Here is a 54,523-nt window from a genome sequence, read left to right as displayed (position 1 = left end):
CCCGCCAGGTCGCCGGGTCACCCGGCCAGCCGCCGGCCTGCCGCCACAGCTGCCGCCACCGCGGACCCCCGTCGGCCGTCGGCCGGTACGGCGGCTCGATCGCCCTACCGCTCCAATGCCCGACCAGCCGCCTCGTCTCCACCGCCACCCAGCGGGAGCCGATCACGCCGAGCGTCAGCAGCGGAAGCGCCAGCAGCAGTGCCCCGGAACGGCCGCTCGGTGCCGCGCCCCCGTAGATGACCGTGGCCGTCACAGCCAGGGTCCCCGGCGCGAGCAGAGCGGCCCCCGCCGCCCGGCCGGCCGCCCCGGTGGCCCAGCTCAGCGCCCAGACGGCGACCGGCAGCGTCGCCAGCAGGAGCCCCGTCAACGCGCGGATCCGGTTGGGCGCGGACGAGTCGTCAGGGCCCAGCAGGGCGGCGAGCACCAGAACGGGAGCGGCCGCGGTGGCGACCGCGCCCGCCACCGCCAGGGTGACCGCGTACAAGGCGCGCACGCTGTCCACGAGCGCCCGGCCCACCCGTGTAGCGGCCCTGGCCACGACAACCGTGCTCATCACGCACCTCCTACCCGTTGCTGCGTCGTCCTGCAGCGTTCCTCGCGGCGCCCGGACCGGGCCCCGTCGATCATGCGGTGGCCAGTCTGCCGGGCGGCCCACAGGCGGCGCACGGGGTCTGAACCCCGAATCCGAGGTGTACCTGAATACACCTCAAGGAGCCGCCTAGCCGTGTATCGAGGCCCTGCCGCCGGTCCGTAGCGTCGTTCCCGGCAGACGGCCCCGGGCCCTCCGGGGCCGGATCGCTCCCGGGCACGCCAACCTGCCCAAGCTGGCCAATCCGCCCGAGTGCCGGCCCGGGGCCGCGCTGCTCCGGTCGGGCCCGATCCGTCTCCCGGTCCCGTCCCCGATCCCTCTTTCCGCTCCTGGACCCCCTTCCGCCCCTTGTTCCCGCCCCCTGGAGGGCCCGTGACCGCGCCGATCATCCGGCTCAGCGATGTCAGCAAGACCTACGACACGTCCGGCACCGCCCGCCCGGCCCTGGCCGGGCTGGATCTGGAGGTGCGGGCCGGCGAGGCACTGGCCGTGCTCGGCCGCTCCGGCAGCGGCAAATCCACCTTGCTCAACCTGATCGCCGGCCTGGACCTCCCCAGCACCGGCAGCGTGGTGGTGGACGGAGTCGCCGTCCACGAGCTCGGCGAGGCCGCGCTGGCCGGGTACCGGCGGGCGCGGATCGGCATGGTGTTCCAGTTCTTCAACCTGCTGGACGACCTCAGCGTCGAGGACAACGTGCTGCTCCCCGCCCAGCTGTCCGGGATGCGCCGGGACGAGGCGCGGGGCCGTGCCACCGAGCTGCTGGACCGGCTCGGCGTGGCCCGGCACGCCCGGACGTTTCCCGGCCTGCTCTCCGGCGGCGAGCGCCAGCGCGTTGCGGTGGCCCGGGCTCTGATGAACCGGCCGTCGCTGCTGCTCGCCGACGAGCCGACCGGCGCCCTGGACACCACCTCCGCCGCCGATGTCCGCGCGCTGCTCTGCGAGTTGAACGCGGAGGGCCAGACGATCCTGCTGGTCACCCACGACACCGCGCTCGCCGAGGCCTGCGCCACCCGGACGATCGAGCTGCTCGACGGCCGCCTGCACCGCGACACGCTCCATACGGAGGCCACCCGATGACCGCACTCGGCAATGTGGTCCGGGCCGGCGTCGGCCGCAAGCGGGTGCAGGCGCTGGCCATGGTGCTCACCACGATGCTGGCCGTCACGGCCTGCGTGCTCGCCACCGGGCTGCTGGCCGCCGCCCACGGCCCGTTCGACCACGCCTTCGCCCAGCAGCGCGGCGCCCACCTGAACGCCCTGGTCGACCCGGCGAAGGCCGACCCGGCGCGACTCGCCGCCACCTCCCGCGCCCCGGGGGTGACGGCGATGGCCGGCCCGTACCCGGCTCTGCCCCTGCGGCCGCACGCGGGCGATGGCTCCGGCACACTGCCCGAGGGCGCCGCGCTGGCCCCGATGACCTTCGTCGCGCGCGCCTTGGACGAGCCGCTGGACGGCCTGCGGGTGACGCTGGGCCGCTGGCTCGCCGGGCCGGGCGAGGTCGTCCTTCCGGACGGCCGCTCCCCGCTGGCCCTGGGCGACCGGATGACCTTCCCCGACCTGCCCGGCAGTCCGACGCTGACCGTGGTCGGGTTGGCCGCCTCGGTCTCCTGGAGCGCGGACGGCTGGGTCGCCCCCGAGCAGGCCGCCGCGCTGACCGCACCCGGCAGCTCACCGCCGGTCCAGCTGCTCTACCGCTTCGCCCACGCCGGTACCGACGCCGAGGTGGAAGCCGACCGCGCGGCGCTCGCCACCGCCCTGCCGCCGGGCGCCCTGACCGGCGCCACCTCCTACCTTCCGGCCAAGCGGCACGCCGACCGGACGGCCGCGACCTTCGTCCCGTTCGTTGTCGCCTTCGGCCTGCTCGGCCTCGCCATGTCCGTGCTGACCATCGGGGTGGTGGTCAGCGGCGCGGTCACCGCCGCCACCCGGCGGATCGGGATCCTCAAGTCCCTGGGCTTCACCCCGGCCCAGGTGGTCCGTGCCTACGTCGGTCAGGCACTCGTCCCGGCGTCGGCCGGGACGGCACTCGGCGTCCTCGGCGGGAACCTGCTGGCCGTCCCCGTCCTCGGCCTGGCCGACAAGGCGCTGCGCAGCGGACTGCTCGGCATCCCGCCCTGGGTCGACCTGGCCGTTCCGGCGGTCGCGCTCGCCGCGGTGGCCGGAACGGCCCTGGTGCCCGCGCTGCGGGCCGGCCGCTTGCGCACCGTCGAGGCGCTCGCGGTCGGTCGGACGGCGCCGGGTGCCCGGTCCGGGGCTTCCCGGAACGTCGCGTTGGCCCAGCGCCTGCTGGCCCGGCTGCCGGTGCCACGCGCGCTGAGCCTGGGCCTGGCCGGCCCGCTCACCCGGCCGGTGCGCACAGCCACCACGACGGCGGCGGTGTTGCTCGGCACGGTCGGGGTGACGCTCGGTGCGGGTCTGGCGGTCTCCCTGAACGGGATCCAGGACGGCCTCAACGCCGACCATGTGGGCGCGGTCATCGTGGAACCGCCGATGGACCGCTCGGCCAAACCCGTCGACCGCCTGGACGAGGCCGCCGTCGTGGCCGCGATCACCGCCCGCCCGGGCACCCGGGCCTGGTTCAGTACGGTCCTCACCCCGGTCACCGTCGCGGACCACACCGGGCGGGTCGTCGCCTACGGCGGGGACTCCTCCTGGAGCGGGTACCAGATGGTCTCCGGCCGGTGGTTCCACGGAGGGGGAGAGGCGGTGGTGGGGTCCGGCTTCCTGAGCACCAATCAGGTCCGGATCGGCGACACGATCGCCCTCACCGACCACGGCCGCAGCACCCCGGTCCGGATCGTCGGCGAGGCGCTCTCCACGGAGGACGTGGTGCTGACCGACCGATCCACGCTGGTACCCCTCGCCACCGCCGTCGTGCCGGCCTCCGTGCGGTTCCACGTCGACCTCGCGCCCGGTACCGACCGGCAGGCCTACGCGGACGCGCTGGACGACGCGGTGCGGCCGCTCGGCCTCGGAGCAGAGCAGGGCGGGGCGGGGCTGAACATCACCGTCCTGGCGATGAACTCACTGGCCACCGTCCTCACCCTGCTACTGGTCGCGGTGGCGGGCCTCGGGGTGCTCAACACCGTCCTGCTGGACACCCGGGAGCGGGTCCATGACCTCGGGGTGCTCAAGGCACTCGGGATGTCACCGCGCCAGACCGTGGGGATGGTGCTCACCTCGGTCTGTGGCAGCGGCCTCCTCGCCGGAGTGGTGGGCGTCCCGGTCGGGGTCGCCGTCCACCACTGGATAGTCCCGGCGATGGCCCGTGCCGCGGGGACGGGCGTACCGGAGGCGGACCTCGCGGTCTTCGAACCGGGAGTGGTCCTGCCACTGGTGTTCGGCGGGCTGGTGATGGCCCTGCTCGGCGCCCTCCCGCCGGCCACCTGGGCGGCACGCACCCGGACGGTGACGACGCTGCGCACCGAGTAGTGGCCCGACAGCCCGTCGGATGTCGGGCCGCTGCCCCGGAACCCGTCCTTCCGGGGCAGCGGCCCGGCCCGGGTTCGCCCGAGCCGGCCGAGCCGCCCGCCCACGCCGGCCTCCCCAGGCCGGGCGGGGCGTTCGAGCAGGGCCGAGCCGAGGATGGGCGAACCCAGCCCGGGGGGCCGTCCGCTTCGGACCGACCGACTCAGATCGTGCGGTTCAGCTCGTCCGCTTCAGGCCGTTCGGTTCAGGCCGGCAGGGTGGCGGCGTACACCTCGATGGCGTCCCGCTGGTACACGGCGAGGCCCGGCGCGATGGCCTCGTACGCGGCGCGCCACTGCTCGTTCTCCACGCACGAGCGGCCGATCGCGCGGTACTCCTCGGCGGTGACCGGCCGGATCGCGCTGACGGCCCGGTACTGTCCGTCGACCTCGGCCTGTACGGCGTCGGCGTCGACGGGCGTGCCGGCGGCCATCAGTTCGGCCAGCCGGATCATGAGCGCGGTGCGCTCGCGCTGGCCGGCCTCGATCTCGGCCTCGGTCATCGTCGCGGTCGCCCGCCCGATCCCCTCGGCCAGCTCCGGGAAGTCGCGCAGGCTCTCCCCGTACTCGGCGGGCTGGATGCCCTCGAAGAGGTTCTCCGGTCGGTTGATGCTGGTCATCGGACTACCGTCCTTCCTGGACTGCTCCAGTTCGGTGATCGTGCGGGAGACGGTGGCGGCCAGGGCGGTGAGCCGGTCGCGCTCGGCGAGCAGCCGGCGGTGGTGACCGTGCAGGGCCTCCAGCTCGTCCACCTGCGAGGCCAGGATCCTGCCGACCTCGGACAGGCTCACTCCGAGCGCCCGCAGCACGAGGATCTGCTGCAGCCGCAGCAACTGGCGCTCCTCGTAGTAGCGGTGGCCGTTGGAGCCGATCCACGCGGGTGGCAGCAGCTCGATCTCGTCGTAGTGCCGGAGGGTCCGGGCGGTCACGCCCGACATCCGTGCCACTTCCGCGATCGGCCAGGCCATCGCCGTCTCCTCTCACTGCGTGAAGCCGCCTGCCACCCGCCGGTCCGATCCCGGGGTCGCGCCCTGGGGGCCGTCACCGGTCGGGCTCCCGGGGCCCTTTCGGACTTCCGGGCACCGATCGGGCTCCGGCCGCCGGCTGCCGCCGGTCTCACGCTTGCTCACCGGGCCGGTCGTTCCGGCCCTGATCAGGACGATAGAAGCTGCCGTTGCGGCAACTTCAAGTCCTGACCCCCGCCCTGCCCCCGGATCCGGGGGCGAACCCGAAACGAACCCGAATACCGATCCCTGAGCCCCGGTTTCACTCCACGGGAGCCGCGCTGCTCGTAGAGCCGGTCCAGCGACTGCCCGTGCCGTCCGGTCAGCGCCACCGCGGACGGGCTCAAGTCCCGGCGCCGGCCGCCGTCGCCGCCTTCGGGGTGTTCTGCACCGGACTCGCCTTCCGCCGCGACCACCGGCTCAACGCCATCGAGGGGCTCCACGGGTACGGCCACCATCGGTCACCTGCTGCCGGTCGTCTCGCCGGCGCTCGGCGCTCGGCGCGCGTCCTCGACGAGTCGTTGAGCGTGCGGACCGTCGCGGGAATGATCGTGGTGCCGGCCGGGGTTGTCCTGACCCGGCAGCATCGTGAACGACCCACCCGCCCCACCGCCTCCACCGCCGCGACCACCACCACGGCTACCGCCCCTGCCACCACCACTCGCGACCGAACGAACGGACCATGAGCCCCGAATCGCCCTGGCGGATACGCGACTTCCGCACCCTCTTCACCGCCACCGCGCTCGCCCAGCTCGGTACCAACATCGGTTACGTCGTCCTCCCGCTGATCGCCGTCACCGCGCTGGACGCGAGCGCCGGGCAGGTCGGGGCGCTGGCCACGCTGAGCACGCTCGCGTTCCTGCTGATCGGCCTGCCCGCCGGAGCCTGGGTGGACCGGATGCGCCACCGCCGCGTCCTCATCGTCGCGGACCTGGTGAAGGCCGCGCTGTACGCGTCCGTCCCGCTCGCCTGGTGGCTGGGCGGGCTCACCCTCTGGCAGCTGTACGCCGTCGCCCTGCTGAGCGGGTGCGCGACCGTCTTCTTCGACGTCGCGTCGCAGAGTGTGCTGCCGCAACTGGTCGGCCGCGGCCACCTGGTGCAGGCGAACGCGGCCGTGGTGAGTCTGATGGCCGTCGGGAACATCGCGGGGCGCAGCGCGGGCGGTGCGCTCGTCCAACTGCTCACCGCACCGGCCGCCATCGCCGCGACGGCCGCCAGTCACCTCGGTTCGGCGCTGCGCCTCATCGCCCTGCGCCGTACCCCCGCACCCGCGCCGCCGCCGGTACGTGGCGACGGGCCCGGCCTGGGCGCGCAGATCGGGGAGGGCCTGCGTCACGTCCTCGGCAACGCCGAACTGCGGGCGCTCGCGCTCACCGCCTCCCTCACCAACCTCGGCTTCCAGATCGTCAACACCCTGCTTCCGGTGCTGTTCGTGCGGGAGCTCCACCTCCCCGCCGGCGCGCTGGGCCTGTACTGGGCGGTCGGCGGCCTGGGCATCCTGCTCGGGTCCCGCTGTGCCCGCCCGATCGCGGCCCGGGTCGGCTACGGCCGGGCACTCGGCCTGGCCGGTCTCTGCGCGGCACCGGCGGGTCTGCTGATCCCGCTGAACGGTGCCGGCGTCTGGTTGTACGTGGCGGGGTTCGGCTCGTTGGTGTTGTCCTTCAAGACCGGGATGGACAACGTGCTCGGGGTCAGCCTGCGGCAGCGGATGACCCCGGACGCCCTGCTCGGCCGGATGAACGCCACCTTTCGTTTCCTGCTCACCGGTTCACTGGCGATCGGTGCCGCCCTGGCAGGCCTGCTCGGCGAGCTGGCGGGGCTCCATGCCACTCTCTGGCTCGGGGGTGTGCTTCTCGCCTCGGCCTTCCTCCCCGTCTACCTCTCGCCGATCCGCACCCGTCGCCTCCTCCCCGGCCAGCCCACCGCCATGGAGGCCGAGGCGGCGGCCCCGATCGGGGCCGGCGGCGATGTTCCCCAGGGCGTGAGGCCGGCCCTTGACCTCAAGCGCACCTGACGTTCGGTCACGGTCATCATGAACACGGCCACGGCGAGCGCCTGACCGGCCGCGACGAGATCGCCGCGTTAACCATCGCCGCGTTAACCATCGCCGCGTTCACCATCGCCGAGTTCACCCGCGAGGTGCTCCCGGCACCTTCGCGGACACCGGGAACACCGCCACCTACGAGGTGGTGCAGCCCTCCGCCGTTCAGCCTTCGGCAGTCGGGGCCCGGACCGTAGGGGACTCGTCAGCCGGGGTCTGAGCCGCCGCGCCCTGGGCGGTGTGCGGGAACGGGCAGCCGCCGGCCGTCGCGGGCCCGTCCTCGAAGGTGCCCAGCTCGCTCACCCGGTAGCCGCCGGGGTAGCCGCGCACCTGGCGGCCGTCGCGGGCCAGGTGCGGCTTGCGGCGGGGCGGGAGGAGGCGGACGAAGCGGCCGCGCAGCCACATGCCGGTCCGGACGGCGCGCCGCAGGGCGGCCGGCGGCGCCGGGTAGCCGAAGGCCTCGCGCAGCGGGTCGTCCAGGAGGCAGACGGAGGAGGTGCGCATCGAGGGGCGCATCGGGGCCGGGTACCAGGAGGCCATCAGCCCGAGCGTGGCGTCCGAGACGTCGCGGCCGCCCTGGTCGTAGCCGAAGTGGGCGCGCTCGTAGTCGTCGAGCAGCCGCTCGAACTCCTCGTACGTCTCCGGGATGCCGCTCAGGCCCATGTGGCGGCCGAGCTCCCGGTAGTAGTTGGTGGTGGCCCGGATCTCGTGCGGCGAGTACGGGCGCCAGCCGTAGTCGTCCAGCCAGCGCTTGGGCACCACGACGAAGGTGGCGAGCACGTACACGAAGTCTTCGTTGGAGATGTCGTACCGGCGGTGCATCTGGTTCATCCGCCGGATCGCCTCGCGCCCCTGCTCGGAGGCGAAACCGTGCTCGACGACGGCCTCCAGGATCAGCACGGTGTCGTCGTACCGCTTCTGCGCCCGGCGGGTGAACTCACCGGTCTGCGCGAGCAGCCGGCCGATGCTGGGCACGGCGTAGGTGCGGTAGAGGGCGAAGCTGAGCGACTGGGTGGTGTCCCAGGGGAACTCGTACCAGCTGCTGATCCGGTAGATCTCGGTGAACTCGGTCTCCGGATCCATGCGCTGAATCTTCTTCAGCCAGTCGTATCGCTGCACAGGCCGACCTTAGGGGCCGGTCAGGGGCGGGTCAACGCGGCCCGGTCGCGCCGCCCGCCGGCTCATCGAGGCCCGGTCACCGCAGGTCGCCGCCGCGCCGCCGCCGGGAGTCGCCGGGCCGCCGCGCCGCCGGGTGTCGCTGCGCCGCCGCCGTCGGTGGCTCCCGCTAACTTTTCTCGCAGATTCCCGCCGAGGATGTCGAAAACGCCGGGCGTGCTTCTACCTACCCGTGAGAGCCCCCACCCCGGGGCGGACACGACGAACGAGGAGCAGGACCATGAAGTACATGCTGCTGATGCAGTTCAGCGAGAAGAACGCCGACTTCCCGAAGATCGACGAGTGGAAGCCCGAGGAGATCCAGGCGCACATCCGGTTCATGAAGGACACCAACACCCGGCTCGCCGAGGCCGGGGAACTGGTCGACGCCCAGGGGCTGGCCATGCCGGAGACCGCCCGGATCGTGCGCTCGCACAGCGGCGGCGCGCCGGTGGTCACCGAGGGGCCGTTCCCGGAGACCAAGGAGTGGGTGGCCGGCTGGTGGATCGTGGACTGCGACGGCGAGGAGCGGGCGGTCGAGATCGCGGCGGCCGTCTCCGCGGCGCCCGGCCCCGGCGGGGAGCCGCTGAACATGCCGATCGAGGTGCGCCAGGTGATGTCGGCGCCGCCCACCGAGCTGTGACCGCTCCCTCCGGGAGCATCGACGACCTGCTGCGCACCCTCGCGCCGCAGGTCGTCGGCGTGCTCACCCGCCGCTACGGGGACTTCGCCACCGCCGAGGACGCCGTCCAGGAGGCCCTGCTGGACGCCGCCACCCAGTGGCCCGCGGAAGGGCTGCCGCGCAACCCGCGCGGGTGGCTGGTCCAGGTCGCCAACCGCCGGATGACCGAGCAGGTCCGCAGCGAGCAGGCCCGCCGACGGCGCGAGGACCTGGTGGCCGGGCAGCAGCCGGCCGACCGGCTCACCGCGCCGCCCGCGGACACCGAGGACGAGGCCGCCCACGACGACACCCTCACCCTCCTCTTCCTCTGCTGCCACCCCGCCCTCTCGCCCGCCTCGGCGATCGCGCTCACCCTGCGTTCGGTCGGCGGCCTGACCACCGGCGAGATCGCCCGCGCGTTCCTGGTCCCCGAGGGGACGATGGGCCAGCGGATCAGCCGGGCCAAGCAGCGGATCAAGGCCTCCGGCGTGCCGTTCCGGATGCCCGACGCCGCCGAGTGGCCGGCCCGGCTGGACGCGGTGCTGCACGTGCTCTACCTGATCTTCAATGAGGGCTACGCCAGCAGTGCCGGGCCCGACCTGCAACGCGTCGAACTCGCCCGCGAGGCGATCCGCCTCACCCGGGCCGTCCATGCGCTGCTCCCGGAGGACGGCGAGGTGACCGGGCTGCTGGCGCTGATGCTGCTCAACGACGCCCGCGGACCGGCCCGCACCGGCCCGGACGGCGAGCTGGTCCCGCTCGCCGAGCAGGACCGCACCCGCTGGGACGCCGCGGCGATCGCCGAGGGCGTCGCGCTGATCACGGCCGCCCTGCCGCGCGGGCCGGTCGGGCCGTACCAGGTGCAGGCGGCGATCGCGGCCGTCCACGACGAGGCCCCGACCGCCGAGGAGACCGACTGGCCGCAGATCCTCGCCCTCTACGGGGTCCTGGGCCGAATCTCCGACAATCCGCTGATCACCCTGAACCGCGCGGTGGCCACCGCCATGGTCGACAGCCCGGCCGCCGGGCTCGCCCTCCTCGCCGACGCACCGGCCGGCCTCGCCGAGCACCACGGGCTGTACGCGGTCCGCGCCCACCTGCACGAGCTGGCGGGGGAGCGGGACGCCGCCGTCGCCGACTACCGGACCGCCGCGCGCCGGACGGCCAGCCTGCCCGAACGCCACCACCTCAGCCTGCGCGCCGCCCGGCTGGCGGCGGGCGTCCCGGCTGCCGCCCCGGCTTCCGTCCCAGCTGCCGGGCCCGTTTCCGCCGACGGCGATCAGGAGCCCGGGCCGGCCGGGGGCGGGGGAGCCCGTCGACCATGACGACAGGTGGGCCGGGTAGGCGGCTCAGCCCGTGGCGTCCTCGACGGCCACCGGGACTCCGGCCTCGTGGAGTCGCACTCGCCAGTACTCCATCTCCGCCAACGTTCCTGTCAGGCCGGTGCGTTGCAGCTCGGAGACCAGCGTCCGGGCCTGTGTCAGGGAGACGGCCGCGCCCTCCCGGAAGACCTTGAGCGCCGCCACCGAACCGGTCATCGGCCCGGTCGGCCGCAGCCGGGCCGCTCCGTGTGCGGCGAGCAGGGCCGCCCGCACGGATTCCGGAGCCGGCTCCGGCCCGGCGTGCTCGCACCAGGCGCTGCCGCAGGCCGCGCAGGAGCCCTCGGCGTCCCACCAGAGCTCCCGCCCCCGGAGAAACTGGTTCACCTGCCGCACGCTGACGCCCCCGCAGGTGCCACAGCGCCCCGCCATCTCCACCGTCTGTCCGGTCATCGCACCCTCCGCGTCAGGTGATTCTCCCGTCACGGACGCCCCGGCGCGAACCGTTTCGTGACGCGCCGCTCATGCTCTCGGATGGAGGACGGCTTCGGCGATCTCGCGGACCCGCTCCGGGGTGATGCCGGTGCGCTGTTCGACGGCGAGCGGGTGGTCGGTGGGCTCCAGCTCGACGGTGGGGCGTTCGCCGACGGGGCGGGTGTGGACGTTGGTCTTGAGGTTGAGGGTGCCGACGGGGTAGAGGGCAAGGTCGGTGGTCAGCCAGCCGAAGTAGGGCGGCTCGCTCTCCCGGCCGGGGGTGGTCCACAGGTCGAGCGTGCGGGTGAAGTTGGGCTCGCTGAGGGAGACCCAGACGCCCCACGAGAAGATGTCGGGGGTACCGATCACCGGTATCTCGATCATGCCCTTGACGAAGAAGTGCCGTCCTTTGACGACGCACTGGTCCTCGGAGAGCATGCTGTCGCGCCGCTTCCCGTACTTCTCCTTCCAGACGTCGGGTGCCGCGGTGGAGTAGCCCATGGGCAGCTCCGCGTGGTACTCGCCGCAGCAGGAACAGGTGTAACCGGGGACATCAGCCATGGGTGGGAGCCTATGACCGGCGGCTGCACCGCTCTGACCTGGCGTGCTGCCGGCCGAAGCCCCCGCGGCCGCCCGGTCCCCGCCCACACCCGGGCGCCCGGCCGCCCGGTCACCGGGTCGGGTGGGCCAGCCCCGTCTCGTACGCGGTGATCACCAGCTGCACCCGGTCGCGGGCGCCCAGTTTGCTGAGCAGCCGGGCCACGTGGGACTTGGCGGTGGCGACCGAGATGAACAGCTCCTCGGCGATCTCGGCGTTCGAGCGGCCCCGGCCGACCAGGGTGAGGACCTCCCGCTCGCGTTCGGTGATGCCCTCGATCGCCCGGGCGGGAGCGGGGTCGCTCACCGGCCCGGGGCGGTCGAGGAAGTCGGCGATCAGGCGCCGGGTGACACCCGGGGCGATCAGGGCGTCCCCGGCGGCGACCACGCGGATGGCCGCCAGGATGTCGTCGACCGCCATGTCCTTGACCGCGAACCCGCTGGCGCCGGCCCGGAGCGCGCCGTAGACGTGTTCGTCCTCGTCGAAGGTGGTCAGGACCAGGACGCGGGTGCTGCCGGAGGCGGCGGTGATCAGGCGGGTGGCCTCGATGCCGTCCATGCCGGGCATCCGGATGTCCATCACGACCACGTCGGGGCTGACCTCCCGGGCCAGCCGGACCGCCTCGGTGCCCGATCCGGCCTCGCCGACGACGTCCAGGTCGGGGTGGTCGGCCATGATCACGCGCAGGCCGGAGCGGACCAGTGGCTGGTCGTCGACGAGGACGACGCGGATGCTCATCGGACGCCCTCCCGACCGGTTCCGGCCCGCTGCGAGGCCTGCTGTGCTGCCGGCTGTGAGGCCCGCAGTGCGGCCGGCTGCGAGGCGGGCACCGGCAGGCTGGCCGCCACCCGGAAGCCGCCCTCCGGGCGCGGGCCGGCGCTGAACCGGCCGTGCAACAGGTTGACGCGCTCCCGCATGCCGGTGATTCCGAAACCGGATCCCACCGTGCTCGGCATCCCCCGCCCGTCGTCGAGCACCTCCACGGACAACTCCTCCGCCCCGTAGTCGATGACCACCCGGCAGTGCCCGGTGTTCGCGTGGCGGGCCACGTTCGTCACCGCCTCCTGAACGATACGGTAGGCGGACAGGTCGAGGTCGGCCGGCAGCCGCCGCCGCTCGCCGGCCCACTGCACCTCGACCCGGACGCCCGCGTCCGCGGTCGCCGCCACCAGCTGCTCGACGTCCGCGAGCCCCGGTGCCGGAGCGAGGGGTGCGGACGCCGAGCCGGTGTCCGGGTCGGCCTGACGGAGCGCCACCAGTGTGCGCCGAAGGCCCGCCAGGGTTTCCCGGCTGGTGGACTCGATCGCCCGCAGAGCCTCGCGGGCCTCCGCCGGCTGTGTCTCGATGACCCGGCTGCCGACGCCGGCCTGGATGGCGATGATGCCGATGCTGTGCGCGACCATGTCGTGCAACTCGCGGGCGATCCGCAGCCGTTCGGCGGTCACCGCCTCGGCCACCTCCTGCGAGCGCAGGGCCACGGCGTGTTCGCGGCGTTCGCGGAGCAGCAGGCCGGCCATGCAGCAGATGACCAGCACCAGGAGGGCGACCAGGCCGACGCCCACCATGTTGTCCGCGTGCGTGAACAGGCCGACGGCGAAGAACTGCAACAGGAACGACACCGCGACGGCGGCGATCGAGGCGCGCCGCGACCGGGTGGCGACCACGAAGCCCAGCACGAGGTCCACCGTCAGGAACGGCACGAACCGGATCGAGCCCTGGCCGTGACCCAACTCCACGACGCTGAGCGCGCCGAACAGGGCCAGCGCCAGGGTCGGCAGCGGGCGGCGGCGCAGCAGCCCGAGGAGCAGGCCGCCGGCGAGCAGTCCTCCGACGGCGTGCAGGCCGGCTTCGGCTCGCGGCGAGCCGGTCAGCAGCAGCAACACCACAAAGGGGTAGAGCACCGCGCCGACCCAGGCCGCAAGCCGTCCCTGCACCGCCCCGGCCGCCGCAACCGCCCAGCTCTCCCCACTCGCCTCGTGCGCCTTGCCCGCCTCGTCCGCCCCGTGCGCCTTGCCCGCCTCGCCTGTCCCGCCCGTCCTACCTGCCTCGCCCGTCCTGCCTGTCCCGCTCCTCATGCCGCGAGACTAGCCGTCGGCCGTCCGGCGGACATTGGCCCACGGGCGTACGCCCCCGGGCGGACCGGCCCGGGCGATTGCCGCCCCCGGCCCGATGCCGGGTGCGGGGCCCGCCCGGAAGAGTCTGTGCCGTGATCGAAGTCAACGAACTCACCAAGACCTACGGCGGCAGGACCGCCGTCGACCAGCTGTCGTTCACCGTCCGGCCCGGGCAGGTCACCGGGTTCCTCGGACCCAACGGCGCGGGCAAGACCACCACACTGCGGCTGATCCTCGGCCTGGACGCGCCCACCTCCGGCACCGCCACCGTCGGCGGCGTCCCGTTCCGCAGCCACAACCGGGGCCTGCGGCACGCCGGCGCCCTGCTCGACGCGGGCCACGTCCACGGCGGTCGGACCGCCACCGCCCACCTGGCGGCGCTGGCCCGCAGCAACGGTGTCCCGGCGCGCAGGGTGGCCGAGGTACTGGAGGAGGTGGGCCTCGCCGAGGCCGCGCGCCGCCGGATCGGCGGGTTCTCGCTCGGCATGAAGCAGCGGCTCGGTATCGCCGCCGCGCTGCTCGGCGATCCGCCCGTGCTGATGTTCGACGAGCCGATCAACGGCATGGATCCGGAGGGTGTGCTCTGGGTGCGCCACCTGTTCCGCCGGCTGGCGGCGGAGGGCCGCACGGTCTTCCTCTCCAGCCACCTGATGTCGGAGATGGAGCAGACCGCCGACCAACTCGTCGTCATCGGCCAGGGCCGGCTGATCGCCGCCGAGTCGGTGCGCGACTTCGCGGCCCGCAGCACCCGGCGGACCGTCGTGGTCGGCACGCCGCAGGCCGCCGAGCTGACCGAGCTGCTGACGGCGGCCGGCGCGACGGTCGAGCCGGAGGGTTCGGCCGGGGCCGAGCGGCTCGTCGTGACCGGGCTGCCCGCCGAACGGATCGGTGCGCTCGCCTTCGAGCGCAGGATCGAGCTGAGCGAACTGGCCACCCACAGCGCCTCCTTGGAGGAGGCGTTCATGGAACTGACCGCCGACCACATCGAGTACCAGGCAGGACGGACCCGATGACCGCACGCACCTCCGCCGTTCCCGTCGCCCCCGCCGTTCCCGGCGGGCGGGCGGCCGCACCACCCGCCCGCTTCGGTGACCTGGTCGCCGCGGAGTGGATCAAGCTGCGCTCGCTGCGCTCCACCCCTTGGCTGCTCGCCTTCGCCACGCTCTTCGTGGTCGGTTCCTCCGCGGCGGCGTCGATCGCGGAGTCCGCCAACCTCGGCGGGACGGACATGGCGGTACGCCCCAACGAGGGGTTCCTGGTGTTCGACGCCTATCCGGTGCCGGGCTACCTGACTCTGATGCTGCTGGCCGGTACCGCCGGTGCGCTCACCGTCGTCGCCGAGTACGGCAGCGGACTGATCCGCGCCACCACGGTGGCGGTGCCGGCCCGCGGCTCGGTGGTGCTGGCCAAGGGGGCGGTGCTCATCGTGGTCTGGGGCGTGGTCGGCACGGTGATCTCGATCGGCTCGTTCGCCGTCTCCCAGGCGATTCTGAGTGGTCGTCATGCCGATGTCGCGTTCGGTCACCCCGGGGTGCTGCGGGCCGTGGTGGTGTCCGCGCTGGTGGCCCCGGTCTGTGCGCTGATCGGGCTGGGCATCGGCGTCCTGGTCCGCCACGGCGCGGCGGCGACGGCCACCACCGGCTTCGTGCTGCTGATGCTGCCGGTGTTCTTCTCGACCTCCATCCGCTGGTCCGCCGACGTCAACCACCTGATGGTGTCCTCCGCTTGGAAGCGGCTGGTGCAGCACTGGTCGCCGCCGCCCGGCAGCGGCTTCGACTACGCCACTGTCTCCGGCTCGTGGACGGTGCTCGCGCTCTGGCCGCTGGTGGCGCTCGCCCTGGCCCTGCTGGTGGTCCGTCGCCGCGACGTCTGACGAGGCGTCGGGGAGCCGGCGGGTGCGGCGGGCCCGGGGTGGGGGCGGGTGTCCTAGGATCGCCTGCCTATGGACACCAACGCGGAAGACCCGATGATCACCGTCCCGGCGGGGCGGGTGACGCTGTCCGACCGTCGGACGCAGCGCAGTTGGCCGGTGGAGGTCGCCTCCTACCGGCTCGCTGCGGTTCCGGTGACCCAGGCGCTGTACGCGGCGGTGACCGGTGACCGGCCGAGCGCGTCCCGGGGCGACCGACTGCCCGTGGAGGGCGTCTCCTGGTGGGACGCGGTCCGCTTCTGCAACGCCCTGTCCCGGCGCGACGGACTCACCCCCGCCTACCGTCTCGCCCCCGCCGACAGCGAGAACGGCGGGGACGGCGGGGACGGCGGCGAGGGCGGCGAGGGCGGCGAGGGCATCGATTGGGACCGGGCCGCCGACGGGTACCGGCTGCCGACCGAGGCCGAGTGGGAACACGCCTGCCGCGCCGGCACCACCGGACCGCACTACGGCCCGCTGGACGAGATCGCCTGGTACCGCGGTAACTCGGACGAGCGGATCCACGAGGTGGGCGGCAAGCAGCCCAACCCGTGGGGCTTCCACGACATGCTCGGCAACGCCTGGAACTGGTGCTGGGACGTCTACGACGCCGAGGTCTACGGCAGCTACCGGGTCCTGCGCGGCGGCGGCTGGTTCGACGAGCACTGGAGCTGCCGGGCCTCCGCCCGCCGCCGCAGCCACCCGACCTTCCGGGTCGACGACGTCGGCTTCCGGGTGGCCCGCTCCCTGACGGGCTGAGCCGCCCCAACCGCTGGGCGGGCAGGCGGGTTCACGCGGGCTCACACCGGCTCGCGTGGGCCCGGGCGGTCCGGCTGCGGCGACGCCGGGGCACAGTCCTGAGTGTCCGTCATTTCCCGTCCCGGCCACCGCGGACCGGCCGGGTCGCACGGTGACGTCCGGTGGGCCGGGGGGAGAATTTCTCGTATCATCCACCCGTCCGTCAGGCCGGCCTGACACGCTGTCATATGTGCCCGAGAAGGAGACTGTTGAGGAGCCGAGGCTGGCGATCGAGCGCCGGCCCTCGTTCTTGAGATCGCGACGCCGGTTCGTCGTCGTCCTCGCGACCCTGCTGTCGCTGTTCCTGACCTGTACGGTGACCCTGGCCACGAACGGGAACCTCCTGCTGCCGTTCGAGCCGGTGGTCACCCTGGAGGGGAGGCTGGCCTCCAAGGGCGAGTTCTTCGCGGACGAGGAGGTCCAGCGGATCCTCCTGAGCCACCGGATCCGGGTGCATGTGAGCATCGCAGGCTCGCGCGAGGTGGCGTACGGCAACCTCGATCCCTATGACTTCGTCTTCCCCTCCGGCCAGCCGTCGGCCGAGGTGGTCATCGACCGGCGGGGCGCGGCCGGGCAGTACGCCCGCGTCTACCGTCCGTTCGTCAGCCCGATCGTGCTCGCGACCTACCGGGAGTACGCGAAGACGCTCGTGGACAGCAAGGTCGCCGAGCGGATCGGCGGCCAGGAACCGCCGTTGTACTACAGCCTCGCGCTGGCCGACTTCCTGCGGCTGGGCAACGCCAGGCAAACGTGGAACGCCCTCGGCATCCAGAACTACGGCATCACCAACGGCAACGTCGTGGCGGCCCAGTCCTCGGACATCTGCGAGTCGAATTCGGCGGGCACCTTCCTGGCGCTGGTCGCCTTCACGGAGAAGGGTGACGGCAAGCCTCCCGAGAAGAAGGACGTCGAGGACCTGGCGGCCAGGATCAAGCCGCTGCTGTTCGCCCAAGGCATGCCCGGGGGTGATCTGTTCCAGCCCTACAGCGTCCCGGAGGGCAGGGGCATCGCCCCCGTCGTGGTGGTCTACGAGCACCAGTTCCTCGCCTACCAGGCCCGTTTCCAGGCCCAGGCCAAGAAGCTCGACGCCGAGCGGGTCCTGCTCTATCCGAAGGAACAGTTCCTGACCCAGCCCCAGTTCATCGCCCTCAACCCCGGAGCCGACCGGCTCGGTGACCTGATCACCCACGACCCCCGGCTGCTCAGGCGGGCGACCGAGCTGGGCTTCCGCACCCTGGACGGCCAGCCGGGAGGTGACCGGCTGGCGGACTTCCTCGGCGAGCACGACATTCCGGCCCCGGTCCGCACCGGGGACGACACCGCGACCAAGATGCCGACGCTCGACGTGCTGGAGCAGATGATCGACGCCGTCGGCGGCTGCCGGCCTCGCGACGACACGCCCTCCGGTGAAGGGGCTTCCCCCGCCCAGGGGGCGCCGTGAGCCGCCCGGTGCCAGGCCCTCAGCGCCCGGTGCCCGGCCCTCAGTGCCCGGCAACCAGCGCCCGGCCACTGGCAACCGGCAATCGGCGCCCGGCATCCGGCGCCCGGCAGGGCGTGCCGGCACCGGCTCCCTCCTCGACACCCTGAAGGAGATGCACGGCTGTGTTCACTGCGATGTGGTGGAGCGTCTGGTGGGGCTGGTTCGCCGTCTGGCTGGCGGCCGTGGCGAGCCTGCTCGCCCTGCTGCTCCTCGGCTGGTGGGAGGTGCGCCGCAGTAGACGGCCCGCCGGCCTGGACGTCACCGCCAGGATCTGCGTCTACCTGGATGACCGGGCGATCATGGACCTCTATCGGATGGGCCGGTACACCGAGGCCCTCACCCAGGAGGTCGAGCGGACGACCAGGAAGACGCGAGGGCTCACCGCCGACATCTCCCTGCCGCCGACCGGCGCGTTCTCCGGCAGCAGGGAGAAGGCGGAGGAGCGGATCAGCAGGTACGTCCAGACCCATGCGCCGATCGATGTGATCGGCGTCCTGGTCAAGGCCATGGAGCGGGTCGACGGGATCGTCCACGCCAACCTCACCGCCCTCACCGTCCGGGACAACGGCGCGCTCGCCAGATCGCTGGCCGCAGGTGGTCACTCCGCACCCCGGGCCAGGCTGCGCGACGTCGAGGACTACGTCCTGCTGCGGGGGCGGTTCCGCACGGTGGACCGGGCGCCGGACACCCCGGAGGGCGCCACCGTCTTCCTGGCCGCCTACGGCAACCCCGAGGACCCCTCGCAGGCGGCGGCCGTCCGCGTCACCTGCGTCACCACGGGGCTGAGCGAGGCCGAGTCACGCCGTCGCGCGTTCTTCGGGCACTGCCTCGGCATGGTCGAGGACTGGAACGCCGACGAAGGCGTGCTGGAGGTCCACCCCATCGCGATCTTCCAGTGACCGCCACGCCCGCACGGCGGCTCGGCCGGTCCGGGGCCGGGGTCTGCCGCCCGGCCGCCGACTGATTCGAGCGCAGGGCGCTCTCGGCGGCGGCGTGCCCGCGCGGCATCGCCATGCCCCGGCACAGCACGGAGGGTGACCACGGGGGTGGGGGAATCGGACTTGAATCTTTGCGAACGAATGTTCGATCCTGAGGTGTGCCCGTTTTCGAACCTGCTTTCGAATCCACCGCCGAGCGGCAGCCGCTCCGCCCGGTGGTGTCGGCGGCTGCGCTCGTGGACGGTGGCGGTGCCGGGGCGGGGGCCGGGCGGCGGGGGCTGCTGCCGGTGCTGCCGGCGTTGGGGGCGGTGCTGCCGGAGGACGGGCTGCGGCGGGGGACGGTGGTGTCGGTCGGCGGCGGGGACCTCGGGCTGCTGCTGGCGCTGGCCGCCGGGGTGCGGGAGTCGGATGGCGGGTGGGCGGCGGCGGTCGGGCTGCCGGACCTGGGGCTGGCCGCGGCCGCCGGGTACGGGCTGGACCTGAGGCGGCTGCTGGTGGCGGACGACCCCGGCCCGCACTGGGCAGAGGTGGTGTCGGTGCTGGCCGGGGCGGTCGAGCTGATCATGCTGCGCCCGGACGGGCCGGTGGCGCCGAAGCCGGCCGCCCGGCTGGCGGCCGTGCTGCGGCGCAGCGGGTGCGTGCTGCTGGTGGCCGGACCGTGGCCGGGGGCGGGGCTTCGGCTGGGGGTGCGGTCCGGACGGTGGTTCGGGCTGGGCGACGGGCACGGGCAGCTCACCGGGCGGCAGGTGGAGGTCGTGGCCGAGGGGCGCGGTTCGGCGGTGCGCGGGCGTACCGCCCGGCTCTGGCTGCCGGACGAGCACGGCGAGGTGCGGGCGGTGGCGGAGGCCGCCGAGGTGGTCGGGGCGGGGGAGGACGTGACGTCGGGGGCCGGGGCGGGCCTCGAACGTATGGCGGTGGTGTGAGATGACCGACACCGGAGTGACCGGAGTGACCGGAGCGACCGGGCTGACCGGGGCGACCGGAGCCGCCGGGACGGCCGGGACACCGCGGGTGCTGGTGGTCTGGTGCCCGGACTGGTCGGTGGCGGCCGTCATGGGGCCCGCGGACGGCGGCGACACCCCGGTGGCGGTGGTCGCAGGCGGGCGGATCCTGGCGTGCTCGGAGACGGCCCGGGCGGCCGGGGTGCGGCAGGGGCAGCGGCTCAAGCTGGCCCAGCGGCTCTGCCCGGCGCTGGAGCTGCGCGACCGCGACCCGGAGGCGGAGACCCGGCGGTTCGAGCCGGTGGTCGCGGCGGTGGAGGCGTTCACGCCCCGGGTGGAGGTGCTGCGCCCGGGCCTGTGCGCGATCCCGGTGAAGGGGCCGAGCCGCTACTTCGGCGGCGAGGAGGCGTTGGCGGCCAAGGTGCAGGGCGCGGTGACGGCTGCCCTGGCCCGGCCCGTGGACGGGGACGGGGACGGGGACGGGGACGGAAGCAGGGACGCAAGCAGGGACGAGAACCGGGACAGGAACGAGAACAGGAACAGGGCCGGAGCCGGGGGCGGGGGCAGCGGGTCGGAGGTGCAGGACCACCCCGCCGACGCCGGCCCCGCCGTGCGCGCCCACCCGGCCCCCGGCCCAGGCCGTACCGAGGCGCACCCGGCGGACGCCGACCGGGCCGGTGCCCGGCGCCGGGCGGCGGCCGTGGACGAGCTGTTCGCCGCCGCCCCGGCGGCCCGGGACGGCGCGCGGGGCGGGTTCGCCCACCCGGCCGCGTACCCGCCGCCGGCCCGCCCCGCCGAAGCCGCCGCCGGAACCGCCCCCGCAGCTCCCGCAGCCCCCGACGACCGACCCGTCCCCGACGCCCGGCCCGTCCTCCACGGCCAGGTCGGTGTCGCCGACGGCCTGTTCGCCGCCGTGCTGGCGGCCCGGGCCGGGGTACTGGTGCCGGCCGGGCGGACGGCGGAGTTCCTCGCGCCCTACCCGGTGGCCGCGCTCGGCGACGAGGCGTTGGCGGAGCTGCTGGACCGGCTCGGCCTGCCCACCGTCGGTGCGTTCGCCGCGCTGCCCGCCGAGTCGGTCGCGGACCGGTTCGGCCCGGCCGGCACGGCCGCGCACCGGCTGGCCCGGGGCCTGCAGCCGCGCCCGCTGGTGCCGCGTACGGAGGGGCCGGACCTCTCCGTCGAGCAGCGCTTCGACCCGCCGGAGCCGCTCGCCGAGCCGTTGGTGTTCGTCGCCCGCACGCTTGCCGAGCGGCTGCACCAGCGGCTCGCCGGGGCGGGGCTGACCTGCCAGCGGGTCGCGGTCGAGGTGTCCTGCGCCGACGGGCGGACCGTCTCGCGGCTCTGGCGGCACGAGGGCCGGCTGTCGGCGACGGCGCTGGCCGAGCGCGTCCGCTGGCAGCTCCAGGCCTGGCAGGGCACGGGTACCTTCGCGGTGCCTGGCAGGCCGGAGGCACACCACGACGCGGACCACAACGCACACCACGACCCGCACCACGGCACGGACTTCGACACGGACCACGACGCAGGCTTCACCGCCCTGCGCCTCGTCCCCGACGATCTCTCCCCCGACCAGGGCCGCCAGCTGGCGCTCTGGGGGCAGGCGGTCGCGGACGACCGGGTGGAGCGCGCGGTGGCCCGGGTGCAGGCGGTGCTCGGGCATGCCGGGCTGCGCCGGATCGAGCCGGCGGGCGGGCGGGGGCCGGGCGAGCAGGCGGTCCGGGTGCCCTGGGGCGAGCCGTACGACCCGGCGGCGCCGGCCGACGCGCCGTGGCCGGGCCGGCTGCGGGACGTCTGGCCGGCCGTGGTGCACCGGACCCCGGTGCCGGTCGTGGTGCTGGACGCGGAGGGGCGGTCGGTGGCGGTGGACGGCCGGGCGGGGGTGTCGGCCCGGCCGGCCCGGGTGGCGGTGCGGGGGCGGGAGCTGGTGGTGGACGGCTGGACCGGCCCCTGGCCGGCGGTCGAGTACTGGTGGGACCAGTCGCTGGCCCGCCGCCGGGCGCGCTTCCAGGTCACGCTGGCGGACGGCCGGGCGCTGCTGCTCACGGTGGAGGGCGGTGAGTGGTTCATGGAGGCCGGCTACGACTGACCCGGCCGGCCACCGGGGGACCGGCCGGCCACCGGGGGGAACGGAACGGGCCGGCCCACCGGGGGCGGCCTACCGGGGGAGAGGGAACCGGCCGGCCACCGGGGAGGAACCGGCCGGCCCGTGGGGGGAGAAACCGAACAGGCACGACCGAAGGCAACGACCCCCGATGGGATTCACCAGCCATCCCACGCTCCCCTGGAGCGAACTGCACCGACGCCTGGCCGGCGGCAGCCCGGGCCCGGAGGGTGGCGCGGTCGTCCCGCTGCGCCGCCGCACCGGGGCCCGCCTCCCCGCACAACCCGCCGGGCCGGCCGGCCCGACGGCCCGGACCGGCCCGACCGCCCCGGCCTGGGCCGAGCTGCACGTGCACTCCGCCTTCAGCTTCCTCGACGGCGCCAGCGACCCCGAGGAGCTGGTCGCCGAGGCCGCCCGGCTGGGTGTCGAGGTGCTCGCGCTCACCGACCACGACGGCCTCTACGGCGCGGTGCGGTTCGCCGAGGCGGCCCGGGAGGCGGGCGTCGGCACGGTGTTCGGCGCCGAGCTGACCCTGCGCCGGGACGGCCAGGCCGAGCACCTGCTCGTCCTGGCCCGCGACCCGGCCGGCTACCGCCGCCTCTCCGCGGCGATCAGCGCCGCCCAGCTGGCGGGCGGGGCCAAGGGCCGCCCGGCGTACGACGCCGCGGCGCTGGCCGACGCGCACGGCGGCCACTGGGCGGTACTCACCGGCTGCCGCCTGGGCAGGGTCCCCGCCGCACTCGCCGCCGGCCGGGACGCCGAGCACCGGCTGCACACCCTCACCGAGGCGTTCGGCCGCGACAACGTGTACGTCGAGCTGATCGACCAGTGGCTGCCCGGCGACGACCTGCGCAACGACGCCCTGGCCGCGCTCGCCGCCAAGCTGGGCCTGCCCACCGTCGCCTCCACCAACGCCCACCACGCCGGCCCGGCCCAGGGCCGGCTGGCACAGAGCCTCGCCGCCCTGCACGAGCGCCGCACCCTGCAGGACGCGGCGGGCTGGACGCAGGCGGCCGGCACCGCACACCTGCGCTCGGGCCGGGAGATGGCGGCCCGGCTGGCCCGCTTCCCGGGGGTCCGGGAGGCCACCGTCGACCTGGCCCGCGCCTGCGCCTTCGACTTCACCGGACTCGACCCGGAGCTGCCCGGCTTCCCCGTCCCGCCCGGGCACACCGAGATCAGCCATCTGCGCGAGCTGGTCGCCCGGGGCGGACCGGTCCGGTTCGGCCCCGGCAACGGGCCCGCCCGCCGGCAGCTCGCCAAGGAGCTTGACGTCATCGAGGACCTGAGGCTGGCCGGCTACTTCCTGATCGTCCACGACATCGTCGACTTCTGCCGCCGCGAGGACATCTGGTGCCAGGGCCGGGGTTCGGCGGCCAACTCGGCGGTCTGCTACGCGCTCGGGATCACCGCCGTCGACCCGATCCACTACAGGCTCCTCTTCGAGCGCTTCCTCTCCACCGCCCGCGACGGGCCGCCCGACATCGACCTGGACATCGAGAACCGCCGTCGCGAGGAGGTCATCCAGTACGTCTACCGCCGCTACGGGCGCGAGCACGCCGCCCAGGTCGCCAACGTGATCACCTACCGGCCCCGGCTGGCGCTGCGCGACGCCGCCCGGGTGCTCGGCTACCCGCAGGGGCAGGTGGACGCGTTCAGCCGGCAGAGCGACTTCCGCTCGCCGCCCGGCGCGGACGCCGTCATCCCCGCCGACGTGCTCGCCCTGGCCGGACAGCTCCACGGCCTGCCCCGCCACCTGGGCATCCACTCGGGCGGCATGGTGCTCACCAAGGAGCCGATCGGCGAGATCTGCCCGACCGAGTGGGCCCGGATGCCGGGCCGGTCCGTGCTGCAGTGGGACAAGGACTCCACGGCCGGCGCCGGGCTGGTCAAGATCGACCTGCTCGGCCTCGGCATGCTCGCCGCGCTGCACGACACCTGCGACCTGATCGCCGAACACCACGGCGTGCGGTACACCCTGGCCACCGTCCCGGACGACGACGCGGGCGTCTACACGATGCTGCGCCGGGCCGACACGGTCGGCGTCTTCCAGGTCGAGTCGCGCGCCCAGATGGCCACCCTGCCGCGGCTCAAGCCGGACCACTTCTACGACCTGGTGGTCGAGGTCGCGCTGATCCGCCCGGGGCCGATCCAGGGCGGGTCCGTCCACCCGTACCTGCGGCGCCGCGCCGGGCTCGAAGCGGCCGGCTGCCCGCACCCGTTGATGGAGAACGCGCTCGGCAAGACCCTCGGGGTGCCGCTGTTCCAGGAGCAGATGATGCAACTGGCCATCGACTGCGCCGGGTTCAGCCCCGCCGAGGCCGACCAGCTGCGCCAGGCGATGGGTTCCAAGCGCTCGCACGAACGCGTCGCCCGCCTGCGCGAGCGGCTGTTGAGCGGCATGGCCGCGCGCGGCATCCCCGAGGAGACCGCCGAGGACGTCTACACCAAGATCGAGGCCTTCTCCAACTACGGCTTCCCGGAGAGCCATGCGATCAGCTTCGCCTACCTGGTGTACGCGAGCGCCTGGCTCAAGTACCACTACCCCGCGGCCTTCACCTGTGCCCTGCTGGCCAACCAGCCGATGGGCTTCTACGCGCCGCTCAGCCTGATCGCGGACGCCCGGCGGCACGGCGTGCGGGTCCGCGGCGTGGACGTCAACGCCAGCGGGCCGCGGCCCACCCTGGAACCGTACCGGGGGCCGACGCCCAAGCCGCCGCTCACGGCGGGCAAGCCGCAGCCCGCCATCCGGCTCGGCCTGGACACCGTCCGCGGCATCGGCGCCCCGCAGGCCGAGGCGATCGCGGCCGGACAGCCGTACGCGGACCTGGAGGACTTCGCCCGCCGGACGAGCCTGCCCGCGCCGGTGCTGGAGGCGCTCGCCACGGCGGGAGCGTTCGGCTGCTTCGGGCTGGGACGGCGTCAGGCGTTGTGGGCCGCCGGGGCGTTCGCCGGTGTCTCGGCGGGGCTGATCCCCGGCACCACCCCCGGCACCGAGGCGCCGCCGCTGCCGGAGATGACCCCGGTCGAGGAGACCATCGCCGACCTCTGGGCGACCGGCACCTCCGCCACCAGCCACCCCGTCCAGCACCTGCGCGCCCACCTCGAACGCGGCGGCGCAGTGACCGCCGCCCAGCTCCCGGACGTGGCACCCGGCACCGCCGTGGTGGTCGGCGGCCTGGTGACGCACCGCCAGCGCCCGCCGACGGCCGGCGGGGTGCTCTTCCTCAGCCTGGAGGACGAGACCGGCCTGATCAACGTGATCTGCAGCCGCCCGGTCTGGGAGTCCCAGCGCCGTACCGCCCTCGACCGCGCCGGCCTGCTGGTCCACGGCCACATCGAACGCGACCGCGGCGCCACCAACCTGGTCGCCACCCGGCTCGGCCCGCTGCGTCTGGGGATCTGAGGCCGGGTTGCCGGGGGAGGGGCTAGGCTCATGATCAAGAGTGCTTCCGTCAGGGGAAGTTCGTCGCGTGACCTTCGGAGGCAGGCCTTGGGTGAGCAGATGCGTTCCCGCGTTTCGGCGTACGCGATCGCCACGTCGGAGCAGCGGCTGCTGCTGACGCAACTCTCCGAGGCCTCACCGGTCTTCCTGCCCGGCCTCTGGCACCTGCCCGGCGGCGGGATCGACCCCGGCGAGCAGCCGCAGGAGACGCTCGCGCGCGAGCTGCACGAGGAGACCGGTCTGGAACTCCGCAGTGCCCGGCTGGTGGACGCGCGCAGCTACACGGCCCACCGGCTCGGCGTGCACTGGCACTTGGTGGGGCTGTTCTACCGCGTCGAGCTCCGTCCCGGGCCGCTGACCGTCAACGAGGTCGACGGGTCGACCGCAGGTGTCCGGTGGATGCCGCTCGCCGGCCTCACCGCGTCGGCGCTCTCCCCGGCGGCGGCCGACGGCCTCGACCTGCTCGGGCAGCCGTAGGGCCGGGCCGCCGCTGCGGCGGTCCCCAGGGCTGGACCCGCCGGCGCGGCGCAGCCGCGCCGTGGGGGTGACTGCGCGCGCCGGGGCTTGTGGGGGAGGGGCCCGAGGGGTGGTGTCAGAAGGCGGGTGTGTCGTTCAGCGGCCTACGCGCCGGACTCCGCCTCCCGCCCCTTCCCGGGGGCGCCCGCGAAGACCTGGGCGATCGGCAGCCAGGCCGTCGCCGTCGCGCCGGTGGCGGTCAGGGCGAGGTCGTCCCGGTGCCGGCGCTGGGTGACCAGCAGGCAGAAGTCCAGCGCCGGCCCGCTCACCCGGTCCGTCGCGTCCTCCGGGCCCCAGGCCCACAACGCGCCGTCCGGCGCGGTCAGTTCCACCCGGACCGGTGCCTCCGGTGCCGGCAGTCCGTGCAGCGAGAAGGCGAACCCCATGGTCCGAACCCCCAGATGGGCGATGTGCCGCAGTCGTGCGGTCGGCTCCCGGACCGCGCCCAGCGTGTCCGCGACGTCCTGCCCGTGCGCCCAGGTCTCCATCAGTCGCGCGGTCGCCATCGACGGGGCCTTCATCGGCGGACCGAACCACGGCAGGCGGACGTCGCCCGGCACCGCGGCCAGGGCGGTCAGCAGCCGTTCCCGGCCGGACCGCCAGCGGGCCAGCAGCGCCGCGGGCTCCTCGGCCGCCCCCTGCGCGGCGCCCTCGTCCACCGGGTCCAGGCCCGCCTCCAGCAGCTCGCCGAAGACGCGGCCGGTCTGCGCGACGAAGCCCTCCGGGTCACGCGCGGAGAGCTCGGTCCAGTCGTCCGTCCAGGCCAGGTGGGCGATCTGGTGCGCGATCGTCCACCCCGGGGCCGGGGTGTCGGCCGCCCAGCCCTCCGGCTCCAGCCCGGCCACCAGCCCGTCCAGCACCGCGCTCTCGGCCCGCAGGTCGTCGAGCAGGCCGGTCAGCACGTCCGTGGCGCGAGGCTCCTTCGGTTCCGTCGTCATGGGCATCCCCTTCACATTTCACAGCAGTACGCGGCAGTAGCGGTGGCGACCCGGTAGTGACTCACCGGTAACTCCGGCCCGCACCCTACGCCGCACCCGCCGCCGTCACCTCGGACTCCACGGAACACGCACGTCGCACCGCTCGCTCCGCCCACCCCGCTCGCTCCGCCCACGAGGTGCCGCGCCGGGCGGCGACCTGCCGGACCAACCCGGAGATCGCCGCCCTGCGGTCGCCTCACCTGCCTCACCTGCCTCACGGTGACCGGCTACCGGCTGCCCACGGCTCGGCGTCCGCAACCGGACCGGACGGGCCCTGGCAGCCGTGAGCCGGGCCGGCCGGACGCGGCTAGTTGACGTCCCGCTCCCGCCCCGCCCAGTACGGCTCGCGGAGCCGGAACTTCTGCAGCTTGCCGGTGGTGGTCCGCGGCAGCGCGTCCCGGAACTCCACCGAGGTGGGCGACTTGTAGCCGGCCAGCCGCTGCTTGCAGTGCGCGATGAGGTCCGCCTCGCCGACGTCGGAGCCGGGCTTGAGCACCACCAGTGCCTTGACCGTCTCGCCCCACTTGTCGTCCGGCACTCCGATCACCGCGACCTCGCCGACCGCCGGGTGGTCGTACAGGCAGTCCTCCACCTCGATCGAGGAGACGTTCTCCCCGCCGCTGATGATGACGTCCTTCTTCCGGTCCGAGATGGTCAGGTAGCCGTCGGTGAGGGTGCCGCCGTCGCCGGTGTGGAACCAGCCGTCCCGGATCGCCTCCGAAGTCTCCTGCGGCTGCTGCCAGTAGCCGTCCAGCACCACGTTGGAGCGGACCAGCACCTCGCCCTGCTCGTCCACCCGGACGTGATTGCCGATCGCCGGCGCACCCGCCTGCACCAGCTTCTCCGCCCGCTCGGCGGAGGGCAGTTGGTCCCATTCGCGGCGGGAACGGTTGACCGTCACCACCGGCGACGTCTCGGTCAGGCCGTAGATCTGCATGAACTCCCAGCCGAGTTCGGACTCGATCCGCTGCACCACCGAGGTCGGCGGCGGGGCGCCGGCCACGATGATCCGCACCCTGTCCCGGCCGGGGACGGGCCCGTCCCAGTCGGCGGCCGCGTCCAGCACCATCTGGATCACCGCCGGCGCGCCGCACAGGAAGGTCACCCCGTGCCGCTCGACCCGGCGCAGGATCTCGGTGCCGTCCACCTTCCGCAGCACGATGTGCTGCGCGCCCAGCCCGGTGAGCGCGAACGGCAGGCCCCAGCCGTTGGCGTGGAACATCGGCAGGGTGTGCAGGTAGACGTCCCGGTCACTGGCCCCGAAGTGCAGGCCCATGAGGACGGCGTTCAGCCAGACGTTCCGGTGGGTGAGTTGAACGCCCTTGGGGCGCGCGGTGGTTCCGCTGGTGTAGTTGATCGTCGCGGTGTCGTTCTCGCCGATCTCGTACCGGCGCGGCGCGTGGTCGAAGTCGTACAGCAGCGCGTCGCTGCCCGCGCCGATCACGAACTTGTGCTTGGCGGCCACCCCGGCCAGCGGGTCGGCGAGTTCGGGGTCGACCAGCAGCACGGACGCGCCGCTCTGCTCGACGATGTACGACACCTCCTCCGCCTTCAATCGGAAGTTGACCGGCACCAGCACCCGGCCGTGCCCGCTCACGCCGTACAGCGAGGTCATCAGCCGGGCCGAGTTGTGCGACACCATCGCGACCCGTTCGCCCGGCCCGACCCCGAGGCGGTCCAGCCCGGCCGCCTGCGCCCGCGCCAGTTCGGCGACCCGCCGGTAGCTCAGCTCGCCCCAGGATTCGGCCGGTTGCACCGGCTCGTCGACGATGCCGACCCGGTCGCCGTAGACCAGCTCGGCCCGGTCGAGGAAGTCCATCACGGAGAGTGGAATCTGCATGCGCCCACTGTCCTCCGCCCGGCGCCCCCTGCACACCCCCGGTCGGGGGTGTCACCCGGACGGACAGCGGGATTCAGCCCGTCGCCGCGACCGTCCCCGCCGCCCCCGAGGCCGGCGCCGCCGTCCCGTCCACGACCGCCCCCTCCGCCACCGCCAGCGCCGCGACCAGCCGGTCCCGGGCCTCGGTCTGCGCGGCGATCCGGCGCTCCAGGACGGACAGCCGCTCCCGGGCGATCCGCAGCGCCGCCGGCGACGGCGGCTTGGCGAGCACGTCCCCGTCCAGGCAGGGCAGGAAGAGCCGGACGTCCTCCAGCGTGAATCCGGCGGCCAGCAGGGAGCGGATGTTGCGCACCCGCACGGCTGCCGCCTCGTCGTACTCACGGTAGCCGTTGGCGGCGCGGGACGAGCCGATCAGCCCGGCCTGCTCGTAGTGGCGCAACGCCCGGGCCGTACTGCCCGTCACCTGGGCCAGCTCTCCGATCAGCACCGCTCCCCGCCCCTCCACCGTTCCCGGCGTTCCCACCGTTCCCGGCATTGCCACCCGTTCCCGGCGTTGCCACCGGCCTCACCCCACGACGGCGCCGCCGTCCACCGGCAAGACTACTCCGGTGACGAACGAGGCCTGCGGGGAGGCGAGTTGCGTGACGGCCCAGGCCACCTCGGCGGGCCGGCCGATCCGCCCGAGCGGGGTGTGGGCGATCTGCCACCGCCGGACGGCCTCCCGCTGCTCCGCGCCGAGCCCGGAGTGTTCGCCGATCGGCGTCTCGATCGCCCCCGGCGCCACCGCCACCACCCGGACGCCGCGCGGCGCCAGCTCCACCGCCCAGCTGCGGGTGACCGACTCCAGCGCCGCCTTGCTCGCCGCGTACACCGAGTTGCCCGGCCAGCCCCGTTGGCCGACGCTGGTCGTGACATTGACGATCACGCCGCGGCTCGCCTCCAGAGGCGGCAGTGCGGCCCGGCCGAGCAGGACGGCGGCGGTGAGGTTGGTGGCGAGCTGGGTCTCGACCGAGTCCCTGGTGAGGCCGCCGACGGCGCCGCTGCGGACGATCCCGGCGTTGTTGACCAGCACGTCGAGCCGCCCGTGCCGCTCCAGGACCTCGCGCACGACCACCTCCGGCGCGTCGGTCCCGGTGACGTCCGCGACCAGCGGGTGGATCCGCCCGGGGTGGCTTCCCGCCGTCTCCGCCAGCGGTCCGGGCCGCCGCCCGACCGCCACCACCGCGACCTCCGGCCCCTGCGCGGCGAAGGCCTGCGCGGTGGCCCGCCCGATCCCCGTCCCCGCGCCGGTGACCAGGACGACCCGGGACGGCCGATCCTGCGGGGTTTCCTGCCGGTTGCTCTCGTTCGCGTTCATGCGGAGAGCCTCCGACCCTGCCGCCAGTGTCAAGGTCAAGCGCGAGCGCGGGCCGGGAGCGGGAACCGCCCCCTCCACTTGCTGTGCCGGGCGCGAACAGGAGGCCGGGAGGGGACGCGAACGGCGCCGGGTGCTGTTAGGAAGGTGCCAACGCACCTACCCACGGGGAGAGAACACGCATGAGTGACGAACGGTCCGAGAACCTGTACGACGCCGTCGGCGGCATCGAGGGGCTCCGCCGGCTGAGCAACACCTTCTACGAGGGCGTCCTCGCCGACCCGGTCCTGGCGCCGGTCTTCGCGAACTTCACCACCACCCACATCGAGCACGTCGCCGTCTGGCTGGGCGAGATCTTCGGCGGCCCGGCCCGTTTCACCGCCGAGCTGGGCGGGCACCAGGCGCTGCTCCGCACGCACCTCGGCCTCGCCATCACCGAGGAGCAGCGCGGTCGTTGGATGGAGCTGATGGGCGCCGCGGTGCAGAAGGAGCTGCCCGACGACGAGCTGCTGCGCCGGCGGGTGCTGGAGTACTTCGACTGGGGCACGAAGATCGCCAAGGACGTGTCGGCGGCGCCCGTCGGCGCGGACCTCGGCGACCCGGGCCCGACGCCGCGCTGGGGCTGGGAGGGGCTGAAGAAGTGACGGCCGTGGCCGGACTCCCGGCCGCCGGGGGCCTGCTGCTGCGGCCGTTCCGGGACGAGGACGCGTCCGCCCTGGTGGAGGTCTACCGGGACGAGACGCTGCGCCGCTTCACCCGGATCCCGGTGACCGACGTGGACGAGGCGGCCCGCTGGCTCGACGTCCAGTACCGCGGCTGGGCGGATGGCTACCGGTACAGCTTCGCCGTTCTGGAGCCCCGGGCCGGGCACCCCGCCGAACTGGTCGCCAACGTGGTGCTCAAGCGCGGCACGCCCGGCGGGGCGTCCGCCGAGGTGGGGTACTGGACGGCGGCCGACGCGCGGGGCCGGGGCGTGGCGCCGCGGGCGCTGGAGGCGGTCACCGGCTGGGCGTTCACGGCCTTCGCCGCCGACGGGCTGGTCCGGCTCGACCTGCTGCACCAGGTGGACAACACGGCCTCCTGCCGGGTGGCCGAGAAGACCGGGTACCGGTTCGCGTCCGTTCTCCCGGCCCGCCCGCCGGAGTTCCCGCTGGACGGCCACCTCCACACCCGCACCGCGCCCGGTTAAGCACTGGACCGGGAGGGAGAACGGCGTCAGAGTGACGCACATGGCTTCTCTTGTACGACATGTGACGATCGACTGCGCCGACGCCTTCCGCCTGGCCGGGTTCTGGGCACAGGTGCTGGACAGCAAGGTCAGCGAGGACGACAACCCGGGGGACGATGAGGCGCTGGTCGAGTCGCCGGGTGCCGCGCTGCTGTTCATCCGGGTGCCCGAGGGCAAGACGGTGAAGAACCGCATCCACCTCGACCTCCAGCCGCAGGACCGCACCCGGGACGAGGAGGTGGGGCGCCTGCTGGCACTGGGCGCCACCGTCCACGACGACCAGCGCACCCCGGACGGCAAGGGCTGGGTGACCATGCTCGACATCGAGGGCAACGAGTTCTGCGTCGAGCGCAGCGCCGCCGAGCGGGCCGCCACCTCCTGACCCGTCGCCACTCGGTCCGAACGGCCGCCCGCCAGGCCCACGAGGGCCTGTGCGGGCGGCCGTTCGGTCTCTCCGCTTCTCCGCCCGGCACGGGTGCCCCCTTCCGCCGGGCGGCACCTGGGAGCAGGAGGCAGGGGGCAGGGGACTCCGGTGACTTCAGACGATCGGACCGCCGTAGAAGGGGTCGTAGTACCCGGTGTACCGCTCGCGGTAGCCGGTGTCACCCTCGTGGCGGTCGGGGTCGAACTCCGGGCCGTTCTTGATCTCGTCCTTCGTCCGGTCGACGTACACCCTGCGGTTCTCGAAGTCGACCTGGATGACCGTGCCGGCCGGCAGCAGCACGTGCTTGCCGAAGATCCACGGACCGGTGTCCACCACGAGATAGCGGGCGTCGGCCTCCTCGGAGAGCCGGTCGATCCGGCCGATGTGCCCATCGGTCGCCTCGACGCGGAAGTCCACCAGGTCGGAATCGGTGACGTAGCCGGAGGTGGCGCGGAACTGCCAGATGTTGACGTCGCTCACTGTCGTCTCCTTCTCGTCGCTCGGCCGCCGGACCTTGTTCCGGCGGCGTCCGTGACCTCGGCTGCCCCGGATCCGCGGATCCATGTCGGCGGAGTGGGCCTGAATCCGGTGCCACCGGCAGCAGTTCGTCCACGCCACCCGCGTGTGCCCGCGCGCCACCCGCGTGTGCCCGCACGCGGCGGCCCGCCGGCCCGGAGACGGCGTCCCGGGCCGGAGGGTGGGGTGCCGGAGCGGGAACGCAGCCCCGGACCGGGGTCAGCCGGAGGCGGGGACCAGCCGTCGGGTGTCGATCTCCGCCCAGACCGCCTTGCCCCGGGAGCACGGCGTGGCACCCCACCGGTCCGCCGCCCGCTGCACGATGAAGAGCCCGTGCCCGCCCGGCAGGCCGGGAAGGTGCGGCCGGCGCGGCTCGGGCAGCGCCGGGGATCCGTCGCTGACTTCGATCCGCAGCCGCGCGTCCGAGGCGTCGAGCACCAGCTCCAGCGGGCCGCCGCCGTGCAGCATCGCGTTGGCGACCAGCTCGGAGACCAGCAGCAGGACGTCCTCGACGACGTCGGGATCGGCCCCGTCCTCGGGGCGCAACCAGGCCCAGTCCGCGAGCGCCCCACCGGTGAACGCACGGGACCGGGCGACCGGCTTGGGAAGTCCGGCCAGGTGCAGTCGCCGTCGCTGGCCGGTCGCCGGCGGTCCGGCGTCGGGTCGGCTGCCGTCGAGGGCGCCCCGGCTCGCCGTCATACGCGGTTCACCCCTTTCGCGCGCGCGGCTGATGAGAGGTCGTCTTTCCCGGGACGTGCCGGGCTATTCCTCGGGCGGCCACCCGGTTCTCCCCCCGGGCCGCCGCCCCCGGGCGTTCACCCGGTCAGTGCCGCGCTCACCGAGTCGTGGATGGAGAACACGCCGCCGGCACCGGTGAGTTCCAGTAGCCGGGTGACCTGCGCCGAGGGCGAGGCGAGCCGGAAGTCGATGTCCGCGGTCGCGGCGGCGAGCCGCGTCTTGAGCAGCAGGTTGAGGCCGGAGGAGTCGCAGAACGCCACATCGCTCAGGTCCACCACCATCCGCTCCGGCCGCTGTTCGACGAGCAGGCGCAGGGCCTGCTCGGCAGGGCCGAGGCTGTCGATGTCGAGATCGCCGCTCAGCGCGCAGACGGCTGCCCGCGCGCCGTCGTGCCGGATGTCCACGCCCGGCGCGACGGGTGTCGCGGACGCCGGGGCGGCGGACGGGTGCCGTTCATCCTCGACCGACATGTCAGGTGCCTCCTCCGTCCGGGCTCCCTCCGGGTGCTGCTTCGTGACCATACGCGGATGAGGGGCCGTCAGCCAGGGCACGGGCGGCCCGGGAACCGGGTCCGCGTCGTGCCGGCGGGCGGAGCGGGCGGGCGGATGGCGGTTCACTCCTGGCCGAGGCCCTCGCGGAGCTGCCTGAGGACGCGGCTGAGCAGGCGGGACACGTGCATCTGGGAGACCCCGAGCCGCGTGCCGATCTGGGACTGGGTGAGCTCCTCGGTGAAGCGCATCGAGAGCAGCAGACGGTCGCGTTCCGGGAGCTCGGCGATGAGCGGTTTCAGCGCGATGAGGTTCTCGGCCAGTTCGAGCCGCGTGTCCTCGCCGCCCAGCCGGTGCGCGGCGGTGCCGCGGCGGTCGTCGTCCGGGTCGGCCGCCACGTCCAGCGAGCCGGCCGAGTGGCCGTTGGCGGCGGTGAGCCCCTCGATGACCTCCTCCGGCGTGAGCGAGAGGTGCTCCGCGAGCTCGGCGACGGTCGGTGCGCGGTCGAGGCGCTGCGAGAGCCGGTCCTGCGCCTTGGCGAGGCTCAGCCTGAGCTCCTGGAGCCGGCGCGGCACGTGGACGGCCCAGGTGGTGTCGCGGAAGTGCCGCCGGATCTCGCCGAGGATGGTCGGCAGGGCGAAGGTGGTGAACTCCACCCCGTGGCCGTGGTCGAACCGGTCGATCGCCTTGATGAGGCCGATGGTGCCGACCTGGAGGAGGTCCTCCTGGGGCTCGTGGACGGAGGAGAACCGGCGCAGGGCGAACCGGACCAGGGAGATGTTCAGCTCGACCAGCGTGCCGCGGACGTAGGAGTACTCCGGGGTGCCCTCGTCCAGGGCGTCGAGGCGCCGGAGCAGGGCCCGGGTCAGCTCCCGCGCGTCGGCCGGGGCCACCTCGGTCGGATCTTCGGGCAGCGCGGGCATTGTGGGCATCTCGGGCAGAACGGCCGCGTCGGGCAGCGCGGATGCTCCGGGCAGCGCGGGTGCTCCGGGCATCGGCGCGGTACGGAGTGTGCCCGCCGTACCGCCTTCCGGTCGGGCCTGGCTGGGGACGACCGTGGGGACGTGGGCGAGGAGAGCATCACTGGGCGCAGCCATGTCAGTCCTTTCATCGGTTCCGCGTCGGCTCGAACCGCTTTACCCCGGATCCGCGAAGGGATGTGCCCTGGCAGTGTGATGCTTTGGTGAAACCGGTCGGTCGCCGAGCCGGCCGTCGTTCCCGGAGCCGGGGGCCGGTGCCACCGGCAGGCGGGGGAGCGCGGCGGGATGGCGCTCGACCAGGTAGGCCAGCAGGTGCTCACGGACCTGGCAGCGGAGCTCGAACGCGTCGTCGGCGTCGGCGGCGGTCATCAGGGCGCGGACCACGATGGTGGTCGGCGTCGTGTCGACCACCTGCAGCGCCCTGCCCTCGCGGTCCCAGAGCTCGTTCTTCTCCAGGAAACCCTCGAACTCCCGCCGCAGTTCGGGGACCGGCGTGCCGGGATCGAGGTGGAGCAGCGCGGTGCCGGTGATCCGGGTGGTGCGACGGGACCAGTTCTCGAACGGCCGGCCGGCGAAGTAGGACATCGGCATCACCAGCCGCCGCTGGTCCCAGGTGGCGACCACCACCGAGGTCAGGGTGATCTCCTCGACCGTGCCCCACTCGCCGCCGACCACGACGACGTCGCCGAGCCGGACGAGGTCGCCGAAGGCCATCTGCACCCCGGCGAAGAGGTTGGCCAGGGTGCTCTGCGCCGCGATGCCGGCCACCAGGCCCACGAGCCCGGCGGAGGCCAGCAGGCTGGTGCCCAGCCCGCGGACGGCCGGGAAGGTCATCAGCATGGCCGCCAGCGCCACGACGGTCAGGGCTGCCTGGCAGATCCGGCTCAGCAGGCCGACCTGGGTGCGGGCCCGGCCTGCCCAGCCCGGTTCGTGCCGGCGGACGGCCAGGCGCAGCGCGCCCTCGGCGGCCAGGGAGATCAGGCGTGCCCCGAGCCAGGCGCAGGATGCGAGGGCGGCGAGCACGAGGAGGTGGCGGACGGCACCGTGCACCGCCGGGGTGGTGCCGGTCCAGGGTTCGCCGGCGAGCAGCAGCCCGCAGGTGGTCGCGGCGAGCAGGGGCGGCCGGCAGGCGCGCAGGAGCGGTGGTGCCGCCTCGGCCCGGCGGCGGACCAGGGGCAGCCGGGCGACCGCCTCCGTCAGCAGGTTCAGGGCACAGGCGGCGAGGACCGAGGACACGGCGACGACGAGCAGGCGGACGATGCTCCACCCCTCCACGCGGATCACTCCTTCGGCGGGGACGTGGTGGGAGCAGGTCCGGTCCCACCGGTTCGGGCGGATGGACGGGCGGCCCGGCAGACGGACCGCGGGCAGGCCGGGGGACGGCGCCGGCCGTCGGTGGCCGTGGCGCCGTCAGGCCGCATCGCGGGCCCGGCCGGACGGGCGTCCGGGGCGCCCCGTCCTGAGCAGGACGGCGCGCTCGGACTCGGTCAGGCCGCCCCAGACGCCGTAGGTCTCGTGGACCCGCAGGGCGTGCTCCAGGCACGCACGGCGTACCGGACAGCGGGCGCAGACCCGTTTGGCCTCCTGCTCGCGCTCGTTGTGGGCCTGGCCGCGTTCACCCGCGGGGTGGAAGAAGAGGGCGGTGTCGCCACCGCGGCAGGCCGCGCGAGCCTGCCAGTTCCAGTAGTGGTCGAGGGCGCCGGGGAGCCGGGAGGTATCGGTCATGGCGATCCGTCTGACCCGTCGGCCCGGGAACAAACCGCCCGACGGCCCGACAGCCGTTTAGTTCGACAGCCCGGTCGTCCGGTCGTTCGACAGTCCGGTCGTCCGGTCGTCCGGTCGTCCGGTCGTCCGACAGCCCGGTCGTCCGGCCGTGGGTCCGCCGCAGGGGTGCATGCCCGGGCGTCCCCGGGGCAGAAGAGGTCGGCCGTACCGGCCGGCGGGGCCGGTCCGCCCGGCCCCGCACCCCGAGGGAGGGACTGCCATGAGCCACCCCGTACCGCCGTCGTCGTCCGTCGCCGAACTGTCCGCCGGAGCCGCCGAACTGCTGCACGCCGCCGTCCGGCACGGGGCGACGGCCGAGGGCCCGGGCCTGGTCCTGCCCGCCGACGCGGCCGCAGCGGTGGCCGCCCTGGCCCTGGTCAGCGCGCGACTGCCCGAACTCCTGGACCTGCTCGCCACGTTCCTCAGCAGCGAGCAGGCCGCCGGGCGGCTGGGACCGGACCGTGCCCACGGGCTCGACGCGGCCGACGCCAAGGACACCCTCCGCGCGGCCCGCGACGCACGCGAGCGCCTCTACGAGGCCGCGCGCACCGCTGCCGTCCTCACCGACACCCTGGCCGCGGCCTCGGCCGCGCTCGCCCCGGTCGCCCCGCCCCGGCCGCCGGGACCGCCGGCCACCCCGCACGCCTGACGGCCGGACAGGGCCGCCGGCCCGGGAACATGACCCGGTCCAACCGGGGAAGGCGCACCAGGCGGACCGCTGTCCGGCGGCCCGGCACCCGGAGAAGGGACGGACCCATGACGAGGATCGAGGAATCGGTCGAGGTGGAGATCCCGCCGGCGGCGGCCTACGAGCAGTGGACCAGGCTGGAGGAGTTCCCGGCGTTCATGCGGGGCATCGTCAGCATCGAGCGGCGAGGCCCCGGACTGAGCCACTGGGTGGTCGATGTGGCCGGCGTGCGGCGGGAGTTCGACGCCTGCACGACGGAGGCCGTCCCGGACGAGCGGCTCGCGTGGGCCACCCTCGCCGGTGGTGTGCGGCAGTCGGGCGTGGTGACCTTCCACCGCGTCGGCGAGCACACGACGCGGGTCATGCTCCAACTGGACGTCGAGCCCGACGGCCTGGTGGAGCGGATCGGTCACGTGCTCGGCTTCGCGGACCGTCAGGTGATCGACGACCTCGGGGACTTCAAGACGTTCGTCGAGCGTGACCGGGGAGCGTGATCCCGACGGCCTCGGCCCGCGGTGACACCCCGGTCGACCCCCCCGTCGCGCCCGGCCTCCGCCCGGCGCCGCGCCGCGCCGCGCCCGGTGGGCCCGGGGGTGGTCCCGGGGGCCTCCGCCCGCGGAGTCGCACGGCAGGGGGGCGGGTGCGCTCAGGCACCCTTCAGCCGTCTCCGGGCCTCGCGGGCCCGCCCGACCTGCTCGTCGGCCTCCCTTCGCTGCGCGGCGAACAGCAAGCCGTACCCGAAGGTGTCCCGGCCCCGGCGGCGCGCCTCAGCGGTGACTTCCAGCAGGGCCGGGCCCGCCACCACCGCGTCGTGGTGCGCGCCGAGCGGTTCCTGGAGCCGCTTCATGCGCTTGCGCAGCCGCCCGGCGCGCCGCCCCGCCACCGGTGCGACGCTCTCCGCCGCGTACCGGGCGCGTTTGGCCGCCTTGCGGGCGCGGTGCAGCGCACGGTCCCGGTCCGGGCCGGCCGGCAGGTCGAGGGCCGCGTCCAGGCGCCGCACCGTCCGCCGGCGCTGGTGCTTCAGCACCCGCCGGGCCTCCGCCTTCCCGCGGGCGGCGCGCCGGCGCAGCGGCGGGTGGGCGGCGAACTCCTCGGCGGCGTCCAGCAGCGCGTAGTAACGCTGGTCGCGCATGGCGTGGACGGCCGCGCGCTGCTCCCGTGCGTACCGGTGACCGAACCAGGACGAGAGTAGGGCGCCCACCTCCTGCGGCCGGCCGGCGGAGGGGAGCCCGGCCGCCTGGGGGCCGAGGAGCTGACCGAGCGCCTCGGCGTCGCGGGCCCGGCCGAGCACCCGGCCCAGCCGGCGCAGTTCACCGTCCAGCCGGTCGGCGGCCGCACGGTCCAGCAGCCTGCGGTGGGCCGCCAGCGCGCTGCGCAGCCGGCGGACGTGGACGCGCATCCGGTGGATCGCGTCCGGCAGGTCCGCGCGGACCGCGGGGTCGAGCGCGAGTAGCGCCGCCACGTGGTCCCGTAGGTAGCCGGTGAGGGCCGCGCCGACCGATCCGGCCGGCGGCCCGGCGTCCGGCACCGGAGGCAGACGCCCGCCGAGCACCCGGGCGAGTTTGGAGGCCTCCGCGGCGGGGCGCAGTCCCTGGTCGCGCAGGTCACGCTCGACGGCGTCCAGGAGGTCCGGTGCGCCCGCGTCCAGTTCCACCTCGGTCTCGACCCAGCTGCTCACCTCGGTGGCCCCCTCCGCCCCGGCGGCGGCGCCCAGGGTCTGGGCCGTGACCTCGTCACGGACCAGCTCGGCCAGCGTGCCCCCTCCGGCGTCGACCAGCAGGGTGCGTTCGCGTCGCGTCCGCAGCCGGGCGGCCGGGGCGAGGGGCTCGCCGCGCGCGAGGCCACGGGTGAGGCGGACCAGCTCCTTCGGCGGTCTGCGGGCGTCCCCGGCGTCGGGTGGCAGCCGGATCTCGGTACGGATGCCGTCGGCACCGGGGATCTTCAGGTGCCAGCCGGCGTCGTGGCCGCCGGTGCGTCGGCGCAGGGTGATGCCGGCGCGGAGCAGGCGCAGGCCCGCGGTGTCGAAGTAGACGGCGTCGAGCTGCTCGGTGCCGCCCGCGACGGCCCGCGCCACCTGGGGAAGCCCGTCGGTTGCCGGCGGGCGCCGCAGCGCCCCTTCGTACTTGCGCTCGATCTCCTGGTGTGTGGTTGTCATACGGATCGTCTGTCCGCTGTGGGCCGTTCGAAGCAGGGTTCCGAAGCAGGGTGGTGACCACGTGGGACCACGTGGGCGTGTGCGGGCGGCGACCGCGGCGAGCGGCCCGGTCGGGGCGGATTCGCGGGGGACGGGGGTTTGGGCGGCCGTTCCCGGGTGAGAAGAGCCGCGGCGGGCGGTACCCGGGCCGAGGCCCACCCCCCGGTTCCCGGTCCGGGCCGGCCCGCCTCGCCGGGAGCCCGGCCACCGGCCACCGTGACGTCCCTCCTCCGGTGGCCGGGCCCCTGCGCCCGCAGGCCCCGCCCACGGCCGGGCGCCGCCCCGTCCCGGGCTCCCCTTGGCCTGCGCTCCCCCCGTCCCGGCCTCCCTCCTCCATCCGGGCGGTGGTTCGTCTCCCGGGGTGTCACCGGGGGAAGCGCGGTTAGACGCACCGGTATGACGAATGAACAGGACTGGGTGCCGGAGAACCGCACCGTGGGTGTGCGCCCGGTGGACGAGGTCGCGCGTGCGTTGACCGAACTGGAAACGTCGACCGACGCGGAAACACCGACCGACGCGGAAACGCCGACCGAACCGGGAACCGGGAGCACCACGCCGGGCCACCGGGAGCGGACGGCCGGCGGCTGCCTGGCGGGCTACCGGTGGGCGCTGGGCCGGGGTGTCGCCGCGCCGGTCACCGGAGCGCACGGCGACGGGGTGCCGGACCTCACGGCGCTGACGGCCGAGGTGGACGCGGCGATGGTGGAACTCGACGACCGGTCCCGTCGCACGGTGGCCCGCGACTTCGCCCAGGGGGTGCACGACGCTCTGGCGTGGGTCTGCGGGCACGCCGACACGCCGCCCTGAGACGACACACCGCCCTGAGAGGGGACGCGGCGACCGGCCGGGGCGGGCGCGGACCGGTGCTCCGACCGCCCGGTGGGATGATGTCCGGCATGAGCGACCCGGATGCCCACGGTGACGGCGTGGTGCTGGACGACCTGCTGAACGACGTCGCCGCCGACGCCGCCGGGGCGCTGTGGCGGCTGACCGGCGCCGAGCGCCAGCTCGATGCCAACGTGGTGCGCCTGAGGCCGGACGCGACCGTCGCCGACCACGTGGAGCCCGATCTCGACGTGCTGGTGCTGGGGATCGCGGGGGAGGGCACACTCCGCTGCGACGGCACCGCCCACGACCTGCGGCCGGGCGCCCTGCGCCTGCTGCCGCGCGGGGCGCAGCGGGGCGTCCGCGCGGGGCGGGACGGCGTCGTCTACCTCACGGTGCACCGCCGGCGTCCCGGCATGACGGTCCGCCCGGCACCACTGCAGCCGGGGATGTAGGCCTGTAGGCCGGACGGCCCCGGCCGGTCGCCCGGGCCCGCGTGACGGACCCGACCACCCGGGCCCGCGTGACGGACCGACCGGCCGGCCCCGAGGCCGGCCGGTCGGTCCGGACGGCACGGTCAGGCGAGGTCGAACCGGTCGAGGTTCATCACCTTGTCCCAGGCCGCGACGAAGTCGGTCACGAACTTCTCCTTCGCGTCGTCGCTCGCGTAAACCTCGGCGAGCGCCCGCAGCTCGGAGTTCGAGCCGAAGACGAGGTCGGCCCGGCTGCCGGTCCACTTGACCTCGCCGGTGGCGGCGTCGCGGCCCTCGAAGGTGGTCGCGTCCGCGGACGTGGCCTTCCAGGTCGTGCCCAGGTCGAGCAGGTTGACGAAGAAGTCGTTGGTCAGCGTCCCCGGCGCCTTGGTGAGGACTCCGAGCGGCGACTGCTGGTGGTTCACGCCCAGGACGCGGAGGCCGCCGACGAGGACGGTCAGCTGCGGGGCGCTCAGGGTCAGCAGGTTCGCCCGGTCGAGCAGCAGGTACTCGGCCTGGAGCCGGTTGCCCTTGCCGAGGTAGTTGCGGAACCCGTCGGCGGCCGGCTCGAGCGCGGCGAACGACTCGACGTCGGTCTGGTCCTGCGACGCGTCCACGCGGCCGGGCGTGAACGGCACCCGGACGTCGACGCCGGCGTCCTTGGCGGCCTTCTCGACGGCCGCGGCGCCGGCGAGGACGATCAGGTCCGCGATCGAGATCCGCTTGCCGCCGGTCTGGGACGCGTTGAAGGACTCCTGGATCCCCTCCAGGGTGCGCAGCACGGCGGCCAGCTCGTCGGGCTCGTTGACCTCCCACCCGCTCTGCGGCTCCAGGCGGATCCGCCCGCCGTTGGCGCCGCCGCGCTTGTCGCTGCCGCGGAACGACGAGGCCGACGCCCACGCGGTGGAGGCCAGCTGGGCCACCGACAGGCCGGAGGCGAGGACCTTCTCCTTGAGCGCGGTGACGTCCTCGTCGTCGACGAGCGCGTGCGTGACCGGGGGGAGGGGGTCCTGCCAGAGCAGCGTCTCGGACGGGACCTCCGGGCCGAGGTAGCGCACGACCGGGCCCATGTCGCGGTGGGTCAGCTTGAACCACGCGCGGGCGAAGGCGTCCGCGAACTGGTCGGGGTGCTCCAGGAAACGCCGGGAGATCTGCTCGTAGACCGGGTCGAACCGGAGCGAGAGGTCGGTGGTGAGCATCGTCGGGGCGTGGCGCTTCGACGGGTCGTGCGCGTCGGGGACGCTGCCCTCGCCGCCGCCGTCCTTCGGCCGCCACTGGTGCGCGCCGGCCGGGCTCTTGAACCGCTCCCACTCGTGGCCGAAGAGGATCTCGAAGAAGCTGTTGTCCCAGGTGGTGGGTGTGTTGGTCCAGACGCCCTCGAGGCCGCTGGTGATCGTGTCGCCGCCCTTGCCGGTGCCGTAGGAGCTCCTCCAGCCCAGGCCCTGCTCCTCCAGCGGCGCGGCCTCGGGGTCGACGCCGACGCTGTCGGCCGGGCCGGCGCCGTGGGTCTTGCCGAAGGTGTGGCCGCCCGCGATCAGGGCGACGGTCTCCTCGTCGTTCATCGCCATCCGGCGGAAGGTCTCCCGGATGTCGACGGCCGCGGCGACCGGGTCCGGGTTGCCGTTGGGGCCCTCCGGGTTGACGTAGATGAGGCCCATCTGGACCGCGCCGAAGGGGTTCTCCAGGTCGCGTTCGCCGGTGTAGCGCTCGTCGTCGAGCCACGTGGACTCGGGGCCCCAGTAGACGTCCTCCTCGGGCTCCCAGACGTCCACGCGACCGCCGCCGAAGCCGAAGGTCTCGAAGCCCATCGACTCCAGGGCGACGTTGCCGGCGAGGATCATGAGGTCGGCCCACGAGATGCTCTGGCCGTACTTCTTCTTGACCGGCCAGAGCAGGCGGCGGGCCTTGTCGAGGTTGGCGTTGTCGGGCCAGCTGTTGAGCGGGGCGAAGCGCTGCTGGCCGGCGCCGGCGCCGCCGCGGCCGTCGCTGATCCGGTAGGTGCCGGCGCTGTGCCAGGCCATCCGGATCATGAACGGGCCGTAGTGGCCGAAGTCCGCCGGCCACCAGTCCTGCGACGTGGTCAGCGTCTGCTCGAGGTCCCGCTTCACGGCCGCGAGGTCGAGCGCCTTGAACGCCTCCGCGTAGTCGAAGTCGGCGCCGAGCGGGTTGGCGACGGCGGGGTTCTTGGCAAGGATCTTCACATTGAGCCGGTCCGGCCACCACTGGCGGTTACCCCCGCCCTGCGTGGGATGCGGTGCGCGCTCGTGTGCGACCGGGCAGCCGCCTCCTGCGCCCTCCGCCTTCGCGTCCACGACGATGGCGTCATTGTTCTCAGACATGGGAATCCTTCCGGGCCGGGCGGATCACGGTGTTCAGGAACTGTGGGGCGGCGTCACGGCCAGGGCTCGGGCCCCGGCGGACGACGGTCTTCGCGTTCTCGTCCGGGGAGCAGCGGCGGTCTCCGCGGTTTCGGCGGGTCTCCCGGATTCCGTCCGGGTCTTTGCCACTCTGGAGCGCTACTGTCCCTGGGCTATCTCCAGAACCGATCCTACGATGGACGGAATCCAAGTCAAGAAGCATGCCGAGCCCCTGTCCCGTCGGAACCCGGGTGTCCGCCGCCGGAATCCGGACTCCCCCGAAATCCGAAGAGGTGGAACGATATGAGCGACCTGCTGGAGCGGTTGAGGGGTCGAGGTTGGCGGATGACCGCGCAGCGGCGTGTCGTGGCGGAGGTCCTGGACGGAGACCACGTGCACCTGACCGCCGACGAGGTGCACGCCCTCGCCGTGCAGCGGCTGCCCGAGATCTCCCGGGCGACCGTCTACAACACGCTGGGCGAGCTGGTCTCCCTCGGTGAGGTCACGGAGGTCGCCACCGACGGCCGCGCCAGGCGCTACGACCCCAACGGGCACGACCCGCACCACCACCTGGTGTGCTCCGGCTGCGGCACCATCCGTGACGTCCGTCCGACCGGCGACCCGATGGCCTGTCTCCCGGCGGGCGAGCGGTTCGGCTTCACGGTCCTCGAGGCCGAGGTCACCTACCGGGGCCTCTGCCCGTCCTGCGCCCCCGCCCCCGGACCGTCTCCGGCGACGGCCGGGAGCTGAGCTCCCGGACACCCGGGACGCCCGGCACACCCCGGAGACCCGGGACGCCTGCGGCCGGACCACGGGCCCCTGACCCGTCGTCAGATCATCGCCGGCTCCGGGCCGGTGCCCCGCGTGTCCGTGCGGCGTGCCCGGGGGGTGGGTGCTACTGCTGTGACGCATCCTCCACCGCAGCCCGGAAGGCAGGTCCCCGCATGGCCAGAATCGCCGTGTTCGGCGCCAACGGCACCGTCGGCGCCGCCGTCGTCGCGGAGGCCGTCGCCCGCGGCCTCCGGGTGACGGCCGTCGTCCGCGATCCGGCCCGGTACCGGGGCGGGGCGGCCGTCGTCGTGCCGGGCGACGTCCTCGTCCCCGCGGACGTGGCCCGCGTCGCGGCCGGGCAGGACGTGCTGGTGAGTGCCGTCGGCGGTGGTGACGGCCCGGGCCGGCGGGAGTTGATCGAGCCGGCCGCCCGCTCGCTGGTCGAGGGCCTGCGGACGCTCGGTGACGTGGCGCCCCGGCTGCTGGTGGTCAGTGGCGCGGGGAGTCTGGAGACGGCGCCGGGTGTCCGGGTCTGGGACGCTCCCGGCCTGCCGGCGCCGCTGCTGCAGGTCATGCACGCCCACGGCGCCGCCCTGGACTACCTGCGCACCGTCGCGGACATCCGCTGGACGGCGCTCAGCCCGGCCGCCGAGCTCGTACCGGGCGAGCGCACCGGCCGCTACCGCACCGGGCTGGAACAGGCGCTCGCCGACGCGTCCGGCCGGAGCTGGATCTCGGTCCCGGACTACGCCGCCGCCCTGGTCGACGAGATCGAGCAGCCGGAACACATCGGCGAGCGCTTCACCTGCGGCCCGGGCTGAGGCGCGCGTCGGCTGTGCGCGTCGGCTGTGCGTGTCGGCTGTGCGTCGGCGTCGCGCGTCGGCTCTGCGCGTCGGCGGTGTGCGTCAGCCCAGCTGGATCGAGCGCTTCGCCAGCCCCATCCAGAACCCGTCGATCACGCTGCGCTGGCTGCCGAGGTCGGCCTCGCCGGCGCCGAGGGTGACGAAGAGCGGGGCGAAGTGCTCGGTGCGCGGGTGGGCGAGCCGCCCCGCGGGGGCCTTGTGCTCGAAGTCGAGCAGTGCGTCGAGGTCCTTCGCGTCCAGGGCGCGCCGGCCCCAGTCGTCGAACTCGGCCATCACCGAGGTGACCCGGCCGTCGGAGCTGAGCGCCCGCAGGTTGTGGGTGAAGAAGCCGCTGCCGACGATCAGCACGCCCTCGTCGCGCAGCGGGGCGAGCCGGCGGCCGATCTCCAGCAGCCGCTGCGGGTCGAGGGTGGGCAGGGAGACCTGGAGGACGGGGACGTCCGCCTCCGGGAACATCTCCACCAGCGGCACGTAGGCGCCGTGGTCGAGGCCGCGGTCGGGGATGTCCTGGACCGGGGTGCCGGGGGCGCGGAGCAGCTTGCGCACGCGCTCGGCGAGCTCCGGGGCGCCGGGGGCGGCGTAGCGGACCTGGTAGTAGTGCTCGGGGAAGCCCCAGAAGTCGTGGACCAGCGGCACGGTGGTGACGGCGCCGAGGGCGAGCGGCGCCTCCTCCCAGTGCGCGGAGACCATGAGGATCGCCTTGGGGCGCGGCAGGTCGGCCGACCAGGCGGCGAGCTGGCCGGGCCAGACCGGGTCGTCGGCGAGCGGCGGCGCGCCGTGGGAGAGGTAGAGGGCGGGCATGCGCTCGGGGGCGGCGGTGCTCATGGCGGCTCCTCGGCTAGTAGTTCAAATTTAAACCTCGACACCACGAAGGTACACCTTGGTTCGAATTTGAACAACGGGAGTAGGCTTCCCCCATGTCCTCCACGAACGAACCGCGCTGGCTCGACCAGGACGAGATGGCCGCCTGGCGGGGCTTCGTCGCCGCGAGCAACCTGCTCAACCGCCGGCTGGAGCGCCAGCTCAAGGAGGACTCGGGCCTCTCCCACACCCAGTACGAGATCCTGGTGCACCTCTCCGCCGCCCCGGCCGGCTCCCTGCGGATGACCGAACTGGCGGAGAAGCTGATCACCTCCAAGAGCGGCCTCACCTATCAGGTCACCCAGCTGGAGCGGATGGGCCTGGCCGGCCGCCGCTCCTGCCCGAGCGACGTGCGCGGCGTCTTCGCCGAACTCACCGACGAGGGCCGGGAGATGCTGCGCCGGGCCGCCCCCGGCCACGTCGCCCTGGTCCGCGAGCTGCTGATCGACGTGCTCACCCGCGAGCAGCTCGCCGTCCTCGCCGAGGGCCTCGGCGAGGTCAGCGCCCGTCTGCGGCTGGAGGACCGGGCGTAGCAGGGGGGCCGGACGCCGCCGGAGGACCGCCCGCCGAGGGGGGCCCGGGCGGAGCCGGCGGGCCGGGCGCGGCTCCCGCGTTTGCCGCCCGCTCCAGCAGCAGCTCACGCTCCCGCGCGTTGCGGGTCAGTGCCGCCGCCCGCTCGAACTCCGTCCGCGCCTCCGCCGCCCGCCCGAGGCGCGCCAGCAGATCGCCGCGGACGCTCGGCAGCAGGTGGTACTCGCGCAGCGCGGGCTCGGCCGCCAGCGCGTCCACCAACTCCAGTGCGGCCGCCGGGCCGTGGGCCATCGAGACGGCCACCGCCCGGTTCAGCTCCACCACCGGCGACGGCGTCAGCGCCATCAGCCGCCCGTACAGCGCGGCGATCGTCGCCCAGTCGGTCTCCTCGTAGCGCACCGCCCGCGCATGGCAGGCGGCGATCGCGGCCTGCACCGAGTACGGGCCGGTGCCCGCCCGTTGCAGCGCGGCGAACCCGCGCCGGATCAGCAGCCGGTCCCAGCGGGCCCGGTTCTGGTCGGCCAGCAGCACCGGCTGCCCGTCCGGCCCCGTCCGGGCCGTCGCCCGCGACGCCTGGAACTCCAACAGTGCGGCCAGGCCGTGCACTTCGGGCTCCTGCGGGGCGAGCCCGGCCAGCACCCGGGCCAGCCGCAGTGCGTCCTCGCAGAGCGCCGGCCGGAGCAGGTCGTCGCCGGCCGTGGCCGAGTACCCCTCGTTGAAGATCAGATAGATGACCTCCAGCACCGAGGAGAGCCGGGCCGCGCGATCCTCCCCGTACGGCACCTCGAACGGCACCTGTGCCCTGGCCAGCGTGCGCTTGGCGCGGACGATCCGCTGCGCCACCGTGGGCTCGGGCGCGAGGAACGCGCGGGCGATCTCCAGCGTGGTGAGCCCGCCCAGCAGCCGCAGCGTCAGCGCGATCCGGGCCTCCGCCGACAGCACCGGGTGGCAGGCGGTGAAGATCAGCCGCAGCAGGTCGTCGTCGATGTCGTCCGGCTCGGCCGGCTCCGGCGGCGGCACGTCCTCCAGCGACCGCCCGACCTCGGCGAGCTTGCGTGCGTACGTCTCCTTGCGGCGGACCAGGTCGATCGCGCGGTGCTTGGCGGTCGTCATCAGCCAGGCCCCCGGCCGGTCCGGGACGCCCTGCTCGGGCCACTGCTCCAACGCGGCGACCAGCGCGTCCTGCGCCAGCTCCTCGGCGATGCCCACGTCCCGCACGATGCGGGCGACACCGGCGATGATCCGCGCCGACTCGATCCTGAACACCGCCTCGACCGCCACGGCCGCGTTGCTCCCGTTCACGGCCACCTATCAGAGCAGCCGCCCGTGGCCGGGGCAAACGCGGACGCGGCGATCGGGCGCCGTGCCAGAGGCCGAGGCCGCTGGCACGACGCCTCCGGGGCCAAGGCCTCCGACACCGTGCCCCGGGACCGAGGCCGCCGGATCAGGCCTCCGGCGGGGTGGTGTTCCCGTCGATCTGGCGCAGCTCGGCGCCGACCGTCCAGCTCACCGGGTGGATCTCCAGGAAGCGCTTGGTCCACTCCACGGCCTCGGCCTTGTCCTTGCACTGCATGATGGCGTAGCCGCCGACGACCTCCTTGGTCTCGGTGAACGGCCCGTCGGTGAAGCTCAGCTTCCCGCCGTCCCAGGTGATCCGGGTGCCTTCGGCGGTCGGTAGCAGCCCGGCGGTGTCCAGCATCACCCCGGCCTTGGTGATCTCCTCGAACAGCGCCCCCATGCGCTTCTCGAAGTCCGGGCCCGCCGACTGCATGTCCGGGGCGTCCTGCTCGTTGATACGGATCAGCGACATAAAGCGCGGCATGGTGACTCCTCGGTCGGGAGGACGGGGCTTCTCCCCGCCTCTTTCACCCCTGCGTCGAACGGGGAACGGCCGGATCGACAGCCGCCCGGAAATTCTTCCGGGAGATTTCCGACGCGGCCACCGCAGCCGTCCCCCCGGCCGACCGGCGGCGGGTTCGACGGGCCGGGGCGCAGGTGTGGCGGGCCGGTGCGCAGGCTCGGCGCGGTGTCGCGCAGGCTCGGGCGCGGCCGCTCGGGCTCGGCGCGGTGCCGCTCGGGCGCAGCGCACCCCGCTGCGCGGACTCAGCGGGCCGGTGCGCAGAGGAGGGCCGCGCGGAGGTCGAGGCGGTCCTGGAGGCGGGCGAGGTTGCGGCCGGTGAGCTCCTCGATGCGGCGGATGCGGTAGTGGACGGTGTTGACGTGGATGTGCAGGGTCCCGGCGGTGCGGGCCCAGGAGCCGTCGTGGTCGAGGAAGGCCGCGAGGGTGCCGAGCAGGGAGACGGCGTTCTCCCGGTCGTGGGCGGTGAGCGGGGCCAGCAGGCGGGCGTGGAAGGCCGCGGTGACCTCGGGCGGGATGCCGCGCAGCAACCCGGCCAGCGAGTCCAGCTCGGCGGCGGTGCCGATCGCCCCGGACGGGCCGTCCAGCAGGTACCGGGCCTGGACCAGGGCGGCCCGCAGAGGGCCCGCGGCGGCAGGGACGGCGGGGCCGACGCCGAAGCGCAGGGTGCGCCGCCCGGTGAGGCGGGCCTGGAGGGCGGGCCGGGCGCGGCGCAGCCGGTCGGCGACCTGCGCGGCGGGTGCGGCCACCAGGGCGGCGGCCTGCCGGCCGCGGTCGCTCCCGTGCCCTGCGCGGTCCGTCCCGGCGGCGTACGGGGCGTCCAGCGGGTGCAGCGCCTCGGTGAGCGCGTGTGCCGCCCACCCCGGCGGGGCGTCGTCGATCCGGGCGGCCACGGTGACCAGCGACGCGTCCGCCGGCAGCCCGCAGGCGCCCAGCGGTTCGGCCGGGTCCGCGTCCACGGCCAGTGCGTCGAGCAGCTGCCCGGCCGTCCGCCGCCGCACGCCCGCCTCGGCGTGGGCCCGGGCGGCGAGCGGGGCGAGCAGTTCGGCCAGCCCCTGGACCACCGGTTCGGCCACCGCGTCCCGGGCGTGCGGCCGCAGCCGCCACCCGTCGAACGGCGAGCCGTCCTGTGGTCCGACCGGCAGTCCGAGGTCGCCCCGCCCGCCGGCCACGGCGGGTCCGGCGACGAGCCGTCCGCCCGCGGTGGTGAGCGAGCAGTCCGGCACCCCGAGCCGTCCCACCGCGTGTGCGAGCACCTCGCCGGGTGCGGCGCCCGCGCGCATCAGCTCGGCGAGTTCGCGCCGGACGGTGTCGGGTATCGCGGCCGTGTTCTGCTCGCCGGCCCGGAGGTCGCCCCAGAGGCGCAGGTAGACGCGGTCGGTGACGGACCGGAAGCTGACGCCGGCGGGGACGGCGAGCAGCGGGATGTCGTGCGTGCGGCAGGCGTCGACCAGGCTGTCGGGGACGCTTCCGTGGGTGCCCTCCCCGGCGAGCAGGGCGGCGACGCCGGCGCTGCGCAGGGCGGTGGCGAAGCGCAGTGCGCCGGAGCCGTCGGCGGGCTGCCACCACACCAGGCCGGTGAGGACGAGCTCTCCGGGCCGGAGGTAGCGGGCCGGGTCCTGGAGGTCGGTGGAGCTGATGCCGGTGGCCGGGCGGGCGAGCAGCTCCGGCGTCCCCCAGGCCAGCCGGATGTCCAGGTCGGCCAGGTCGAGCAGGTCTCCGACGATCATCTCTCTCGCTCCTTGTGCTCCGCGCCGGACCATGGCCATCGCAGCTGCGAGGTCGACCGGGGCATGAGCATCGTAAATGCAAGCCGATGACCTGCAATCCTCCTTGGTGGATCCTCCAGCGCGGGCCGCCGCGGATGGTGTCCGGAACCAGTCGTCCGCACCGTTGCCGCGTTGCTTCAATCGGTGCGGGGCGCACCGCAGTGTCTCCTCCGGTGCGCCCCGCACCCCCGCCTCCGCCCCTCGCCCGGACGGGGCCTCATGGACCTCGGCACCGCGGCCGGCCTCAACGGGGCCGGCGGAGCCGCTGTCCCGGATCCACGGCGGAGCGGGCACGTCGGGCGCGGCAGTCGCGGCAGTCGCATCGGGTGCGTCGGGTGCGGCGGAGATGCCGGAGGTGGCACATGCTGCCTGATCCGACACCTATCCATCGCAGATGCGGCTGAAATATTCCTTTCAGGGCCGCATGTGCGAATGGCCCGGTTCCCGCTCGGGTACCAGTTCTGCCGGACCGTGGCGACCGCACCGGCGCGGTCCGGGAGGAGGGTGGCACATGGGAGCGTCCGCCAGAGTCCGGCTGCACGGTCACCTGGACCGGCCGGCCGAGCTGACCGTCGAGGAACTGCGCGCGCTGCCCGCCCACCGGGTCGAGGTCAGCTTCGACTGCCTGACCGAGGGCGAGCAGCGCCACGGCTACGAGGGTCCCGCCCTCTGGGACGTGCTGCGCGCCGCCGGCCCGCGGATCGACTTCACCGGACGCAAGCAGCGGCTGCGCTTCCTGCTCTCGGTCAGCGGCGCCGACGGCCACCGCGCCGTCGTCTCCTGGGCCGAGATCGACCCCGATTTCGGCGGCCGGTGCATCCTGCTCGCCACCAGCATGGACGGCGTGCCGCTGGATTCCGCGGGCCCGCAACTGGTCGTCCCCGACGACCGCTGCGGCGCCCGCTACGTCAGCGGGGTCACGGCCGTCTGGCTCGGGCCGCTGGAGGCGCCGGTCTCCTGAGGCGGCCGAGCGTCACGTCCCTCATGCGGCGGAGAGCGAGACCTCCGTCGACTTGATCAGCGCGACCACCGACGAGCCGGCCGCCAGGCCCAGCTCGGCCGCAGCGTCGGCGGTGATCGCGGCGGTCAGCGCGCCGTCCGCCACGTCGACCTTCACCCCGGCCATCGCGCCACCGGTGGCCACCTCGGCGACCGTGCCCGGGATCTGGTTGCGGATGCTCAGGCCGGCGACCGGGCCCGTGGCCAGCGAGACCTCGGTGGACTTCACCAGCGCCCGTACCGCGCTGCCCGCGCCGAGGCCGAGGTCCTTCACGGCGTCCACGGTGACCGCCGCGGTGAGCTCCTGCCCGGAGTCGAGCCGGACCTTGACGGTGGCCATGACCTCGCCGGTGGTGACGGCGGTGACGGTGCCGGGGAGCTGGTTGCGAATGCTCAGGCTCATGGGTGCTTCCTCGTACTTTCGATCATGGAGCTACGGGTTCCCGATCGTGGCTTGATCCACCCTAGTAGCCGGAAAATCCCAGGTCACACGCCATGTGGCGGCCTCTCGCAGCTGCCAGGGCCGAACCCTCACCGGCCTCGCATCTGCCGATTTGGGCCATGGAACGGACCGCCCGGAGCACCCGCAACTCGCACCTCCCCGCCGAAGCGCAGGAGGCGGCCATGGAGCGGGTCGGCAAGGCGCTCGCCGACACCAGCCGGCGCCGCATCCTGCTGGCCCTGCTCGCCGCCCCCCACTACCCGGCCGACCTCGCCGAGGAGCTGGGCCTGACGAGGGCCAACGTGTCCAACCACCTCGCCTGTCTGCGCGACTGCGGCCTGGTGCGGACCGTCCCCGAAGGGCGCCGCACCCGCTACCACCTGGCCGACGACAGCCTCGCCCACGCCCTGCGGGACCTCCTCGCCGCGGTCCTGCCCCCTGAAGCGGTCCTGCCCCCTGAAGAGGAGCACCGACATGGAGTCCGCCACCGTCAGCGGCGCCTGCCGCCGCCGGATGCTGCTGACCGTCACCGGCGCCGTCCTCGTCCTCCAGGTGATCGGCGGCCTGCTCTCCGGCAACCTCGCCCTGCTCGCCGACTCCGGCCACATGCTCACCGACCTCTCCGGCGAGACATTTTCTTAGCGGGCATCTAGAAGGTCGGTCGCGGACAGGAATCGTTGCAGGTCAGCGTCCGGGGCGGCGGGGGTCTTCGATGGTCGTGATGTAGCGGATGAGCTGGAGCGAGTCCGAAAGTGCGGCGCGGAGGCGCTCGTACTCCAGTGTGGGCCGAGGCCGGCCGATGGTGATGAGGTCGAGTTCGCGCGCGTGGTGGAGGCCGTCGGCGGCCATTCGGTAGCGGGCGGCGTGTTCGGGGGCAAGGGGTGGGGGGTGCGCGGGGCCGATGCCGGCCCCAAGTGGTGGCTCCGGAGGCATCGGCGGGCCGAAGGCGCCGCCGGCCGGGACCAGCGTCGTGCAGCCTCTCGTTCTTCGAGCCCGCGCGTTCCAGCGGGCCCTCACACCCTGGGCCGGCGAGACGCCCGTGCGTGAGCTCGCCGCACGCGTGAGAGAGTCGGGGCACCAGCTCGCGCGGGTATAGGGAGGACACGGTGTCGGACGAGTGGCAGGTCTACGGCCGGCGGCAGGTCTACGGATCGCCCTGGGTCGAGGTGTGGCTCGACGACGTCGACATCCCCGGGACTGGCCGGATCGAACACCACGTCATCCGGATGCCCCGAGCCTCCACAACCGCCGTCGTCACCAACGACAGCAGCGAGTTCCTGCTGATCTACCGGCACCGGTTCATCACCGGCCGCTGGGGATGGGAGGTCCCGGCCGGCTGGGCCGACTCCGGCGAGGAACCGGCCGCCGCCATCGCCCGGGAAGTCGAAGAGGAGACCGGCTGGCGCCCCGGCCGGGTCGAGCTGCTGACCGAGTACGACGCCATGGCGGGCATCAGCGACGCCCACTTCCGTACCTACCACGTCACCGGATGCACCCGGATCGGCGAGCCGGAGGACATCTCCGAGGCCGCCCGGGTGGAGTGGCTGCCGGAGAACGAAGTGGTGACGCTGCTGAGCAGCGGCAACATCTCGGACGGGCCCTCGCACGCCGCACTGTCGTACTTCCTCGGGCCGCACCGGCTGGCCCAGGCACGCCACTGACCTGCCCTGTCGGTGGGCTCTCGTACGATGGCGGCACGCCCAAGCCTCTACCGCTCCCCGATGATCTGCTGCCCCTGCACACCGCGGTGGTGCTGGCGGACCGCGGCATGACTGAGGCCCGGCTGCAGGTGGAGCCGGCCGGACTTCGGTTGTGTGAACCGCCGGTACATTCCTGAGCGTCGGTTGGGGAGGATGAGGCGCATGAGTATCGATCACGCCTTCGGGCAGCGCTTCGCCGAGGAGTGGGTCGCGGTCTGGAACTCCCGCGACCCTGGAGGCCGCCCTCGCCCACTACACCGACGACGTCGTCTTCGCCTCGCCCAGGATCGTCAGCCTGTTCGGCGATCCTTCGGGCGAGGTGCGCGGCAAGGAGGCCCTGCGCGCCTACTGGGCGAAGGCGTTGGGGCTTCTCCCGGACCTGCACTTCACGCTGGAGGACGTCCGGGTCTCGGTGGACACGGTCGTCATCAACTACCGCAACGAGCGCGGCGTCGCCGTCTCCGAGGCGCTGACCTTCCGCGACGGCCTGGTCTGCCGGGGCTTCGGGGCGTACGGGGCCGAGGTCTGACGCCCGGGGCGTGCCGGACACGCCCTACGGTGTGAGCCGGGCGGCGAGCCTCCGTGCTCCCGCCCGGATCCGGCCTTCGCCCAACTCCGGTAGCAGCGCGGCCACGTGTTCGGCCGCGAGTGCCGCCAGCAGAGCGTGCGCGTCGTGCTCGGGGTCCGGCGCGCCCGCTACGGCGAGCAGGATCGCCGCGTGCCGGTGCCAGAACCGGTAGGCCCCGATGCGGTAGCGGGCGCCGCGCGAGGCCGTCTCCGACATCCGCACCAGGTCCAGGTGCTCCAGCAGGTAGTCCAGGTAGGCGTCCACGAACGCCGCCAGCCGTTCGGCCGGCCGCGCCTGCGGGGAGCCGTCGCCGGGGCCGAGCGGCGCGGGCCCGCGCAGGATCGCCTCCTGGAGCGCCCGCTCGCGCGCGTCCAGCAGGGCGACCCCCAGCCCGGCCTTGTCGCCGAAGCGCCGGAACAGCGTGCCCTTGCCGACTCCGGCCTCCGCCGCGACCTGGTCCATCGAGACGGCCTCCACCCCGTGCTCGGCGAACAGCCGGGCGGCGGCCTCCAGTACGGCGGCCCGGTTCCGGGCGGCGTCGGCCCGTTCGGCGGGCGGCGGGGTGCGCAGCGACTCCAGCGGGACGATTGCGGAAGCGGACTGCGGTCCGTTACTGTCGTGAGCCATAACCGGACTATAGTCCGAATCCCTAGGAGGTAGCGGCAATGACTGCACTCATCACCCGGGACGAGCTGGCCGCGGCGATCGAAGCGGGCTCCGTGACCGTGGTCGACGCCCTCGGCGGCGAGTACTACGCCAAGCAGCACCTGCCCGGCGCCGTCGCGCTCGTCCGGGCCGACGTGGACGAGCTGGCGCCCACCCTGCTCCCCGACCGCGACGCGGCGATCGTCACCTACTGCTCCAACCCGGGCTGCGCCAACAGTGGCCAGGTCGCGGACCGCCTCACGGCTCTCGGCTACACCGACGTCCGCAAGTACCGCGAGGGCATCGAGGACTGGGCCGACGCCGGCCTGCCCACCGAGTCCGCCTGACCGGGCCCCGGCGGGGGAGGGGCGGCACGGGGGTGCCCCTCCCCCCCCCGCCGGGCCGAAGGTGCTGCACATGACGGTTGGTCAGGATGCGTGGCCGAGGGTGCTGGCAGTGGCGCCGGGCGCATGGCAATCTCACAGAATCCGACAAACCGCCCATATCGGCTCAATGCTGACCTTTCAGCGCGAACCGAAGGAGTGTCATGTCCAGCAGCTCCAGCCCGGCCAGACCGAGCCCGGCAGGCCACGCAGCCGCCCCCGCGCCCTGCGCGACCATCCCGACACGCACGCGGGTCATCCGCTTCCTGGTCGCGCTCGCCGCCACCGTCTCCTCGCTGGCCGCCTCCGCCTCCGGCCCCGTCCATGCTGCCGGGCTCGCGTCCCGTGCCGGCACCGACCGTGCGCGGTCACCGATCCTCCACCCCGAGCTCGACTTCGCGGGATCCACCGTCGGCGTCCACGAGGGCCGATGGGGCCGCCCCGGCCTCAGGCCGTTGACGGCCACCGTGCAGACCCCGGGCATGGACGTCTCCAACCGGCAGGGCAACCCCGACTGGTCCCGGGCCGCCGCCGACGGGGCCCGGTTCGCCTATGTGAAGGCCACCGAGGGCATGACGTACACCAACCCCTACTTCGGCCAGCAGTACGGCGACTCCCGCAATGCCGGGTTCATCGGATACCCCCGTGGATACCCCCGGCTTCAGCCGGGGGAGGAAACGGATCTCCCGCGTAGCGGGTCAGGGGAAGCCGTATTGCCGTCAAGGCGATACGGCGTTG

56 protein-coding genes and 1 pseudogene (1 of these 57 cut by a window edge) are annotated in these 54,523 nt (G+C 74.2%); 31 read left to right on the top strand and 26 right to left on the bottom strand.

Annotated features, from left to right (window positions below; translation table 11 throughout):
* Positions 1–553: the 5' portion of a sensor histidine kinase gene (locus ACZ5WK_RS17300; protein WP_465548263.1), read on the bottom strand. It extends 917 nt beyond the left edge of the window; 553 of the gene's 1,470 nt are visible here — the first part of the coding sequence; the start codon lies at positions 551–553; the stop codon falls past the left edge of the window.
* Between the two features lie 408 nt (positions 554–961).
* Here ACZ5WK_RS17300 and ACZ5WK_RS17295 point away from each other — a divergent pair, with 408 nt between their 5' ends.
* Both ACZ5WK_RS17295 and ACZ5WK_RS17290 read left to right on the top strand, forming a co-directional pair.
* Positions 962–1,666, top strand: coding sequence for an ABC transporter ATP-binding protein (locus ACZ5WK_RS17295; RefSeq protein ID WP_465548262.1), 705 nt, complete (start codon positions 962–964; stop codon positions 1,664–1,666).
* Complete coding sequence (locus ACZ5WK_RS17290; RefSeq protein ID WP_465548261.1) at positions 1,663–4,020, top strand: FtsX-like permease family protein; 2,358 nt, start codon at positions 1,663–1,665, stop codon at positions 4,018–4,020. Before ACZ5WK_RS17295 ends, ACZ5WK_RS17290 begins: the two co-directional genes overlap by 4 nt.
* Positions 4,021–4,261: 241 nt before the next feature.
* Here the strand turns inward: ACZ5WK_RS17290 and ACZ5WK_RS17285 are convergent, their stop codons facing one another.
* Complete coding sequence (locus ACZ5WK_RS17285; protein WP_465548260.1) at positions 4,262–5,023, bottom strand: MerR family transcriptional regulator; 762 nt, start codon at positions 5,021–5,023, stop codon at positions 4,262–4,264.
* A 718-nt stretch (positions 5,024–5,741) separates the two neighbouring features.
* On the opposite strand from ACZ5WK_RS17285, the gene ACZ5WK_RS17280 reads away from it, so the two are divergent.
* Entirely contained in the window at positions 5,742–7,073 is a 1,332-nt protein-coding gene (locus ACZ5WK_RS17280) for an MFS transporter (RefSeq protein ID WP_465548259.1), read from the top strand.
* A gap of 192 nt (positions 7,074–7,265) precedes the next feature.
* Here the strand turns inward: ACZ5WK_RS17280 and ACZ5WK_RS17275 are convergent, their stop codons facing one another.
* Positions 7,266–8,219, bottom strand: a complete 954-nt coding sequence (locus ACZ5WK_RS17275; RefSeq protein WP_465548258.1) for an oxygenase MpaB family protein — start codon at positions 8,217–8,219, stop codon at positions 7,266–7,268.
* Positions 8,220–8,496: 277 nt separating this feature from the next.
* Here ACZ5WK_RS17275 and ACZ5WK_RS17270 point away from each other — a divergent pair, with 277 nt between their 5' ends.
* Entirely contained in the window at positions 8,497–8,898 is a 402-nt protein-coding gene (locus ACZ5WK_RS17270) for a YciI family protein (RefSeq protein ID WP_465548257.1), read from the top strand.
* Positions 8,895–10,241, top strand: coding sequence for an RNA polymerase sigma factor (locus ACZ5WK_RS17265; protein WP_465548256.1), 1,347 nt, complete (start codon positions 8,895–8,897; stop codon positions 10,239–10,241). Before ACZ5WK_RS17270 ends, ACZ5WK_RS17265 begins: the two co-directional genes overlap by 4 nt.
* 24 nt (positions 10,242–10,265) lie before the next feature.
* On the opposite strand, the gene ACZ5WK_RS17260 is transcribed toward ACZ5WK_RS17265, so the two are convergent.
* The 4 genes from ACZ5WK_RS17260 to ACZ5WK_RS17245 form a co-directional block, all read right to left on the bottom strand.
* Positions 10,266–10,622: a hypothetical protein gene (locus tag ACZ5WK_RS17260; RefSeq protein ID WP_465548255.1), complete on the bottom strand. Its 357-nt coding sequence runs from the start codon at positions 10,620–10,622 to the stop codon at positions 10,266–10,268.
* Positions 10,623–10,757: 135 nt separating this feature from the next.
* A complete protein-coding gene (locus ACZ5WK_RS17255) occupies positions 10,758–11,210 on the bottom strand; it encodes a DUF2199 domain-containing protein (protein ID WP_465548350.1) in 453 nt (150 codons plus the stop codon).
* 169 nt (positions 11,211–11,379) lie between these two features.
* Complete coding sequence (locus tag ACZ5WK_RS17250; protein WP_396319129.1) at positions 11,380–12,045, bottom strand: response regulator; 666 nt, start codon at positions 12,043–12,045, stop codon at positions 11,380–11,382.
* Positions 12,042–13,382 (bottom strand): sensor histidine kinase, encoded by a 1,341-nt coding sequence (locus ACZ5WK_RS17245; RefSeq protein WP_465548254.1) that lies wholly within the window; start codon positions 13,380–13,382, stop codon positions 12,042–12,044. Before ACZ5WK_RS17245 ends, ACZ5WK_RS17250 begins: the two co-directional genes overlap by 4 nt.
* Positions 13,383–13,513: 131 nt before the next feature.
* On the opposite strand from ACZ5WK_RS17245, the gene ACZ5WK_RS17240 reads away from it, so the two are divergent.
* From ACZ5WK_RS17240 to ACZ5WK_RS17200, 9 genes are all read left to right on the top strand, one after another.
* Positions 13,514–14,434 carry an ATP-binding cassette domain-containing protein gene (locus ACZ5WK_RS17240; RefSeq protein WP_465548253.1) on the top strand — a complete coding sequence of 307 codons (921 nt, stop codon included), beginning with the start codon at positions 13,514–13,516 and terminating at the stop codon, positions 14,432–14,434.
* Complete coding sequence (locus tag ACZ5WK_RS17235; RefSeq protein WP_465548252.1) at positions 14,431–15,294, top strand: ABC transporter permease; 864 nt, start codon at positions 14,431–14,433, stop codon at positions 15,292–15,294. The genes ACZ5WK_RS17240 and ACZ5WK_RS17235 overlap by 4 nt, the downstream gene beginning before the upstream one ends.
* A 69-nt stretch (positions 15,295–15,363) precedes the next feature.
* The gene (locus ACZ5WK_RS17230; protein WP_465548251.1) at positions 15,364–16,089 is read left to right on the top strand and encodes a formylglycine-generating enzyme family protein; all 726 of its coding nucleotides are present in this window, start codon (positions 15,364–15,366) and stop codon (positions 16,087–16,089) included.
* Between the two features lie 229 nt (positions 16,090–16,318).
* On the top strand, positions 16,319–17,569 hold the full coding sequence (locus ACZ5WK_RS17225) for a hypothetical protein (protein WP_465548250.1): 1,251 nt from the start codon (positions 16,319–16,321) through the stop codon (positions 17,567–17,569).
* A 161-nt stretch (positions 17,570–17,730) separates the two neighbouring features.
* Entirely contained in the window at positions 17,731–18,507 is a 777-nt protein-coding gene (locus tag ACZ5WK_RS17220; protein ID WP_465548249.1) for a hypothetical protein, read from the top strand.
* 197 nt (positions 18,508–18,704) lie between these two features.
* Complete coding sequence (locus tag ACZ5WK_RS17215; RefSeq protein ID WP_465548248.1) at positions 18,705–19,469, top strand: hypothetical protein; 765 nt, start codon at positions 18,705–18,707, stop codon at positions 19,467–19,469.
* Position 19,470: 1 nt separating this feature from the next.
* A complete protein-coding gene (locus ACZ5WK_RS17210; RefSeq protein ID WP_465548247.1) occupies positions 19,471–21,573 on the top strand; it encodes a DNA polymerase Y family protein in 2,103 nt (700 codons plus the stop codon).
* Between the two features lie 166 nt (positions 21,574–21,739).
* A complete protein-coding gene (locus ACZ5WK_RS17205) occupies positions 21,740–24,994 on the top strand; it encodes an error-prone DNA polymerase (protein ID WP_465548246.1) in 3,255 nt (1,084 codons plus the stop codon).
* Positions 24,995–25,093: 99 nt separating this feature from the next.
* Positions 25,094–25,510: an NUDIX hydrolase gene (locus ACZ5WK_RS17200; protein ID WP_465548245.1), complete on the top strand. Its 417-nt coding sequence runs from the start codon at positions 25,094–25,096 to the stop codon at positions 25,508–25,510.
* A gap of 143 nt (positions 25,511–25,653) precedes the next feature.
* Here ACZ5WK_RS17200 and ACZ5WK_RS17195 read toward each other — a convergent pair whose 3' ends face one another.
* The 4 genes from ACZ5WK_RS17195 to ACZ5WK_RS17180 all read right to left on the bottom strand — a co-directional run bounded on the left by ACZ5WK_RS17195 (position 25,654) and on the right by ACZ5WK_RS17180 (position 29,723).
* A complete protein-coding gene (locus tag ACZ5WK_RS17195; RefSeq protein ID WP_465548244.1) occupies positions 25,654–26,487 on the bottom strand; it encodes a TIGR03084 family metal-binding protein in 834 nt (277 codons plus the stop codon).
* A gap of 346 nt (positions 26,488–26,833) precedes the next feature.
* Positions 26,834–28,366, bottom strand: coding sequence for an AMP-binding protein (locus tag ACZ5WK_RS17190; RefSeq protein WP_465548243.1), 1,533 nt, complete (start codon positions 28,364–28,366; stop codon positions 26,834–26,836).
* Positions 28,367–28,439: 73 nt separating this feature from the next.
* Positions 28,440–28,853: a MerR family transcriptional regulator gene (locus ACZ5WK_RS17185; protein WP_465548242.1), complete on the bottom strand. Its 414-nt coding sequence runs from the start codon at positions 28,851–28,853 to the stop codon at positions 28,440–28,442.
* A gap of 78 nt (positions 28,854–28,931) precedes the next feature.
* Positions 28,932–29,723, bottom strand: coding sequence for an SDR family NAD(P)-dependent oxidoreductase (locus tag ACZ5WK_RS17180; protein WP_465548241.1), 792 nt, complete (start codon positions 29,721–29,723; stop codon positions 28,932–28,934).
* Positions 29,724–29,902: 179 nt separating this feature from the next.
* Between ACZ5WK_RS17180 and ACZ5WK_RS17175 the strand changes: the two genes are divergently transcribed.
* Genes ACZ5WK_RS17175 through ACZ5WK_RS17165 form a run of 3 tightly spaced genes read left to right on the top strand, consistent with a single transcriptional unit; the run spans position 29,903 to position 31,330 of the window.
* The gene (locus ACZ5WK_RS17175) at positions 29,903–30,364 is read left to right on the top strand and encodes a group II truncated hemoglobin (protein ID WP_465548240.1); all 462 of its coding nucleotides are present in this window, start codon (positions 29,903–29,905) and stop codon (positions 30,362–30,364) included.
* Positions 30,365–30,369: 5 nt separating this feature from the next.
* Positions 30,370–30,909, top strand: a complete 540-nt coding sequence (locus tag ACZ5WK_RS17170) for a GNAT family N-acetyltransferase (protein ID WP_465548239.1) — start codon at positions 30,370–30,372, stop codon at positions 30,907–30,909.
* A 40-nt stretch (positions 30,910–30,949) separates the two neighbouring features.
* Positions 30,950–31,330: a VOC family protein gene (locus tag ACZ5WK_RS17165; protein ID WP_465548238.1), complete on the top strand. Its 381-nt coding sequence runs from the start codon at positions 30,950–30,952 to the stop codon at positions 31,328–31,330.
* A 156-nt stretch (positions 31,331–31,486) separates the two neighbouring features.
* On the opposite strand, the gene ACZ5WK_RS17160 is transcribed toward ACZ5WK_RS17165, so the two are convergent.
* The 6 genes from ACZ5WK_RS17160 to ACZ5WK_RS17135 form a co-directional block, all read right to left on the bottom strand.
* Positions 31,487–31,852, bottom strand: a complete 366-nt coding sequence (locus tag ACZ5WK_RS17160) for a PRC-barrel domain-containing protein (RefSeq protein ID WP_465548237.1) — start codon at positions 31,850–31,852, stop codon at positions 31,487–31,489.
* Between the two features lie 255 nt (positions 31,853–32,107).
* Entirely contained in the window at positions 32,108–32,587 is a 480-nt protein-coding gene (locus ACZ5WK_RS17155; protein ID WP_396319111.1) for an ATP-binding protein, read from the bottom strand.
* Positions 32,588–32,703: 116 nt separating this feature from the next.
* The gene (locus tag ACZ5WK_RS17150; RefSeq protein WP_465548236.1) at positions 32,704–33,096 is read right to left on the bottom strand and encodes an STAS domain-containing protein; all 393 of its coding nucleotides are present in this window, start codon (positions 33,094–33,096) and stop codon (positions 32,704–32,706) included.
* Between the two features lie 143 nt (positions 33,097–33,239).
* Complete coding sequence (locus tag ACZ5WK_RS17145) at positions 33,240–34,211, bottom strand: SigB/SigF/SigG family RNA polymerase sigma factor (RefSeq protein WP_465548235.1); 972 nt, start codon at positions 34,209–34,211, stop codon at positions 33,240–33,242.
* A gap of 39 nt (positions 34,212–34,250) precedes the next feature.
* Complete coding sequence (locus ACZ5WK_RS17140) at positions 34,251–35,369, bottom strand: mechanosensitive ion channel family protein (protein WP_465548234.1); 1,119 nt, start codon at positions 35,367–35,369, stop codon at positions 34,251–34,253.
* Between the two features lie 135 nt (positions 35,370–35,504).
* Positions 35,505–35,819, bottom strand: a complete 315-nt coding sequence (locus tag ACZ5WK_RS17135) for a WhiB family transcriptional regulator (RefSeq protein WP_465548233.1) — start codon at positions 35,817–35,819, stop codon at positions 35,505–35,507.
* Positions 35,820–36,078: 259 nt separating this feature from the next.
* Here ACZ5WK_RS17135 and ACZ5WK_RS17130 point away from each other — a divergent pair, with 259 nt between their 5' ends.
* Positions 36,079–36,507, top strand: coding sequence for a hypothetical protein (locus ACZ5WK_RS17130; protein WP_465548232.1), 429 nt, complete (start codon positions 36,079–36,081; stop codon positions 36,505–36,507).
* Between the two features lie 107 nt (positions 36,508–36,614).
* Positions 36,615–37,040 carry an SRPBCC family protein gene (locus ACZ5WK_RS17125; protein WP_465548231.1) on the top strand — a complete coding sequence of 142 codons (426 nt, stop codon included), beginning with the start codon at positions 36,615–36,617 and terminating at the stop codon, positions 37,038–37,040.
* Between the two features lie 152 nt (positions 37,041–37,192).
* Here ACZ5WK_RS17125 and ACZ5WK_RS17120 read toward each other — a convergent pair whose 3' ends face one another.
* Positions 37,193–38,701, bottom strand: a complete 1,509-nt coding sequence (locus ACZ5WK_RS17120; protein ID WP_465548230.1) for a CYTH and CHAD domain-containing protein — start codon at positions 38,699–38,701, stop codon at positions 37,193–37,195.
* Positions 38,702–39,136: 435 nt separating this feature from the next.
* On the opposite strand from ACZ5WK_RS17120, the gene ACZ5WK_RS17115 reads away from it, so the two are divergent.
* Both ACZ5WK_RS17115 and ACZ5WK_RS17110 read left to right on the top strand, forming a co-directional pair.
* Entirely contained in the window at positions 39,137–39,547 is a 411-nt protein-coding gene (locus ACZ5WK_RS17115) for a hypothetical protein (RefSeq protein ID WP_465548229.1), read from the top strand.
* An 89-nt stretch (positions 39,548–39,636) separates the two neighbouring features.
* Positions 39,637–40,020: a cupin domain-containing protein gene (locus ACZ5WK_RS17110; protein ID WP_465548228.1), complete on the top strand. Its 384-nt coding sequence runs from the start codon at positions 39,637–39,639 to the stop codon at positions 40,018–40,020.
* A 122-nt stretch (positions 40,021–40,142) separates the two neighbouring features.
* Here ACZ5WK_RS17110 and katG read toward each other — a convergent pair whose 3' ends face one another.
* Positions 40,143–42,377, bottom strand: coding sequence for a catalase/peroxidase HPI (gene katG / locus ACZ5WK_RS17105; RefSeq protein ID WP_465548227.1), 2,235 nt, complete (start codon positions 42,375–42,377; stop codon positions 40,143–40,145).
* Positions 42,378–42,698: 321 nt separating this feature from the next.
* On the opposite strand from katG, the gene ACZ5WK_RS17100 reads away from it, so the two are divergent.
* Positions 42,699–43,145, top strand: a complete 447-nt coding sequence (locus ACZ5WK_RS17100; protein ID WP_465548226.1) for a Fur family transcriptional regulator — start codon at positions 42,699–42,701, stop codon at positions 43,143–43,145.
* 194 nt (positions 43,146–43,339) lie between these two features.
* Positions 43,340–43,987, top strand: a complete 648-nt coding sequence (locus ACZ5WK_RS17095) for an NAD(P)-dependent oxidoreductase (RefSeq protein WP_465548225.1) — start codon at positions 43,340–43,342, stop codon at positions 43,985–43,987.
* Between the two features lie 84 nt (positions 43,988–44,071).
* Here the strand turns inward: ACZ5WK_RS17095 and ACZ5WK_RS17090 are convergent, their stop codons facing one another.
* Positions 44,072–44,854, bottom strand: a complete 783-nt coding sequence (locus tag ACZ5WK_RS17090; protein WP_465548224.1) for a dioxygenase family protein — start codon at positions 44,852–44,854, stop codon at positions 44,072–44,074.
* A gap of 92 nt (positions 44,855–44,946) precedes the next feature.
* Between ACZ5WK_RS17090 and ACZ5WK_RS17085 the strand changes: the two genes are divergently transcribed.
* Positions 44,947–45,423: a MarR family winged helix-turn-helix transcriptional regulator gene (locus ACZ5WK_RS17085; protein WP_465548223.1), complete on the top strand. Its 477-nt coding sequence runs from the start codon at positions 44,947–44,949 to the stop codon at positions 45,421–45,423.
* On the opposite strand, the gene ACZ5WK_RS17080 is transcribed toward ACZ5WK_RS17085, so the two are convergent.
* From ACZ5WK_RS17080 to ACZ5WK_RS17070, 3 genes are all read right to left on the bottom strand, one after another.
* A complete protein-coding gene (locus ACZ5WK_RS17080; RefSeq protein WP_465548222.1) occupies positions 45,389–46,723 on the bottom strand; it encodes an RNA polymerase sigma factor in 1,335 nt (444 codons plus the stop codon). The genes ACZ5WK_RS17085 and ACZ5WK_RS17080 overlap by 35 nt on opposite strands.
* A gap of 142 nt (positions 46,724–46,865) precedes the next feature.
* Positions 46,866–47,243 (bottom strand): YciI family protein, encoded by a 378-nt coding sequence (locus tag ACZ5WK_RS17075; RefSeq protein WP_396319095.1) that lies wholly within the window; start codon positions 47,241–47,243, stop codon positions 46,866–46,868.
* A gap of 281 nt (positions 47,244–47,524) precedes the next feature.
* Positions 47,525–49,009, bottom strand: a complete 1,485-nt coding sequence (locus ACZ5WK_RS17070; RefSeq protein WP_465548221.1) for a helix-turn-helix domain-containing protein — start codon at positions 49,007–49,009, stop codon at positions 47,525–47,527.
* A gap of 550 nt (positions 49,010–49,559) precedes the next feature.
* On the opposite strand from ACZ5WK_RS17070, the gene ACZ5WK_RS17065 reads away from it, so the two are divergent.
* Positions 49,560–50,009 carry a molybdopterin-dependent oxidoreductase gene (locus ACZ5WK_RS17065; protein ID WP_465548220.1) on the top strand — a complete coding sequence of 150 codons (450 nt, stop codon included), beginning with the start codon at positions 49,560–49,562 and terminating at the stop codon, positions 50,007–50,009.
* Positions 50,010–50,030: 21 nt separating this feature from the next.
* Here the strand turns inward: ACZ5WK_RS17065 and ACZ5WK_RS17060 are convergent, their stop codons facing one another.
* Positions 50,031–50,450 carry a TOBE domain-containing protein gene (locus ACZ5WK_RS17060; RefSeq protein ID WP_465548219.1) on the bottom strand — a complete coding sequence of 140 codons (420 nt, stop codon included), beginning with the start codon at positions 50,448–50,450 and terminating at the stop codon, positions 50,031–50,033.
* 221 nt (positions 50,451–50,671) lie between these two features.
* Between ACZ5WK_RS17060 and ACZ5WK_RS17055 the strand changes: the two are divergent.
* A pseudogene (locus tag ACZ5WK_RS17055) lies at positions 50,672–50,935 on the top strand (ArsR/SmtB family transcription factor); the annotation flags it as partial.
* Positions 50,936–50,963: 28 nt separating this feature from the next.
* The gene (locus tag ACZ5WK_RS17050; protein WP_465548353.1) at positions 50,964–51,131 is read left to right on the top strand and encodes a hypothetical protein; all 168 of its coding nucleotides are present in this window, start codon (positions 50,964–50,966) and stop codon (positions 51,129–51,131) included.
* A gap of 42 nt (positions 51,132–51,173) precedes the next feature.
* On the opposite strand, the gene ACZ5WK_RS17045 is transcribed toward ACZ5WK_RS17050, so the two are convergent.
* Positions 51,174–51,338: a hypothetical protein gene (locus ACZ5WK_RS17045; protein WP_465548218.1), complete on the bottom strand. Its 165-nt coding sequence runs from the start codon at positions 51,336–51,338 to the stop codon at positions 51,174–51,176.
* 257 nt (positions 51,339–51,595) lie between these two features.
* Between ACZ5WK_RS17045 and ACZ5WK_RS17040 the strand changes: the two genes are divergently transcribed.
* A complete protein-coding gene (locus tag ACZ5WK_RS17040; RefSeq protein WP_465548217.1) occupies positions 51,596–52,150 on the top strand; it encodes an NUDIX hydrolase in 555 nt (184 codons plus the stop codon).
* 211 nt (positions 52,151–52,361) lie between these two features.
* Positions 52,362–52,718: a nuclear transport factor 2 family protein gene (locus ACZ5WK_RS17035; RefSeq protein ID WP_465548349.1), complete on the top strand. Its 357-nt coding sequence runs from the start codon at positions 52,362–52,364 to the stop codon at positions 52,716–52,718.
* A gap of 24 nt (positions 52,719–52,742) precedes the next feature.
* Here the strand turns inward: ACZ5WK_RS17035 and ACZ5WK_RS17030 are convergent, their stop codons facing one another.
* Positions 52,743–53,384, bottom strand: coding sequence for a TetR/AcrR family transcriptional regulator (locus tag ACZ5WK_RS17030; RefSeq protein ID WP_465548216.1), 642 nt, complete (start codon positions 53,382–53,384; stop codon positions 52,743–52,745).
* 38 nt (positions 53,385–53,422) lie between these two features.
* Between ACZ5WK_RS17030 and ACZ5WK_RS17025 the strand changes: the two genes are divergently transcribed.
* Positions 53,423–53,749 (top strand): rhodanese-like domain-containing protein, encoded by a 327-nt coding sequence (locus tag ACZ5WK_RS17025; protein WP_465548215.1) that lies wholly within the window; start codon positions 53,423–53,425, stop codon positions 53,747–53,749.
* 200 nt (positions 53,750–53,949) lie between these two features.
* The coding region (locus tag ACZ5WK_RS17020; RefSeq protein ID WP_465548214.1) for a GH25 family lysozyme at positions 53,950–54,523 on the top strand (574 nt) is incomplete at its 3' end.

It is taken from the genome of Kitasatospora sp. NPDC032757 (genome assembly GCF_055579305.1).
The sequence above is the reverse complement of the archived record's forward strand: the minus strand, read 5'-3'. Positions and strand labels throughout refer to the sequence as shown.

What these genes read in the sequence shown, in the direction of transcription:
- ACZ5WK_RS17290 (WP_465548261.1), top strand. Translation starts at nt 1,663, where the DNA reads ATGACCGCACTCGGCAATGTGGTCCGGGCCGGCGTCGGCCGCAAGCGG.
- ACZ5WK_RS17285 (WP_465548260.1), bottom strand. Translation starts at nt 5,023, where the DNA reads ATGGCCTGGCCGATCGCGGAAGTGGCACGGATGTCGGGCGTGACCGCC.
- ACZ5WK_RS17280 (WP_465548259.1), top strand. Translation starts at nt 5,742, where the DNA reads ATGAGCCCCGAATCGCCCTGGCGGATACGCGACTTCCGCACCCTCTTC.
- ACZ5WK_RS17270 (WP_465548257.1), top strand. Translation starts at nt 8,497, where the DNA reads ATGAAGTACATGCTGCTGATGCAGTTCAGCGAGAAGAACGCCGACTTC.
- ACZ5WK_RS17255 (WP_465548350.1), bottom strand. Translation starts at nt 11,210, where the DNA reads ATGGGCTACTCCACCGCGGCACCCGACGTCTGGAAGGAGAAGTACGGG.
- ACZ5WK_RS17250 (WP_396319129.1), bottom strand. Translation starts at nt 12,045, where the DNA reads ATGAGCATCCGCGTCGTCCTCGTCGACGACCAGCCACTGGTCCGCTCC.
- ACZ5WK_RS17245 (WP_465548254.1), bottom strand. Translation starts at nt 13,382, where the DNA reads ATGAGGAGCGGGACAGGCAGGACGGGCGAGGCAGGTAGGACGGGCGGG.
- ACZ5WK_RS17235 (WP_465548252.1), top strand. Translation starts at nt 14,431, where the DNA reads ATGACCGCACGCACCTCCGCCGTTCCCGTCGCCCCCGCCGTTCCCGGC.
- ACZ5WK_RS17230 (WP_465548251.1), top strand. Translation starts at nt 15,364, where the DNA reads ATGGACACCAACGCGGAAGACCCGATGATCACCGTCCCGGCGGGGCGG.
- ACZ5WK_RS17210 (WP_465548247.1), top strand. Translation starts at nt 19,471, where the DNA reads ATGACCGACACCGGAGTGACCGGAGTGACCGGAGCGACCGGGCTGACC.
- ACZ5WK_RS17205 (WP_465548246.1), top strand. Translation starts at nt 21,740, where the DNA reads ATGGGATTCACCAGCCATCCCACGCTCCCCTGGAGCGAACTGCACCGA.
- ACZ5WK_RS17200 (WP_465548245.1), top strand. Translation starts at nt 25,094, where the DNA reads ATGCGTTCCCGCGTTTCGGCGTACGCGATCGCCACGTCGGAGCAGCGG.
- ACZ5WK_RS17195 (WP_465548244.1), bottom strand. Translation starts at nt 26,487, where the DNA reads ATGACGACGGAACCGAAGGAGCCTCGCGCCACGGACGTGCTGACCGGC.
- ACZ5WK_RS17190 (WP_465548243.1), bottom strand. Translation starts at nt 28,366, where the DNA reads ATGCAGATTCCACTCTCCGTGATGGACTTCCTCGACCGGGCCGAGCTG.
- ACZ5WK_RS17180 (WP_465548241.1), bottom strand. Translation starts at nt 29,723, where the DNA reads ATGAACGCGAACGAGAGCAACCGGCAGGAAACCCCGCAGGATCGGCCG.
- ACZ5WK_RS17175 (WP_465548240.1), top strand. Translation starts at nt 29,903, where the DNA reads ATGAGTGACGAACGGTCCGAGAACCTGTACGACGCCGTCGGCGGCATC.
- ACZ5WK_RS17165 (WP_465548238.1), top strand. Translation starts at nt 30,950, where the DNA reads ATGGCTTCTCTTGTACGACATGTGACGATCGACTGCGCCGACGCCTTC.
- ACZ5WK_RS17155 (WP_396319111.1), bottom strand. Translation starts at nt 32,587, where the DNA reads ATGACGGCGAGCCGGGGCGCCCTCGACGGCAGCCGACCCGACGCCGGA.
- ACZ5WK_RS17150 (WP_465548236.1), bottom strand. Translation starts at nt 33,096, where the DNA reads ATGTCGGTCGAGGATGAACGGCACCCGTCCGCCGCCCCGGCGTCCGCG.
- ACZ5WK_RS17145 (WP_465548235.1), bottom strand. Translation starts at nt 34,211, where the DNA reads ATGGCTGCGCCCAGTGATGCTCTCCTCGCCCACGTCCCCACGGTCGTC.
- ACZ5WK_RS17135 (WP_465548233.1), bottom strand. Translation starts at nt 35,819, where the DNA reads ATGACCGATACCTCCCGGCTCCCCGGCGCCCTCGACCACTACTGGAAC.
- ACZ5WK_RS17130 (WP_465548232.1), top strand. Translation starts at nt 36,079, where the DNA reads ATGAGCCACCCCGTACCGCCGTCGTCGTCCGTCGCCGAACTGTCCGCC.
- ACZ5WK_RS17125 (WP_465548231.1), top strand. Translation starts at nt 36,615, where the DNA reads ATGACGAGGATCGAGGAATCGGTCGAGGTGGAGATCCCGCCGGCGGCG.
- ACZ5WK_RS17120 (WP_465548230.1), bottom strand. Translation starts at nt 38,701, where the DNA reads ATGACAACCACACACCAGGAGATCGAGCGCAAGTACGAAGGGGCGCTG.
- ACZ5WK_RS17115 (WP_465548229.1), top strand. Translation starts at nt 39,137, where the DNA reads ATGACGAATGAACAGGACTGGGTGCCGGAGAACCGCACCGTGGGTGTG.
- ACZ5WK_RS17110 (WP_465548228.1), top strand. Translation starts at nt 39,637, where the DNA reads ATGAGCGACCCGGATGCCCACGGTGACGGCGTGGTGCTGGACGACCTG.
- katG (WP_465548227.1), bottom strand. Translation starts at nt 42,377, where the DNA reads ATGTCTGAGAACAATGACGCCATCGTCGTGGACGCGAAGGCGGAGGGC.
- ACZ5WK_RS17100 (WP_465548226.1), top strand. Translation starts at nt 42,699, where the DNA reads ATGAGCGACCTGCTGGAGCGGTTGAGGGGTCGAGGTTGGCGGATGACC.
- ACZ5WK_RS17095 (WP_465548225.1), top strand. Translation starts at nt 43,340, where the DNA reads ATGGCCAGAATCGCCGTGTTCGGCGCCAACGGCACCGTCGGCGCCGCC.
- ACZ5WK_RS17090 (WP_465548224.1), bottom strand. Translation starts at nt 44,854, where the DNA reads ATGAGCACCGCCGCCCCCGAGCGCATGCCCGCCCTCTACCTCTCCCAC.
- ACZ5WK_RS17085 (WP_465548223.1), top strand. Translation starts at nt 44,947, where the DNA reads ATGTCCTCCACGAACGAACCGCGCTGGCTCGACCAGGACGAGATGGCC.
- ACZ5WK_RS17075 (WP_396319095.1), bottom strand. Translation starts at nt 47,243, where the DNA reads ATGCCGCGCTTTATGTCGCTGATCCGTATCAACGAGCAGGACGCCCCG.
- ACZ5WK_RS17070 (WP_465548221.1), bottom strand. Translation starts at nt 49,009, where the DNA reads ATGATCGTCGGAGACCTGCTCGACCTGGCCGACCTGGACATCCGGCTG.
- ACZ5WK_RS17065 (WP_465548220.1), top strand. Translation starts at nt 49,560, where the DNA reads ATGGGAGCGTCCGCCAGAGTCCGGCTGCACGGTCACCTGGACCGGCCG.
- ACZ5WK_RS17060 (WP_465548219.1), bottom strand. Translation starts at nt 50,450, where the DNA reads ATGAGCCTGAGCATTCGCAACCAGCTCCCCGGCACCGTCACCGCCGTC.
- ACZ5WK_RS17050 (WP_465548353.1), top strand. Translation starts at nt 50,964, where the DNA reads ATGGAGTCCGCCACCGTCAGCGGCGCCTGCCGCCGCCGGATGCTGCTG.
- ACZ5WK_RS17045 (WP_465548218.1), bottom strand. Translation starts at nt 51,338, where the DNA reads ATGGCCGCCGACGGCCTCCACCACGCGCGCGAACTCGACCTCATCACC.
- ACZ5WK_RS17030 (WP_465548216.1), bottom strand. Translation starts at nt 53,384, where the DNA reads ATGGCTCACGACAGTAACGGACCGCAGTCCGCTTCCGCAATCGTCCCG.
- ACZ5WK_RS17025 (WP_465548215.1), top strand. Translation starts at nt 53,423, where the DNA reads ATGACTGCACTCATCACCCGGGACGAGCTGGCCGCGGCGATCGAAGCG.